This is a genomic window from Leifsonia sp. ZF2019 (assembly GCF_019924635.1).
GTDB lineage: Bacteria > Actinomycetota > Actinomycetes > Actinomycetales > Microbacteriaceae > Leifsonia.
Map to the genome: position 1 here is coordinate 281,696 of NZ_CP065037.1, position 57,671 is coordinate 339,366.

Annotated in this window: 40 protein-coding genes, 2 tRNA genes and 3 pseudogenes (2 of these 45 running past the window's edge); 33 read left to right on the plus strand and 12 right to left on the minus strand. The window is 68.3% G+C overall.

The features are described 5' to 3' along the window. Together IT072_RS01390 and IT072_RS01395 are read left to right on the plus strand one after the other, a co-directional pair. Nucleotides 1–45, plus strand: partial view of an amidase domain-containing protein gene (locus IT072_RS01390; protein ID WP_223359015.1) — the final stretch only. The gene continues 864 nt to the left of window position 1, outside the view; the window shows 45 of its 909 coding nt (coding positions 865–909); its start codon lies beyond the left edge, outside the window; it ends in the stop codon at nucleotides 43–45. 79 nt (nucleotides 46–124) lie between these two features. Then, nucleotides 125–964: a M15 family metallopeptidase gene (locus tag IT072_RS01395; RefSeq protein ID WP_223360883.1), complete on the plus strand. Its 840-nt coding sequence runs from the start codon at nucleotides 125–127 to the stop codon at nucleotides 962–964. 46 nt (nucleotides 965–1,010) lie between these two features. Here IT072_RS01395 and ppk2 read toward each other — a convergent pair. Both ppk2 and pgm read right to left on the minus strand, forming a co-directional pair. Next, nucleotides 1,011–1,927: pseudogene (ppk2, locus tag IT072_RS01400) on the minus strand (polyphosphate kinase 2). A gap of 85 nt (nucleotides 1,928–2,012) precedes the next feature. Continuing rightward, complete coding sequence (gene pgm / locus IT072_RS01405; protein ID WP_223359016.1) at nucleotides 2,013–3,629, minus strand: phosphoglucomutase (alpha-D-glucose-1,6-bisphosphate-dependent); 1,617 nt, start codon at nucleotides 3,627–3,629, stop codon at nucleotides 2,013–2,015. Nucleotides 3,630–4,006: 377 nt separating this feature from the next. Between pgm and IT072_RS01410 the strand changes: the two genes are divergently transcribed. From IT072_RS01410 to IT072_RS01435, 6 genes are all read left to right on the plus strand, one after another. Then, on the plus strand, nucleotides 4,007–5,284 hold the full coding sequence (locus tag IT072_RS01410; RefSeq protein WP_223359017.1) for a hypothetical protein: 1,278 nt from the start codon (nucleotides 4,007–4,009) through the stop codon (nucleotides 5,282–5,284). Beyond that, nucleotides 5,281–6,237, plus strand: coding sequence for an ABC transporter ATP-binding protein (locus IT072_RS01415; protein WP_223359018.1), 957 nt, complete (start codon nucleotides 5,281–5,283; stop codon nucleotides 6,235–6,237). The genes IT072_RS01410 and IT072_RS01415 overlap by 4 nt, the downstream gene beginning before the upstream one ends. Then, nucleotides 6,234–6,989, plus strand: coding sequence for a hypothetical protein (locus tag IT072_RS01420; RefSeq protein ID WP_223359019.1), 756 nt, complete (start codon nucleotides 6,234–6,236; stop codon nucleotides 6,987–6,989). The genes IT072_RS01415 and IT072_RS01420 overlap by 4 nt, the downstream gene beginning before the upstream one ends. After that, entirely contained in the window at nucleotides 6,986–7,774 is a 789-nt protein-coding gene (locus IT072_RS01425; RefSeq protein ID WP_223359020.1) for an ABC transporter permease, read from the plus strand. The genes IT072_RS01420 and IT072_RS01425 overlap by 4 nt, the downstream gene beginning before the upstream one ends. Nucleotides 7,775–7,875: 101 nt before the next feature. After that, the gene (gene pheA, locus IT072_RS01430; protein ID WP_223359021.1) at nucleotides 7,876–8,877 is read left to right on the plus strand and encodes a prephenate dehydratase; all 1,002 of its coding nucleotides are present in this window, start codon (nucleotides 7,876–7,878) and stop codon (nucleotides 8,875–8,877) included. A gap of 25 nt (nucleotides 8,878–8,902) precedes the next feature. Continuing rightward, on the plus strand, nucleotides 8,903–9,544 hold the full coding sequence (locus tag IT072_RS01435) for a hypothetical protein (protein ID WP_223359022.1): 642 nt from the start codon (nucleotides 8,903–8,905) through the stop codon (nucleotides 9,542–9,544). 116 nt (nucleotides 9,545–9,660) lie between these two features. On the opposite strand, the gene IT072_RS01440 is transcribed toward IT072_RS01435, so the two are convergent. Then, complete coding sequence (locus IT072_RS01440; protein WP_223359023.1) at nucleotides 9,661–10,650, minus strand: diacylglycerol/lipid kinase family protein; 990 nt, start codon at nucleotides 10,648–10,650, stop codon at nucleotides 9,661–9,663. A gap of 69 nt (nucleotides 10,651–10,719) precedes the next feature. Here IT072_RS01440 and serS point away from each other — a divergent pair, with 69 nt between their 5' ends. The 5 genes from serS (at nucleotide 10,720) to IT072_RS01465 (ending at nucleotide 17,832) form a co-directional block, all read left to right on the plus strand. Further along, the gene (gene serS / locus IT072_RS01445) at nucleotides 10,720–11,985 is read left to right on the plus strand and encodes a serine--tRNA ligase (protein ID WP_223359024.1); all 1,266 of its coding nucleotides are present in this window, start codon (nucleotides 10,720–10,722) and stop codon (nucleotides 11,983–11,985) included. Next, the gene (locus IT072_RS01450; protein WP_223359025.1) at nucleotides 11,982–12,803 is read left to right on the plus strand and encodes an HAD family hydrolase; all 822 of its coding nucleotides are present in this window, start codon (nucleotides 11,982–11,984) and stop codon (nucleotides 12,801–12,803) included. The genes serS and IT072_RS01450 overlap by 4 nt, the downstream gene beginning before the upstream one ends. 140 nt (nucleotides 12,804–12,943) lie before the next feature. Continuing rightward, nucleotides 12,944–14,239: an LCP family protein gene (locus IT072_RS01455; RefSeq protein WP_223359026.1), complete on the plus strand. Its 1,296-nt coding sequence runs from the start codon at nucleotides 12,944–12,946 to the stop codon at nucleotides 14,237–14,239. 99 nt (nucleotides 14,240–14,338) lie between these two features. Next, a tRNA-Ser gene (locus IT072_RS01460) sits at nucleotides 14,339–14,426 on the plus strand. A gap of 109 nt (nucleotides 14,427–14,535) precedes the next feature. Continuing rightward, on the plus strand, nucleotides 14,536–17,832 hold the full coding sequence (locus IT072_RS01465) for a DUF5107 domain-containing protein (protein ID WP_223359027.1): 3,297 nt from the start codon (nucleotides 14,536–14,538) through the stop codon (nucleotides 17,830–17,832). A 13-nt stretch (nucleotides 17,833–17,845) separates the two neighbouring features. Here the strand turns inward: IT072_RS01465 and IT072_RS01470 are convergent, their stop codons facing one another. Continuing rightward, on the minus strand, nucleotides 17,846–18,709 hold the full coding sequence (locus IT072_RS01470) for an AraC family transcriptional regulator (RefSeq protein WP_223359028.1): 864 nt from the start codon (nucleotides 18,707–18,709) through the stop codon (nucleotides 17,846–17,848). A gap of 165 nt (nucleotides 18,710–18,874) precedes the next feature. On the opposite strand from IT072_RS01470, the gene IT072_RS01475 reads away from it, so the two are divergent. From IT072_RS01475 to IT072_RS01520, 10 genes are all read left to right on the plus strand, one after another. Next, nucleotides 18,875–20,200, plus strand: coding sequence for an ABC transporter substrate-binding protein (locus tag IT072_RS01475; protein WP_223359029.1), 1,326 nt, complete (start codon nucleotides 18,875–18,877; stop codon nucleotides 20,198–20,200). A gap of 62 nt (nucleotides 20,201–20,262) precedes the next feature. Then, nucleotides 20,263–21,180, plus strand: coding sequence for a carbohydrate ABC transporter permease (locus tag IT072_RS01480; protein WP_223359030.1), 918 nt, complete (start codon nucleotides 20,263–20,265; stop codon nucleotides 21,178–21,180). After that, the gene (locus tag IT072_RS01485; protein WP_223359031.1) at nucleotides 21,174–22,082 is read left to right on the plus strand and encodes a carbohydrate ABC transporter permease; all 909 of its coding nucleotides are present in this window, start codon (nucleotides 21,174–21,176) and stop codon (nucleotides 22,080–22,082) included. The genes IT072_RS01480 and IT072_RS01485 overlap by 7 nt, the downstream gene beginning before the upstream one ends. 5 nt (nucleotides 22,083–22,087) lie before the next feature. Then, nucleotides 22,088–23,326, plus strand: coding sequence for a cellulase-like family protein (locus tag IT072_RS01490; RefSeq protein ID WP_223359032.1), 1,239 nt, complete (start codon nucleotides 22,088–22,090; stop codon nucleotides 23,324–23,326). Nucleotides 23,327–23,426: 100 nt separating this feature from the next. Beyond that, on the plus strand, nucleotides 23,427–24,419 hold the full coding sequence (locus tag IT072_RS01495) for a LacI family DNA-binding transcriptional regulator (protein ID WP_223359033.1): 993 nt from the start codon (nucleotides 23,427–23,429) through the stop codon (nucleotides 24,417–24,419). Nucleotides 24,420–24,561: 142 nt separating this feature from the next. Then, nucleotides 24,562–26,655 (plus strand): beta-galactosidase, encoded by a 2,094-nt coding sequence (locus tag IT072_RS01500; RefSeq protein ID WP_223359034.1) that lies wholly within the window; start codon nucleotides 24,562–24,564, stop codon nucleotides 26,653–26,655. 25 nt (nucleotides 26,656–26,680) lie between these two features. Further along, nucleotides 26,681–28,033: an ABC transporter substrate-binding protein gene (locus tag IT072_RS01505; RefSeq protein ID WP_223359035.1), complete on the plus strand. Its 1,353-nt coding sequence runs from the start codon at nucleotides 26,681–26,683 to the stop codon at nucleotides 28,031–28,033. 56 nt (nucleotides 28,034–28,089) lie between these two features. Further along, nucleotides 28,090–29,031, plus strand: coding sequence for a carbohydrate ABC transporter permease (locus tag IT072_RS01510; RefSeq protein WP_223359036.1), 942 nt, complete (start codon nucleotides 28,090–28,092; stop codon nucleotides 29,029–29,031). After that, nucleotides 29,028–29,972 (plus strand): carbohydrate ABC transporter permease, encoded by a 945-nt coding sequence (locus IT072_RS01515; protein ID WP_223359037.1) that lies wholly within the window; start codon nucleotides 29,028–29,030, stop codon nucleotides 29,970–29,972. Before IT072_RS01510 ends, IT072_RS01515 begins: the two co-directional genes overlap by 4 nt. Nucleotides 29,973–30,024: 52 nt before the next feature. Then, on the plus strand, nucleotides 30,025–30,483 hold the full coding sequence (locus tag IT072_RS01520; RefSeq protein ID WP_223359038.1) for an MSMEG_6728 family protein: 459 nt from the start codon (nucleotides 30,025–30,027) through the stop codon (nucleotides 30,481–30,483). Between the two features lie 96 nt (nucleotides 30,484–30,579). On the opposite strand, the gene IT072_RS01525 is transcribed toward IT072_RS01520, so the two are convergent. From IT072_RS01525 to IT072_RS01540, 4 genes are all read right to left on the minus strand, one after another. Beyond that, nucleotides 30,580–32,151 carry a transporter gene (locus tag IT072_RS01525; RefSeq protein WP_223359039.1) on the minus strand — a complete coding sequence of 524 codons (1,572 nt, stop codon included), beginning with the start codon at nucleotides 32,149–32,151 and terminating at the stop codon, nucleotides 30,580–30,582. Then, entirely contained in the window at nucleotides 32,133–32,876 is a 744-nt protein-coding gene (locus tag IT072_RS01530; protein ID WP_223360884.1) for an ABC transporter ATP-binding protein, read from the minus strand. Before IT072_RS01530 ends, IT072_RS01525 begins: the two co-directional genes overlap by 19 nt. A gap of 146 nt (nucleotides 32,877–33,022) precedes the next feature. After that, the gene (locus tag IT072_RS01535) at nucleotides 33,023–38,020 is read right to left on the minus strand and encodes an endo-alpha-N-acetylgalactosaminidase family protein (RefSeq protein WP_223359040.1); all 4,998 of its coding nucleotides are present in this window, start codon (nucleotides 38,018–38,020) and stop codon (nucleotides 33,023–33,025) included. Nucleotides 38,021–38,161: 141 nt separating this feature from the next. Next, nucleotides 38,162–39,199 (minus strand): LacI family DNA-binding transcriptional regulator, encoded by a 1,038-nt coding sequence (locus IT072_RS01540; RefSeq protein ID WP_223359041.1) that lies wholly within the window; start codon nucleotides 39,197–39,199, stop codon nucleotides 38,162–38,164. Nucleotides 39,200–39,349: 150 nt separating this feature from the next. Here IT072_RS01540 and IT072_RS01545 point away from each other — a divergent pair, with 150 nt between their 5' ends. The 8 genes from IT072_RS01545 (at nucleotide 39,350) to IT072_RS01580 (ending at nucleotide 46,964) form a co-directional block, all read left to right on the plus strand. Continuing rightward, nucleotides 39,350–40,651 carry an extracellular solute-binding protein gene (locus IT072_RS01545; RefSeq protein ID WP_223359042.1) on the plus strand — a complete coding sequence of 434 codons (1,302 nt, stop codon included), beginning with the start codon at nucleotides 39,350–39,352 and terminating at the stop codon, nucleotides 40,649–40,651. A 107-nt stretch (nucleotides 40,652–40,758) separates the two neighbouring features. Then, nucleotides 40,759–41,733 (plus strand): carbohydrate ABC transporter permease, encoded by a 975-nt coding sequence (locus IT072_RS01550; protein WP_223359043.1) that lies wholly within the window; start codon nucleotides 40,759–40,761, stop codon nucleotides 41,731–41,733. Then, nucleotides 41,730–42,644, plus strand: coding sequence for a carbohydrate ABC transporter permease (locus IT072_RS01555; protein ID WP_223359044.1), 915 nt, complete (start codon nucleotides 41,730–41,732; stop codon nucleotides 42,642–42,644). Before IT072_RS01550 ends, IT072_RS01555 begins: the two co-directional genes overlap by 4 nt. Beyond that, nucleotides 42,641–44,443: a glycoside hydrolase family 35 protein gene (locus tag IT072_RS01560; protein WP_223359045.1), complete on the plus strand. Its 1,803-nt coding sequence runs from the start codon at nucleotides 42,641–42,643 to the stop codon at nucleotides 44,441–44,443. Before IT072_RS01555 ends, IT072_RS01560 begins: the two co-directional genes overlap by 4 nt. Nucleotides 44,444–44,564: 121 nt before the next feature. Further along, on the plus strand, nucleotides 44,565–44,888 hold the full coding sequence (locus IT072_RS01565; RefSeq protein ID WP_223359046.1) for a hypothetical protein: 324 nt from the start codon (nucleotides 44,565–44,567) through the stop codon (nucleotides 44,886–44,888). Continuing rightward, the gene (locus IT072_RS01570) at nucleotides 44,888–45,997 is read left to right on the plus strand and encodes an AI-2E family transporter (protein ID WP_223359047.1); all 1,110 of its coding nucleotides are present in this window, start codon (nucleotides 44,888–44,890) and stop codon (nucleotides 45,995–45,997) included. Before IT072_RS01565 ends, IT072_RS01570 begins: the two co-directional genes overlap by 1 nt. Nucleotides 45,998–46,130: 133 nt before the next feature. Next, nucleotides 46,131–46,802 carry a DUF2510 domain-containing protein gene (locus IT072_RS01575; protein ID WP_223359048.1) on the plus strand — a complete coding sequence of 224 codons (672 nt, stop codon included), beginning with the start codon at nucleotides 46,131–46,133 and terminating at the stop codon, nucleotides 46,800–46,802. A 70-nt stretch (nucleotides 46,803–46,872) separates the two neighbouring features. Beyond that, a tRNA-Ser gene (locus tag IT072_RS01580) sits at nucleotides 46,873–46,964 on the plus strand. 176 nt (nucleotides 46,965–47,140) lie between these two features. Here IT072_RS01580 and IT072_RS01585 read toward each other — a convergent pair. From IT072_RS01585 to IT072_RS01595, 3 genes and pseudogenes are all read right to left on the minus strand, one after another. Continuing rightward, nucleotides 47,141–48,340, minus strand: coding sequence for a type II toxin-antitoxin system death-on-curing family toxin (locus tag IT072_RS01585; protein ID WP_223359049.1), 1,200 nt, complete (start codon nucleotides 48,338–48,340; stop codon nucleotides 47,141–47,143). Nucleotides 48,341–48,628: 288 nt separating this feature from the next. After that, nucleotides 48,629–48,895: pseudogene (locus tag IT072_RS01590) on the minus strand (transposase); the annotation flags it as partial. Between the two features lie 198 nt (nucleotides 48,896–49,093). Continuing rightward, nucleotides 49,094–50,018 (minus strand): annotated as a pseudogene (locus IT072_RS01595) (IS5 family transposase). Between the two features lie 133 nt (nucleotides 50,019–50,151). Between IT072_RS01595 and IT072_RS01600 the strand changes: the two are divergent. Beyond that, entirely contained in the window at nucleotides 50,152–52,458 is a 2,307-nt protein-coding gene (locus IT072_RS01600; protein ID WP_223359050.1) for a hypothetical protein, read from the plus strand. A gap of 352 nt (nucleotides 52,459–52,810) precedes the next feature. Here IT072_RS01600 and IT072_RS01605 read toward each other — a convergent pair whose 3' ends face one another. Continuing rightward, nucleotides 52,811–54,265, minus strand: a complete 1,455-nt coding sequence (locus IT072_RS01605) for a hypothetical protein (protein ID WP_223359051.1) — start codon at nucleotides 54,263–54,265, stop codon at nucleotides 52,811–52,813. A gap of 213 nt (nucleotides 54,266–54,478) precedes the next feature. On the opposite strand from IT072_RS01605, the gene IT072_RS01610 reads away from it, so the two are divergent. Next, nucleotides 54,479–57,671, plus strand: partial view of a hypothetical protein gene (locus IT072_RS01610; RefSeq protein ID WP_223359052.1) — the 5' portion only. 998 nt of this gene lie beyond the right edge of the window; 3,193 of the gene's 4,191 nt are visible here — the first part of the coding sequence; its start codon is at nucleotides 54,479–54,481; its stop codon lies beyond the right edge, outside the window.

Genomic DNA, 57,671 nt, shown 5'->3' on the forward strand with positions numbered 1-57,671 from the left:
GACCACCCGGGCGCGATCGGCCACTTCTGGAGCCTCTCGAAGTAGTCCGTTCGCGGGGCGGCGCGGTTCGCAGCCGGCCGTACACCGTCCGGTCGGCGGGACGGGCTATGCTCAGCCCGTGACCATGGGGGGAGCCCGGCTGCGGGCGACGACGATGGGCGTCGGCCTGGTCGGCGGCGCCCTCGCGGTGCTGCTCGCCCTCGGCGGCTGCGCGGCCGAGCCGAGCGTCGACGCGGGCGCCCGCGGTGGGGGCCACAGTCCGACGGAGCATCCGCACACCCCGCCGCCCACGCCCGATGCCATCCCGAAGCACCGCCCCGTGCCGTCGGCGGCGCCACCGCCGCAGAGCGTGGGCTTCGACGCGACCGCCCAGTCCGTCGACGACCCCGTGAGCACCTGGGTCGTGGTGAACAAGCCGCGTGCCCTCCAGCCGATCGGCTTCGTCCCGCCGGACCTGGTCTACCCCGACGTCACATACGTCAACCGCCAGCCCATGCGCCAGCCGGTCGCCGACGCACTGGTCGCGATGTTCCAGGCGGGCAAGCAGGAGGCCGGCCTCGACTTCTCGGTGCAGAGCGCCTACCGCTCCTTCGACTCCCAGACGCGGGTCTACGACGACGACGTCGCCCGCAACGGTCAGGATTTCGCCGACACGGACACCGCCCGTCCGGGCCACAGCGAGCACCAGACCGGTCTCGCCGTCGACATCAGCGCCGTTCCGGCGAAGTGCTCCCTCGCGGCCTGCTTCGGCGAGACGCCGCAGGGTGTCTGGCTGGCGGCGAACGCCTGGCGGTTCGGCTTCCTCCTGCGGTATCCGGCCGACAAGGTGGAGGTGACCGGATTCACCTACGAGCCGTGGCACTTCCGGTTCGTCGGCGTGCCGCTCGCGACGCAGCTGCACGCGACCGGCGTCACGACGCTCGAGGAGTTCTTCCACTGCGACGGCGGCACGCGGTACCACTGACACGCACGTGGCGGGCATCCTCGTGCGCCGCGGCCGGGCGGCGGCCTCAGCTCGCCATCGCCTCCGAGACCCGCTTCGACTTCTTCTTGCCCTTCGCGTGCTTCGCCGGTGCGGGCAGGTAGGGGTGCACATCGGTCGCCGCCACGTGCTCGGCGACGAGCTCGCCGGCGACGTCGGTCGCGACGACACGGCCGAGCCGCGACGATTCGCGGATACCGTCCTCGGGCCGCGGCGGGATCTCGATCTGCTCGGTGACGATCGGCTCCCAGGGGATCGTGTTCAGGATGTACGCGATCGAATTGAGGCGTGAGCGCCGCTTGTCCTCGGAGTCGACGATCACCCACCGCGCCCACGGCACATCGGTGTCGGCCAGCATCCGCTCCTTCGCCGCCGTGTAGGCGTCCCATCGAGTGATCGACTCGAGGTCCATCGGCGACAGCTTCCACTGCCGCAGCGGGTCCACGGCACGGGACCGGAACCGCTTGTGCTGGACGGATTCCGAGACCGAGAACCAGAACTTGATCAGGTGGACGCCGTCCTCGACGAGCATCTTCTCGAAGGTCGGCGCCTGCCGCAGGAAGCGCTCGTACTCGTCGTCCGTGCAGAATCCCATGACCCGCTCGACCCCGGCCCGGTTGTACCAGGAGCGGTCGAAGAGCACGATCTCGCCTTCGGCCGGCAGATGCTGCACGTAACGCTGGAAGTACCACTGGCCGCGTTCACGCTCCGTGGGAGCGGGGAGGGCGACGGTGCGTGCGATGCGGGGGAGAGGTATTGCGTGATGCGCTTGATCGCAGAGCCCTTGCCCGCCGCGTCGCGCCCCTCGAAGAGGATGACCACTCGCGCCCCGGTCGCCTTCGTCCACATCTGGAGCTGAACCAGGTCGGCCTGGAGCTTCTCGAGCTCGGCCTCGTACAGGTCCAGCGGTATGCGCGGCGTCGACGCCTTCCGGTCACGTGCCATGGGAACTCCTCCGACTTCTACGAATCGTAGAATTCTACGAGACGTAGAAGTCGGTGGGAATGCCCGGGGAGGATCGCGCCCGGACTCAGGCGATCGCGTCGCCCACGATCCGTTTGGCCTCCTCCTGCACTTCGCGCAGGTTGTCCTCGCCCGCGAAGCTCTCCGCGTAGATCTTGTAGACGTCCTCCGTGCCGCTCGGGCGCGCGGCGAACCAGGCGTCCTTCGTCTGCACCTTGACGCCGCCGAGGGGTGCGTCGTTGCCGGGCGCGCGGCTCAGCTTCGCCGTGATCGGCTCGCCCGCCAGCTCGGTCGCCGCGATCGCGTCGCCGTCGAGCTTGCCGAGCGCGGCCTTCTGCGCCGGCGTCGCCTGGGCGTCGACGCGCTGGTAGACCGGGTCGCCGAAGCGGTCGGTCAGCTCGCGGTACAGCTCCGAGGGGGACTTGCCCGTCACGGCTCGGATCTCGCTGGCGAGCAGAGCGAGCAGGATGCCGTCCTTGTCCGTCGTCCACACCGAGCCGTCGAACCGCAGGAAGCTCGCGCCCGCGCTTTCCTCGCCGCCGAAGCCCACCGAGCCGTCGATCAGGCCGGGGACGAACCACTTGAACCCGACCGGGACCTCCCACAGCCGCCGGCCGAGCGAATCCGCCACCCGGTCGATGATCGAGGACGACACCAGCGTCTTGCCGACCGCGGCGTCCTCCCGCCATCCCGAGCGGGTGCGGAACAGGTAGTCGATCGCGACGGCGAGGTAATGATTCGGGTTCATCAGGCCGCCGTCCGGCGTGACGATCCCGTGCCGGTCGGCGTCCGCGTCGTTGCCGGTCAGGATGTCGAAGTCGGCGCGCCGCTCCACGACCGACGCCATCGCCGAGGGGCTCGACGGATCCATGCGGATCTTGCCGTCCCAGTCCAGCGTCATGAACCCCCACGCCGGGTCGACCAGCGGGTTCACGACCGTGAGGTCGAGTTCGTACCGCTCCGCGATCGCCTGCCAGTAGTGCACGCTCGCGCCGCCCAGCGGGTCCGCTCCGATCCGGATCCCGCTCTCGCGGATCGCCTTCACGTCGATGATGTTCTCGAGGTCGTCCACGTACTTCCCGCGGAAGTCGTACGTCTCGACCCCGCTCGGCTCCGCCTGGCGCACGTCCTTCAGCCCGTCCGCGATGATCTCGTTCGCGCGCTTCGCGATCCAGCTCGTCGCGTCCGTGTCGGCCGGTCCGCCGTGCGGCGGGTTGTACTTGAACCCGCCGTCGGTCGGCGGGTTGTGGCTCGGCGTCACCACGATGCCGTCGGCCTCGTCGTCGTGCCCCGCCTTGTTGTAGGCGATGATCGCGTGCGACACCGCCGGCGTCGGCACCCAGTCGTCGAACTCGTCCACCAGCACCCGCACCTCGTTGCCGACCAGCACGGCCAGGGCCGAGGTCATCGCGAACTCGCTCAGCAGATGCGTGTCCGCCCCGATGAACAGCGGGCCGGTGATCCCCTGCGACGCCCGGTACTCGACGATCGCCTGCGTGGTCGCGAGGATGTGGTCTTCGTTGAACGCGGTGTTGAGCGAGCTGCCGCGATGCCCGGACGTCCCGAACACCACCCGCTGCTCCGGGACGCTCACATCCGGCTTGAGCTCGTAATACGCGGCGCGGAGGGCATCCACGTCGATGAGGTCGGAGGGCTGCGCGGGGGTGCCTGCTCGGGGATCCATGCCCCTATGCTTCCACGGTCGCGCGGCGGAGGGGAGGGGCGGGTGCGCTGCGCAGGCATTACGCAGGAACAGCACTCGACAGGCTCGTAGAAGTTCCTGTCTACGGAGATCTTCGGCGGCTGCTACTCAAACAGTCCGATCGCTGTGGTTCGACCGGCCAGGCGATGGAAATCTTCTGTCGACGCGCCAGTATCCGACGGGCGACATGATGAGGGGAGAACGCGATGGAGCATTCGTACGAGGACATCGTGGCCGAGATGCAGGACCCGCAGGGTTTCGTGGCCAGCCTGTTCGCAGGCTGGAACCACGGGGCGGCGATGTTCTGAGTCCGACGGGCCGGTCGCTCTGCGCGGCCGGCCTCCCGGGCCTCGACTCTCATGCTCGCACCGACACAACGCCTGGCTTCGGCGGTGCTGGCCTCGATCGAGGTCGCGCCGCCGGGGACCGTCGCCCCACGCTTCCATGATGCGATGCGCCACACCCTCCTCCCGGCACGGGAGTACCTGATCGCATCGCGCGAGGACCACGCACCCTTGACAGACCTTCGGATCCACCGGGATGAGAGCTCGCGCGCGATGCTGGACCTCAACATCGCCGCGCTCGTCGAGGCGATCGGCTCCGACTGGCTGGGTCGCGCCATCGAAGGCGGCCCCGCAGACGAGACGATCAGAGGCATTGTCGAGGCGTTCGCGTTGAACGTGCAGACGTCCGCGTACGCGCGACCACGCGACGGAGGCGGCGCTGAGGACGTCTACGTCGCCCTTCTCACGTACGTCAACGGCTTCGGCGGCTGGGACGACGCCCTCGCCATCGCCTCGGGTTTCGCTGCTCGGTGCGAGCGTCACGAAGAGGCTCGACCGCGGTGGCTCGCCTCGATGCTCGCAGGCGTCGTCCTCGGACTCCACCGACGTGAACACGAGGGCGCTGCCCTCGTGGATCAGGCCATGACCGGCCTCGCGGGAACGGCGGAGGCGTTCTTCGCCGGGCTTCGCTGGGCATCCCTCGAGGTGAAGCGTCGCGGGCGGCTCGACGTCGCCGAACGCTACCTGGATCGCGCAGCAGACATCGCCGTTGCGGACACGGGAGCTGACAGGCTGTTGTTCTTGGGGTTGCGCGACAACGTGAGGGGCCTCATCGCTCTCAAGCGAGGAAGCAAGGAGGAAGCGCTCAGTCTCGTCGACAGCGCGATCGCCTGCCTGCGAGCCAGCGCCGAGTCCGATGACGAGAGCGGAGCCGGTCTCGCGCTGGCGGAGCGGGCGCGTTATTACTGGATGGCTCGACTCAATCGCATCCAGCTCGATATCTTCGCCGGCGCGCTCGACAGCGCTGCGCGATCCCTCCGCGAGCTCGTCGTGTGGGCGGAGGCGCACGATGCGCGGGCAGTCCACTCCACGCTGTCGGTGCTCGGCTTCGTCCTCGTCCGGCAAGGGCGCCCGGCCGAGGCCGTCTCCGTGCTCAGTGCGAGTCTCGATCGGCTTCGGACCGAGTACGACCCGTCCGTCGTCCGGCAAGTCCGAAAGATGCTGATCCGTTGCTTCGGCGAGCTGGGGGAGGAGTCGCTCGAAAAGCGGGTCAGGGACCTCACACCGTACTTCTGGCAAAAGTCAGCGGCTTTCGGCCGATCCACCGTCGCGGCGGAAAGCTCCACGCCATGATCGAGCTCACCGACCTCACCCGCACCTTCACCACCCGCCGTGGGGCGCCGCCCGCCCGCGCACTGGCCGGGATCTCTTTCGGCATCGATCGCGGCGAGATCTTCGGACTCCTCGGACCGAACGGGGCGGGGAAGACGACGACGGTGCGCATCCTCTCGACTCTGCTGACGCCGACGACGGGCACGGCCACCGTTGCCGGGTTAGACGTCGTGACGGAGGCGATGGCGGTGCGGCGTCGCATCGGGGTCGCGTTCGGTGGGGAGCGCGGACTGTACGACCGGCTGTCGGCGCGGGACAACCTGCGCTTCGCCGCCCAGCTCTATGACCTCCCCCGTCGAGACACGAAGCGGCGGATCGCTGAGGTGCTCGACGTGGTCGGGCTGGCAGATGCCGCGGACCAGCGAGTGGAGGCATTCTCGCGCGGGATGAAGCAGCGGCTCCACCTCGCGCGCGCCCTCATCCATGACCCCGAGATCGTCTTCCTCGACGAGCCGTCGTCCGGGTTGGATCCCGTCGCCGCGCGCGCCCTCCGCGAGCTTGTGCTCGAGCTGCGGCTCCGGGGCAAGACCGTGTTGTTGACCACTCACTACATGTTCGAGGCGGACGAGCTCTGTGATCGTCTCGCCGTGATCTCGGAAGGACGGGTGATCGCGCTCGACTCGCCGGAGAGGGTGAAAGCATCCGTCCGTGTCGCGAGCGTGTTGGAGGTCGACGTACTCGACGATCACACCGGCGCCGTGCGAGCCGTCTCCGCGCTGCCGGGAGTCGTAAGTGTGCAGGTCGAGCAGACGGCCGCGGCGAGCCGGCTGATCGTCCGGATCGCGAGCGAGGGGGCGACGGACCTCCCGATCGTGCTCGGCGTCCTGGCCGACGTGCGCACCGGTGCCGCATTCGAGCGCCGTCCGACGCTTGAGGACGCCTATGTCGCCCTGCTCGAGGAAAGGGCCTCGTGAGGCTGGCCGTCGCGGCGTGGCTGCTACAGCTGCGCCTGCTCTCACGGTCGCCGTTCTTCGTGTGGATGGCGCTGCTCACGCCACTCGTCTACTGCTCGCTGGCGGCCATGATGTCCGGAGGGCACGCCTCGACGCGCACGATCATCGGCGCCGGACTGATGGGCGCCTGGTCGACGACCCTCTTCGGTGCGGCGGAGGCACTCTTCATGCAGCGCTTCTCCGGGACGCTCGAGCTCCTCGTGGGTGGGCCGCGCTCGCTCGTCGCTCCGGTGCTCGGGTTCTCGCTCGCAACGGTCACGCTCGGCGTCTACTCGGTCGGCGCGGCATGGCTGTGGGCGCTGCTGGTGTTCCGCACGGGCGGTGCCTCCGGGGGTGCCGGAGACGCCGGAGCGATGGTGATCGCGGCGGTCGTCGCGATGGCCGGGCTGGTCGCTGTCGGGGTCTTCCTCGCGGCACTGTACGTCGTCACCCGCAAGGCGATGGAGCTGACCAACATCCTCGAGTATCCGATCTGGCTGATCTGCGGGGTGCTCGTTCCGTCTGCAACGCTGTGGCCGCCGCTCGCGATCGTGGGCCGCGTCCTCCCACTCGGCTGGGCGACGCCTGCCCTGGACCTGCCTTTCGGCACCGACTGGGCAGCCACACTCGGAGTCTCGCTGCTGCTTACGGCCGGCTACTTCGCAGCGGGCGTCGTGCTGCTGCGGCGAGTGGATGCGCTCGCTCGTGTGCGGGGAACGCTGAGGCTGCGATGACCTCCTGGCTCCGCACGGCCCTGCTCTCGGGTGTCCTCGGCTATCGCGCGCTCTTCGCCTGGAGCACGCCCGGCCTGTTCGTCGCGTCGCTGGTGCTCGCTCCGGTGCTTCAGCTCGTCTTCTTCCTCTCGCTCGGCTCATCGCTCCGCTACGGCGACCCGGAGTTCTTCGTCGTAGGCAACGCGATCCAGGTCTCGGCTGCGGCGGGCGTGTCCGGACTCGTGTCCGTGATCGCCGACGAGCGTCGCTTCGGCACGCTCTCCGTCATCCTCGGCTCGCCGGGATCCGCCGTCGCGGTGTTCGTCGGACGGCTGATCCCCGGAGTCGTGCTCGGCACTTCCGTCTCGGTCATGACCGGCCTCGTCGGTCTGGCGTTCACAGGCTCCGGCACAACGCTCGCAGGGTCGCTCTTCTTCGTGCTGACTGCCGTCGTCGCCGCTTCGTCCTGCTCGGCGCTCGGCCTGGCTTTGAGCGCTCTCGGGCTCGTCTACCGGGACATCTACCAGGTCGCGACCGCAGCGTACCTCGCCCTGCTCGTCTTCAGCGGCTCCAACGTCGACCGCGCCGACATCCCGCCCGTCGTCCGCTGGATCGGCGACCTGCTTCCCACGACGCACGCGATCGAGGCGGCACGTGGTGTACTGGCGGGCGGGTCTGCGGGGGCCGCGGCACCCCTGCTTCTCGCCGAGCTCGGAGTCGGGGTCGCCTGGGGAGCAGCTGCGCTGATCGGAATGCGGATCCTTGCCCATCGGGCGCGCGTGCTGGCGCGGGTGGAGCTGTTCTGAGCGACTCCGCCCCGCCGGGACGACGGCGCCCCGGCGCCGGAGCGCATTCGTCCCGAAACGCCGCAGTCGGCTCCCCGCCACCCCTCGCTAAGCTGAACGCCATGTCCACACCCCCCGCCGAGCCCACCGCCGAGCCCACCGCCGAGCTGCCTGCGTCCGTCGACGAGGTGTACAGCTTCCTGGGGCCGTCGGGCACGTTCACGGAGGCCGCGCTGGCGCAGGTGCCGGAGGCGCGGGGCAAGCGGTGGCGGGCCGTCAACAACGTGGGGGAGGCGCTCGCCGACGTGGTCGCGGGGCGCAGCGTCGCCGCGATGATCGCGATCGAGAACTCGATCGAGGGCGGGGTCTCGGTCGCGCAGGACGCGCTCGCGACCATCCCGGGCTTGCGGATCGTCGGCGAGTACCTGGTGTCGGTGAACTTCGTGCTCGTGGCCCGGCCGGGGACGGCGCTCTCCGACGTGAAGACGGTGAACGCCCATCCCGTCGCCTACGCGCAGTGCCACCAGTGGCTGGATGAGCACCTGCCGGAGCACGGCCACCTTCCGGCGTCGAGCAACGTCGCCGCAGCGCGGTCGCTGTTCGAAGGCAGCACGGCGGATGCGGCGGTCGCTCCTCCCGGAATCGTCGACCACCTCGACGTGGAGGTGCTCGCCGAGAACATCGGCGACAACCCGAACGCCGTCACGCGGTTCGTGCTCGTCAGCACCGCCCGCACGGTGCCCCCGGCGACCGGCGCAGACAAGACCAGCCTCATCGCCGAGCTGCCGGACGACCGGCCGGGGTCGCTGCTCGACCTGCTGGAGCAGTTCTCCACGCGGGGCATCAATCTGAGCCTCATCGAGTCGCGCCCCATCGGCGACGCTCTCGGCCGCTACCGGTTCGTGATGGACGCGGACGGGCACATCCACGACGAGCGCGTGGCGGACGCCCTGCTCGGCCTGCGCCGGTTCAGCCCCTCCGTCATGTTCCTCGGCTCGTACCCGCGCGCCGACCGGGTGCCGGTGGACTTCGATCAGCGCTACCGTGACGAGGTCTTCACCGAGGCACGGGAGTGGCTGGCGTCGCTCACAGAGGGGCCGGACGGGGACACCCCGCGGGGGTAGGCTGCGCAGCAGGAGGATGCCGACGATGATCGCGGACGACGAGCACGACACCGCCCGCTCCGGCGGGTTCGACCCTCGCTACGACCCGGCCTTCCAGCGCGGATACCGGCCGCAGCCGGGGGAGCGCCCGCGCACCACGGTGCGCTCGGCATCGGGAACACCGGCGAGCGGCCGGGTCGCGAGCGGTACACGGACGGCGTCCCCCACCTCCTCCGCCCGCGACGTCTCGCCGTTGGACGACATCGCCGCTGCCGGGACGGCGGACACCTCGTGGGAGCAGTCGGCCGAACCGGTGGCCGGTCCGGCCGTCGCGCCGTATGCGGCCGCTCCGGTCGTGCCCGCGCCGAGCCCCCTCGCGAGCGTCGAGCTGTCGCCGCGACGCAACCCGTACATGCTCGCGCTGTGGATCGTCGGCGCCGCCCTCGTGGTGCTCGGGGTCGTCGTCTACGCGGTCGCGGCCAACACCTCGTACACCAACAACTACAGCGGCACCGGCTCCGACGTGGCCACCCAGGTCTTCATCCAGATCGGCTGGGTGCTCGCCGGCCCGATGATCACCATCGGCTTCGCGACCCTCGTCGCGCTGCTCTTCCTCACGGCGCTGACCGGCCGCCGCCGCAGTTCGGACGTGCCACCCACCGACCCCGACGGCGAAACGGGCCTCTAGCCGACGGCCCCGGGCCTCCGGTTCGCCAGCCAGTAATTCCGGAGCTCTCTGCCGAGCCGGCACGAAACCCCGGAACAACGGCGAAGCGCCCGGCGTGGCGACGGCGAACTCCGGAGTTACGGTGCCGGCACCCGCACGCGCAGGCCGCCTTTGTCCACCGCCAGGTCGAGCGCGACGATGTCGCCGAAGGCGTCCCCGTCCAGCTCGAACGGCTCGGGCTGCTCGACCCGCAGCCGCACGTCCGCGCCGCGCAGATAGCTCAGCCGGGTGCGCACCGCGCGATCGGTGAAGCGGATGATCCGCCGGCCGAGGGCGCTCCTGCGGAGCACGCGGTTCTCCCACGTCACCTTGCGCCAGATCGCGAGCCAGCCGAACACCGACGCGGGCTGCAGGATGGCGACGTCGAGCAGTCCGTCGTCGACCGACCCGTCCGGGATCAGCTCCATGTTGCCCGGGAGGGTGCCGCAGTTCGCGATCAGGATGGTGCTGACGTGCGCCGAGCGCTCCTGTCCGGCGTCGAGGCGGTACCGGATGCGCACCTTGCGCGCCTTCGGCAGGGCGCGGAAGCCGGCGTCCACGTAGGCGAGCCAGCCGAAGCGCCGCTTCAGCTCGGGCCGGGCGTTGGCGATCATGGTGGCGTCGATCCCGACCCCGGCCATGACGAGGAAGGCGTGCTCGCTGCGCTCGCCATCCGCCCGGGTCGCGGTCGCGACGCCCAGGTCGATGGGTCGCGTCTCGCCGCCGAACGCGACCGCGCAGGCCTCCTCGACGTTCGCGTAGGGGACGCCGATGTTGCGCGCGAGGAGGTTGCCCGTACCGGAGGGGAGCAGGCCGAGCGTCGCGTCGCGGTCGCGCAGGGCCTCGGCGACGGCGCGAACCGTGCCGTCGCCCCCGGCTGCGAGCACCAGGGTCGCGCCGCGTTCGAGGGCTTCCAGCGCCTGCGCCCCGCCACCGTCCTCCGGTGTCGTCTCGAGCCAGATCAGCCGGACATCGCCGGCCCGGGCGGCGGCGGATTCGACCGCCGCCCGCACTCGCCGCACGTCGACGTGGACCGGGTTGTAGACGACCGCGACCGTCGTGTCACGTGACGCACCCCGATCATCCACGGGGTTCACGCTACCCGTTCCCTGTGGAGAACCAGGAGACGCGGGTGCACGGTCGATAAGCTGGAGCACGTGATCGATCCAGTCCTGCTCCGCGAGAATCCCGATGTCGTCCGTCGTTCGCAGGAGGCGCGCGGCGATTCCGTCGAGGTCGTCGACGAGGCCCTGCAGGCCGACGTCGAGCGCCGCGCTGCCATCACGGCCTTCGAGGAGCTCCGCGCCGAGCAGAACACGTTCGGCAAGCAGGTCGCGCAGGCGCCCAAGGAGCAGAAGAAGGAGCTCGTCGCCCAGGCGCAGGAGCTGGCCGGCCGCGTCAAGGAGGCCCAGCGCGCCGCGGGGGAGGCCGAGACGCGCTTCTCCGACGTGCTGCGCCGCATCGGCAACCCGATCGTCGAGGGTGTGCCCGCGGGCGGCGAGGACGACTTCGTGGTGCTCAAGACGGTCGGCGAGATCCCCGCATTCGACTTCGAGGCCCGCGACCACTTGGAGCTCGGCGAGCTGCTCGGCGCGATCGACATGGCGCGCGGCGCGAAGGTCGCCGGCGCGCGGTTCTCGTACCTGCGGGGCATCGGCGCCCGCCTTGAGATCGCCCTGATGAACATGGCGCTCGACAAAGCGGTGGGCAACGGCTTCATCCCGATGATCACCCCGACGCTGGTGAAGCCCGAGATCATGCAGGGCACCGGATTCCTCGGCGCCCATGCCGACGAGGTCTACCACCTGCCCGCCGACGATCTCTACCTCACCGGAACGAGCGAGGTCGCTCTCGCGGGCTATCACGCCGACGAGATCATCGACGTGACGGAGCCGCTGCGCTACGCCGGCTGGTCCACCTGCTACCGGCGCGAGGCGGGCTCGGCGGGCAAGGACACCCGTGGCATCATCCGCGTGCACCAGTTCAACAAGCTCGAGATGTTCGTCTACACCCTTCCCGAGAACGCCGAGGCGGAGCACGCGCGACTCCTCGGCTGGCAGGAGGAGATGATGCAGGCGCTCGGGCTCAGCTACCGGGTGATCGACACCGCCGCCGGCGACCTCGGATCGAGCGCGGCGCGCAAGTACGACGTGGAGGCGTGGATCCCGACCCAGGGCCGCTACCGCGAGCTCACCTCGACCTCCAACTGCACGACGTTCCAGGCCCGCCGTCTCGAGGTCCGCCACCGCGGCGAGAACGGCAAGACCGCGCCGGTCGCGACGCTCAACGGAACGCTGGCGACCACCCGCTGGATCGTCGCCATCCTCGAGACGCACCAGCAGGAGGACGGCTCGGTGCGCGTGCCCGAGGCACTGCGCCCGTACCTGGGCGGCCTCGAGGTCCTGGAGCCGATCGCCCGGTGAACGCCTCCGCTCCCGACGACGGCGGCCGCCGTCTGCTCATCGCGCTCGACGTCGACGGCACGCTGATCCACGAGGACGAGACCATCGGCGACGCGGTGCGCGCAGCCGTCACGCGCGTGCGTGAGGCGGGTCACCAGGTGATGCTCGCCACGGGGCGCAGCTGGGAGACCGCGCGGCCCATCCACGAGGCGTTCGGGCTCGACAGCGACTTCGTGGTCTGCGCGAACGGCGCCCTCACCATGCGCCGCGATGACACTGTCGAAGGGGGTTACCGGCGCGAGTTCGTCGAGACCTTCGACCCGACGGAGGTGCTGCGCACCATCCGGCCGCACCTCCCCAGCGGCAGTTTCATGGTCGAGGACCCGATGGGCTACCGCCGCTACACCGAGGGCATGACCGACTGGGAGCTCGTGAACGCCGAGCAGGTGACCTTCGAGGAGCTCTCGGAGCATCCCGCCACCCGCGTGGTCGTCGTCTCGCCGCAGCACGACGAGGACGAGTTCCTCTCCATCGTCGAGCGGATGGGTCTGCACAAGGTGAGCTATGCGATCGGCTGGACCGCGTGGCTCGACATCGCGCCGGACGGCGTCAACAAGGCCACCGCGCTCGAGCGTGTGCGAGCGGCGCTCGACATCCCGCACACGGACGTCGTCGCGGTGGGCGACGGTCGCAACGACATCGACATGCTGAACTGGGCCTCCGCCCAGGGCATCGGCGCGGCGATGGGCCAGGCGCCCGACGAAGTCAAGGCCGTTTCCTCCCGCGTGGTCGGGACGGTCGTCGAAGATGGGCTCGCCGAGCTGCTCGACAGCCTCTGAGCCGCCGCAGCGTCTGAGCCGCCGCTTTACGGTCCGGATCAGGACTTTCGCTCCCGTCGTCCAGACCTTTGCCAGGGTGACGTGCGAGTCTGGGAGATGGTGTGCCCGTCGGCGCGCCGTTCGATCGTGAAGGGGAGTGAATGAACGAGGTGCCCACCCGCGCCCAGGCGCGTGCCCAGGAGAAGTCCGCAGGACCATCCGTCGCCCGCCACGGCCGGCTCCAGCAGCACCACCCGCTCCGCACCCTCCTCATGGTCTTCGTCTCGGTGATCGCCGTGCTCGGCGTCTCGACGGCGGGCGTCGCCGCCTACGCCGTCCTCGACGTCACCGGAACGGTGGCCTCCAAGAAGGCCGTCACTCTCGTCGACGCCAAGGGCAAGGCCGTCGTCCCCAAGGTCGGCGCCATGGACGGCGCGTTCAATGTGCTCCTCGCGGGTTCCGACAGCGGCGGCGGCAACGCGGCCTACGGCGAACGCGGTGAGGTCCTCAACGACGTGACGATGGTGCTCCACGTCTCGGCGGACCACAAGAACGCCACGGTCATCAGCTTCCCGCGCGACATGTTCGTCGCCATCCCCTCGTGCCCCGACCCCAACGGCGGCAGCTTCGACGCGATGAGCCGTCAGAAGATCAACAGCTCGCTCTCCTACGGCGGACTCGCCTGCACCGTCCTCACCGTCGAGAAGCTCACCGGCCTCGACATCCCCTACGCCGGCGTCATCGAGTTCGACGGCGTCATCGAGATGTCGAACGCCATCGGGGGCGTGCCCGTCTGTGTCGCCGGCGACATCACCGACCCCTACACCGGACTCGACGTCAAGGCCGGCGACAACACCCTCGAGGGCTCGCAGGCGCTCGCCTTCCTCCGCACCCGTCACGGAGTCGGCGACGGCTCCGACCTCGGCCGCATCAGCAACCAGCAGGTGTTCCTGTCTTCGCTCGTCCGCACGATCAAGAGCGCCGACACCCTGACCAACCCGCTGAAGGTCTACGGCCTCGCGAAGGCCGCGGTCAACAACATCCAGCTCTCCGAGAGCCTCCAGAACGTGACCACCATCGCCTCCATGGCCGTCGCGCTGAAGGACATCGACGTCAGCAAGGTCGTCTTCGTCCAGTACCCGAACCACTACGTCGACGGGGGCGTCGCGCCCACCGTCGACGCCGCGGACACCCTCATGACGGCGCTCAAGAACGATCAGGCCATCAACCTCACCGGCGACACGGGGATCGGCTCGCAGGCGGACCCGAACGCTCCGGCCGACCAGGCCCCGGCGACGCAGGCCCCGGCGGACACGGCGACCCAGCCTCCGGCCGACGGCTCGACCGACGCCTCCGGTGGCAGCGGCGGCTCCGCGGACAGCTCCGTCAGCCTCCCGTCTGACGTGCACGGCCAGACCGCCGCCCAGTACACCTGCTCCAAGCCGTTCCAGGACTGAGTCGAGGTTCACGTCGTTGCGCTCATTCCGCCGGAATGCCCGCAACGACGTGAACCTCGCCGCCCGGTAGACTCAGGCGGGCCGGACAGCGTCCGGCGAGGAGGGCTGTCCGAGCGGCCGATGGAGCCAGTCTTGAAAACTGGTGGGCAGAAATGTCTCGTGGGTTCGAATCCCACGCCCTCCGCCAGAGCCGCCTGGCGAGCGGTACCGACCGCGGTCGCCGTAGAAACATCCATGTGATGGCCGCATTCTGCTATGAATCGCCGGTCGGCAGCGCGGATACGGTGCTGTTGATCATGAACACGCCATCCTCCCGCCTCATCCTCCCCGAAGCCCCCGCCGAGCAGCGCCGCATCCTCGACGACGGGGGTGTGGCGTGCTGGGAGCAGCATGTCGAGATCCTGACGTACGAGCCGGGAGAGCCGGATCGGTTCCCGATGTTCTTCGACAGGCGCGTGTACCAGGGCTCGGACGGGCGGGTGTATCCGCTTCCCTTCGTCGACCGGATCTCGCACACCCCCGTCGTGCGGTCCTGGCGGGCGATCCACCTCGAGAACCGGTGGGTGCGGTTGATGCTGCTCCCGGAGATCGGCGGACGCATCCACATCGGCTACGACAAGACGCGGGACTACGACTTCTTCTACCGCAACAACGTCATCAAACCCGCACTCGTCGGGCTGGGCGGCCCGTGGATCTCGGGTGGGGTGGAGTTCAACTGGCCTCAGCACCACCGGCCGGCGACCTACCTGCCCGTCGAGGCGATGATCGAGCGGTCGGATGACGGGAGCGCGACCGTCTGGCACTCCGACATCGACCCCCTGCAGCGCATGCGCGGGACGCACGGCGTCCGCCTCCGGCCGGACGCGTCGACGATCGAGGTGACGGCGCGCCTTTTCAACCGGACGGACGAACCGCAGACCTTCCTCTGGTGGGCGAACGTCGCCGCCGCGGTGCACGAGGACTACCAGTCCTTCTTCCCGACGGACGTGCGCTTCGTCGCGGACCACGCCCGGCGGGCCGTGACGGCGTTCCCCGAAGCGGATCGTCCCTACTACGGTGTCGACTATCCCGCGCTCGCGGCCGAACGGCCGGGCGCCGACCGGATCGACCTCTCCGTCGACATCCCGGTGCCGACCTCCTACATGGTCACCGACACGGAGGACGAGTTCTTCGGCGGGTACGACCACCGCGCGGGAGCAGGCTTCATCCACTGGGCCGACCGGGACATCGCTCCCGGCAAGAAGCAGTGGACGTGGGGCAACGGGCCGATCGGGCACGCCTGGGACCGGCAGCTCACCGACGAGGACGGCCCCTACGTCGAACTCATGGCGGGCGTGTTCACCGACAACCAGCCCGACTTCAGCTATCTCGCGCCCGGTGAGACGCGCGAGTTCAGCCAGTTCTGGTACCCGATCCAGGACATCGGCGTCGCGCACCAGGCGTCCAGGGACGCCGCACTCAGCATCGACGTCGACGCCGGGCTCGCACGGATCGGAGTCGCCGCGTCGCGGCCGCTGAGCGCGGAGGTGACCGTCGGGTTCGCGGGAACGACCGTCTCCCGGCAGCGCATCGACGTCGAACCGGGGCATCCGGCGCTGCTCGAGGTCGCCGTGACGGCGAACGCCACCCGGGACGACCTCGTCATCGCGGTCACGGAGGGGGACCGGGCCGTCGTCGGCTGGAGCCGGCACGGCGAGGCGGATGCCACGGAACCCTGGCTCGCGACGGCGCCTCCGGAGGCCGCGGCGATCGAGAGCGTCGATGAGCTCCTGCTGACGGCGGAGCACCTGACGCAGTACCGGCACCCGACCCGGGCGGCGGAGCCGTACCTCCTGCGGGCGCTCGAATTGGATCCGCAGGATTCCCGGGTGCACCTCGCCCTCGCAGCGCTGACGTTCGCACGCGCCGAATACGCCACGGCCCTCCGCCATGTGGAGGCCGCCTCGGCGCGCATCACCCGCCGCAATCTGAACCCCCGCAGCGGGGAGCTCGCGTATCGGCGCGGCCTGGTCCTCGAACGGCTCGACGACCTCGACGGGGCGGCCCGCGCTTTCGCGAAGGCCGCCTGGGACAGTGCGTACGCGGTCTCCGGCCGCCTCGGACTCGCGCGTGTCCTCCTCCGGAGCGGAGCCACTGCCGACGCCCTGGAGGCGGCACGGGACGCCCACCGCGAGGGGCCGCGGAACACCACCGCCACGGCCTATCAGGTCGTCGCGCTGCGGCGGCTGGGCGCGATGGAGGCGGCGGACGAGCGGCTCGCCGGCGCCCGAGCCGCCGACCCTCTCGATCCGTTCCTGCTGGCGCTGGCCGGCGAGCTGGACGCCGCCGACCCCCGCACGCACCTCCTGGTCGCCCAGGAGTTCTCCCGGATCGGCGAGTCCTCCGGCGCACTCGAATGGGCGGAGCGCGCCGCCGCCGCCGGCCCGACGGTGTTCGGCAACGTGGGGCCCCAGGCTCACTATCTGAGCGCCCTGGTCCTCGACCGGGAGGGTCGCGACGAGGAGGCGGCCGCGCGACGGCGGGCCGCCCGCGAGCAGGATCCGGCTCTCGCCTTCCCGGCGGGGCTGGACGACTTCGACGCGCTGTCGGCAGCGATCGCCGCCGGCGACACCGTCGGCCGGCCCGACTCCGTCGCCCTCGGCCTGCTCGGCAGCTGGCTCCTCGGCGCACGTCGTACCGACGATGCGCGGCAGGTGCTGGAACGCGCGATGGCCGAGGGGTCCATCGACCCGGTGGCCGCGCGCAACACGGCGGTCGCGATCGTCAACACGACCGCAGACCTCGACCGCGCCGACGACTTCCTGCAGAGAGCGATCGCCCTCGCCGGTCCGCTCGCGCGTCTCGTGTACGAGCGCGACCAGCTCTCCCGGCTCCGCGGCGTCGACGCCGAGGCGCGGATCGCCGCCATCGAATCGTCCGGGTCGGCTGTCTTCGAGCGCGACGACCTGACGATCTCGTACGTGAATCTGCTGCTCGACGTCGGGCGGACGGGGGAGGCGCAGCGCATCCTCGACGAGCGTCGCTTCCAGCCGTTCGAAGGCGGAGAAGGGCGCGTGATCGCCGCCTACGACCGCGCGACCCTCGCGACGGCGGCGACGCTCCGAGACGTCGACCCGCGCGCGGCGGGGGTACTGCTCGACCGGACGGTTCAGACGCCCGAGAACCTGGGCGAGGGCCGTCACCCCGCCGATCCGATGGCGCAGCTCCTGGTGGCGGCGGGCGATGCGCACTTCGCTGCCGGCGATCCCGACACCGCCCGGGCGCGCTGGGAGCGCGCCCGGACTGCGGGCGGGGCGCTCGCCGTGGCGCCGCGGGCGGCACGCCTCGACGACTACTGGATCGGCGTCGCGCACTGCCGGCTGGGCGAGCCGCAGAAGGCGGAGGCCGTCTGGGCTGCGCTCGACGCCGCGGCCGACGACCGCGCGGTCGCCCCGCTCGCCCCCGACTACTTCGCGACCTCCCTTCCGGAGACCCTGCTGTTCTCCGTCGACGATGTGGTCGGGCGCCGGCGCGAGGTCGACGAGCTCCGCGCGGCGGCGGAGCGCGGACGACAGCTCTCGTCGCGGACCGGGATGAGCGAGCGGATCGGCTGACCCCTCGAGCGGTTCAGCCCTTGTGCTGTTCGCGGTACTGCGACGGGCTCAGTCCGTGCACCTTGCGGAACTGCCGCGAGAAGTAGAGGGGGTCGTGGAACCCGAGCGAGGTCGCGATCGTCGACACCGGGAGCGCGGTGGCGTCCAGGAGGGTGCGGGCGCGCGCCATCCTGAGTCCTGTGTGGTACGCGAGCACGCCCCCGCCCGTGGCCGAGCGGAACAGCGCGCTCAAGTGCGAGGCCGAGATCCCGAGCATCGCGGCGAGGTCCGGCACCTTGATCGCGCCATCGAGCCGTTCTTGGATGTACGTCATGGCGCGCTCGAGCGGATCGCCTCGTTCGGGAAGCGTGCGATCGACCGCGATCTGGGTGAGCAGCTTCCACGCGTTTCCGGCCGCGCCGAGGAGACGGATGGGGGAGATGTCGCGCTCCATCGCCGTGATGATCTCGTCGATGAGGGCGACGGGCTTCTCGGACTCCTTCAGCGCGATGGTCGGCCGATCGGCCGTCGCCCCGGTCTCCGCCACGAGCTCGGGGACGTCCGTGCCCGCCACGTGACACCACCAGATGGTCCAGGGCGAGCGCTCAGAGGAGGCGTACCGGTGCGGGGTGCCGCCCGGGATGATGACAGCGGTGCCGGCGCCGACACCCGCGCGGGAGGCGGCCGTCTCCACCCAGCCGGAGCCCGCGGTGCAGATCAGGACGATGGTCTCGGGGGTGCCCTCCGGACGCACGCGTTCGTGGTTCCTGGCCTCGGGGAACATCCCCGCGTCCGTCACGAGCAGCCGTCGCGTGACCGGGCGGCCGAGCGCCTCCCGAACCTGGGGCCGCGGGACGACGTGCATGCGCTGGTTGGCGAAACCCTCGATGCGCTTCATCCGGATATGATCGCACGAACCGGCCAGTGCTGTATTCCCGTCGCTGAGTCGAATCGTCCATGTGAACGCTCGAGCGCTGCATGTCGCCACCGCCCTGTGGCGGGTTAGCTTCTATCAGACCCGGCGTGAGCTGGGAAGACCCGATCCAATGCAAAGGAGCATCACATGTCCTGGTCCACAGCCCGGTCGCGATGGGGGCGAGCGCTCGCCGTGGTCGCGGTCGCCGCCGCCGCGGTGCCGTTGGCGGCCTGCTCGTCGAGCACCTCCGGTTCGTCCGACGGACCGGTCACCATCACCTTCCAGTCGTGGGTGCCCAACATCAGCACCGCCGTCGACGCGTTCAACTCCGCCCACAAGGACATCAAGGTCAAGCTGGAGACGATCACCGCCGGCCCCGACGGCGGCTACGCGAAGATGCTGTCGGCCGTGAAGGCGGGCAATCCGGCCGACGTCGCCCAGGTCGGCTACGACGAGCTGGCGACGTTCCGGCTGAACGACGCGCTCGAGGACATCACGCAATACGTCGGAAGCAGCAAGGACAAGTTCACCGAGTGGCAGTGGGACACCGGCGTGTTCGACGGCAAGGTCTACGCCGTGCCCCAGGCGTCCGGTCCGATGGGACAGTTCTACCGCAAGGACCTGTTCGACGCCGCCGGGCTGAAGGCTCCGGCGACCTGGGACGAGTACTACCAGGCCGCGAAGGCCATCCACGCCGCCGACCCGAACCACTACATCGCGGCGTTCGCCTCCAACCAGGCGCCGTGGCTGATCGGCCTCGCGCAGCAGGGCGGAGCGCAGTGGTTCTCGACCTCCGGCGACAGCTGGAAGGTGAACATCGACGACGAGGCGACGCAGAAGGTCGCCGCCTTCTGGCAGAAGCTCATCGACGAGGGGCTGGTCAAGATCGCGCCGGACCTCTCGAACGAGTGGTACGCGGATCTCCAGCAGGGCAACATCTACAGCTGGATGAGCGGCTCGTGGGCCGGCGCGATCATCGAGGGAAACGCTCCCGACACGTCCGGTAAGTGGGCCGTGGCCGAGATGCCGCAGTGGACGGCGGGCGACCACGTCTCCGCCAGCTGGGGCGGCGGATCGGCCAACGCGGTGCTGAAGGGCTCGAAGCATCCCAAGGAGGCGGCCGAGTTCGCGCTCTGGCTGAACAGCGACCCGTCGAGCGTCAGCACGCTCAACAGCATCGGCGCCGGATGGCCCGCGCTCGCGGACAAGTCCGCCGTCGCTTCTCTCCAGGACGACCCGAAGACCTTCGCCTTCTTCGGCGGACAGAACATCTGGGAGACCTTCGCCACCGCGGACAAGGGCGTCGACACCTCGTGGAAGTGGCCGCCGCTGGTCGACACGCTCTACACCAAGCTGACCGACAACATGAAGGCAGCCGTCCAGAACAAGACGCCCATCGCCGATGCGTACGCCCAGACGCAGAAGGACATGGTCGCCGCCATGAAGGACAAGGGGATCTCGGTCTCCCCGTGACCGGGCGAGGGGAGCGGCGGGCCGTCGTCCACCGCTCCCCTCTCGATGGGAAAGTACGCACTATGTCAGTCAGCACGCCCCGCGCGAAGCGCCGCAGCCGGAACACCCCGGTCCTGCTGGTCCTGGTCGGCCCGTTCGTCGCGTTCTTCGTGCTCTTCTTCGTGGCGCCGATCGTCTTCGCGGTGATCCAGAGCATGTTCGTCACGAAGACGAGCGGTCTCGGCTACGGACCGCCTCAGGAGGTCTTCGTCTTCCTCCAGAACTACGTCCAGGCGCTCTCGACGCCGAGTTTCGTGTCGAGCATCGGCCGCGTGCTCCTCTTCGCCGCGATCGAGGTGCCGCTGATGCTCGTGTGCTCGCTCGCGCTCGCGCTTCTGCTGGACTCCGGCCGCGCGCTCTTCCCCCGCGCCTTCCGCGTCTTCTACTTCATGCCCTACGGCGTGCCCGGGGTGATCGCCTCGCTGCTCTGGGGGTTCCTCTACATCCCGGCGACGAGCCCGATCCTCCAGGGCCTCGGGAGTCTCGGGATCGAGGTGGCGCCGCTGTCGAGCGGGAACATCCTGTTCGCGATCGCCAACATCGCTCTGTGGAACTTCGCCGGCTACAACATGCTGATCGTGATCGCCTCCCTGCAGTCGGTCTCCGGCGACCTCTACGAGGCGGCCCGCCTCGACGGCGCGGGCGAGTGGGCGATCATCCGGCACATCAAGCTCCCGCTCCTGCGCCCCACCATCATCCTGATCACGGTCTTCACGATCATCGGCACACTCCAGCTGTTCGTCGAACCACTGGTGCTGAAACCGCTCACGGCGGCCATCAACTCCGACTTCACGCCGAACCTCGCGGCGTACAACCAGTCCTTCTCGCAGGCCAACCCGAACCTCGCCGCAGCGATGGCCGTCATCGTGGCACTCATCGCCTTCGTCTTCTCGTTCGGCTTCCTGCGAGCGGTCAACCGGAAAGGCAACCGCGCATGGTGACCCTCACCGCCCCGAGTCGGCACGAGACCGGGAGGGCGGGCTCGCTCGAACCGCGACGGACGCCGTTCGCCTGGTCGAAGATCCCCGTCACGGCCGTTCTCGTGATCGCGGCGATCTACTTCCTGATCCCTGTCGTCTGGGTCCTGATCTCCTCGACCAAGAGCGCCGGCGACCTGTTCGGGACGCCCGGGCTGTGGTTCTCGTCGCACCCGCAGCTGCTCGAGAACATCCAGCGGCTGTTCACCCAGGACGCGGGCTCGTACGGCATCTGGCTGCTCAACAGCATCCTGTATGCGGGTGTCGGCGCCTTCGTCGCGATGGTCATGTCGGCGGGTGCGGGGTACGCCATCGCGAAGTACAGCTTCCGTGGCAAGGAGTTCCTGTTCGCGCTCGTGCTCGGCGGCGTGCTCGTGCCGGCGACGGTCATCGCGCTGCCGCTGTACTTCCTCCTCAACTCGGTGGGCTTGACCGGGACCTACTGGAGCGTGCTGCTGCCCGGCATGGTGAGCCCGTTCGGCGTGTATCTGGCGCGCATCTACGCCACCGCGTCCGTACCGGATGAGATCATCGAGGCCGCCCGGTTGGACGGGGCCGGAGATCTGCGCATCTTCGCGACCATCGCGACCAGGATGATGGGGCCGGCGCTCGTCACGATCTTCCTGTTCCAGTTCGTCGGCATCTGGAACAACTACCTCCTGCCTCTGGTGATGCTGAGCGACACGAACACCTTCCCGGTCACTCTGGGGCTCACGCTGTGGAATTCGCAGACACAGCGGGATCCCGCCTTCTACCAGCTCGTGGTCACCGGGTCGGCGTTCTCCGCGGTGATCCTGGTCGCGGTCATGGTCTCCCTGCAGCGGTTCTGGCGGGCCGGTCTCACGGCGGGCGCGACGAAAGGATGACGACGATGGGGAAGCTCCCCGCCCACCTGCCCGCCCGGCTCGCGATCACGCTCTGGGACTTCTCCTGGTACACCAGGGCCGGCAGCGGCGAACCCTATGCCGATCTCGACACCGCCTTCGCGGAGGCGGTCGAGCGCGGCTACAACGCGGTCCGGATCTGTGCGGCGCCCCTCTACCTGTTCGGGCCGGTCGATCTTCCCGCAGACCTCGGCATCTCCGGTCTCGGCGCGACGCCCGCCGGGGGGATCTATGGCGAGGGGACCCGCTGGTACGACGTGCCGGGCGGGTACGCCGTCCCGCTGCTGGATCGACTGGTCGAGCTGTTCGAGGCGGCGGCGAGGCACGGCTGCGTGGTCATCCTCTCGACCTGGGAGTACCAGCAGTCGCCGTCATTCGCCGCGACGGACGCGTGGTGGCGGGCGATCGACGCGATCCCGGTGCAGCGCAGGCTGGACGCGCTCGCGCGCGCGTCCGCCGCGCTGGTGCGATTCCTCGAGGAACGCGGCCACGGTGAGCGCATCGCCTTCGTCGAGCTCCACAACGAAGTCGACTTCTCGCGCGTCCCGGCGGACAGTGCGGCGATCGACGACGCCATCGCCGTCTTCCGGACCGCGGCACCCGGCCACCTGGTGACGGTGAGCTACGGCATGCCCCCGCACCTGGACATGGCGGCCGTGCCGGAGAGCCTGCAGGTCGGACAGTTCCATGTCTACGCGTACGGTGTGCTCGACGCTCTCCAGCGCGAGATCGACCTCCGGGAGACAGGCTCGGAAGGATTCCCCAACCCCGCCCTGCGGCGGCTCCTCCGAGCGGATGCTCCGCGGTGGGAGGACTACGGCCGGCCGGAGGCGTGGCGGCTGGAGGCCACGGTGATCACCGACCAGATGCTCTACGGCTACGACAACATCGACGCCACCCGATGGGATCTCTGGCTCTACGACAACTACGGTGCGCACCGCGAGGAGATGCGACGCGAGATCCGGTCCCGCGTCACCGCCGTCGCGGCGTGGTGCCGTCGGCGCGACGTCCCGCTCGTCATCGGGGAAGGCTGGGTCGGCTACACCCCGCTCCGAGCCGGATTCGAGGAGGGCCCCGTCGGCAAGGATCTCGCCGAAGTCGGACTCCGCGCCGCCGTGGAGGCCGGCGCATGGGGCGCGGTGCTCTGCTCCAACGCGGCTCCGCACCACCCGTTCTGGGCGGATGTCGAGTGGCAGCGGCAGGCGAACCGGGAGCTGAGGGGCTGAGAGGGCCTGCCGTGGTCGGGCGGCGCGGGCGTGTCGATCGAGCTCGCCCGAAGCGTGCGAGCGCGGCCCGAGCCGGGTCCGGATGTGAGAGGCTTTCGGCGTGAAGCGGGCGACGATCTACGACGTGGCGAAGGCGGCAGGCGTCTCGCACCAGACGGTCACGCGCTATCTCAACGGATTCGAGGGGATCCGGCCGGCCACGCGCGAACGGGTGCGGAAGGCATTGGCCGAGCTGGACTACCGGCCCAACAGTGCCGCCCGGTTCCTCCGTTCCCAGCAGACGAATCGGATCGGCCTCCTCGCGCACCGGATGGATCTGTCCGGGCCCGGACGCCTCATCGCCGGCGCCACGTCGGCGGCCCGCGAGCGCGGCTATGTGCTCGACATCGCCTCGATGGACGGCGGGGACGCGGCCTCGGTCGACGAAGCGCTCGATCTCGTGCTCGAGCATCAGATCGCCGGCGTGTTCGGCACCGCTCAGACGCACGTGGTGCGGGAGGCCATCGAGGCCCGGGCCCTGAGCGTCCCCATCGCGCTGGATGGGCAGGAGTCGGGCCCGGGCAGCGTGAACATCGGCCTTCCCGGCCATCTCGCCGCCGCGCATCTCGCCGAGCTCGGGCACCGGCGGGTCGGGTTCCTGTCCGGCCCGGCGGTGTGGATCGCGAGTGCCGCGCGCCGTGACGGATTCCTGGCGGAGGCGGCGGCCGCCGGTCTCGATGTCCGGTGGATGGGCGAGGGGGATTGGTCGGCCGAGTCCGGCTGGGCCGCTGCGCAGGAGTGCCCGGTCGGTGAACAGGGGATCACCGCGATCGCCGTCTCGAACGACAGCATGGCGGTGGGACTCATCGCGGGCCTCCATGAGCGGGGCATCGATGTGCCGGGCCACGTGAGCGTTGTCGGGATGGACGACTCCCCGGAGTCTCGGTTCCTCGTGCCCGCTCTGACGACGGTGCGCCTCGACTTCGAGGGCGAAGGCGCGCACCGCATGGCCCGTCTCATCGCGCGCATCGAGGATCGGACCGGCTCCGACGTGCCGGAGTATGACGCTCCTCGCCTGATCGTCCGGCAGTCCACGCGCGCCATCGCCGACTGAGATCCCCCGCGCGGCGTCGCTCTCGCCGGCGATGTCTTGCGCGCGAGCCTGGTGCCAGGTACTCTCATCCACAGCCCAATGTTGTCGACAACATGTTGTCGACAACATCCGCAACGACGCAGGACTCGAGCGAAGGTCGACGATGACGCAGAACCCCACATTCCCCGGAGTGCTCTTCGGGGCCGCCTACTACGCCGAGTACCAGCAGCCGGGCAGCCTCGAGCGCGATCTCGACCTGATGGTCGATGCCGGCTTCACGGTGATCCGCGTCGGCGAGTCGGTCTGGTCGACGTGGGAGCCCCGCAACGGCGAGTTCGACCTCGACTGGCTGCAGCCGGTGCTCGACGGTGCGCACGCGCGCGGGATCGCGGTCGTCCTCGGCACGCCGACCTACGCCATCCCGCCGTGGCTGCAGACGCTGCACCCCGAGATCGCCGCGATCAACGCGGACGGGCGCGCCATTGGCTGGGGCGCGCGGCAGGAGATGGACCAGTCGCAGCCGGTGTACCGCTGGTACGCCGAGCGGATCGTCCGCGCGGTCGTGCAGCGCTACGCCGACCACCCGGCCGTGATCGGCTATCAGGTCGACAACGAACCGGGCAACAACCTCCCGCACAACCGCACGACCTTCGCGGCGTTCGTCGAGTGGCTCCGGACCCGCTACGGAACCGTCGAGCGGCTCAACGAGGAGTGGGGTCTGGTCTACTGGTCCCACCGCATCGCCGAATGGTCGGAGCTCTGGACACCCGAAGGCAATCTGATGCCGCAGTACCAGGTGGAGTGGCGGCGGTTCCAAGGCGAGCAGGCCACCGAGCTGATCCGCTGGCAGGCCGAGATCGTGCGCGAGTACGCCCGCGACGACCAGTTCGTCACGACCTGCATCTCGTACTCACGCCCCCAGATCTCCGACGATCAGCTCGTCGAATCGCTCGACATCACCGCGGGCAACCCCTACTACCTGATGCAGGACGGACTCTCCGCCGACGTCGACCTTCCACGGCAAGCGGAGTGGTGGCACACCGGGCCGTGGGCGCTGTACCAGTGGGGGGACCGCGCATTCTCCTCCGCGCAGGAGCGATTCCTCGTCACCGAGACGAACGCGCAGTCGATCGGCGGACCGTGGCAGAACCAGCCTCCGTTCCCGGGCCAGATCAAGCAGGCGGCACTCGCCCTCGTCGCCCGCGGCGCCCGGATGGTGGAGTACTGGCACTGGCACACCCTCCACTTCGGCGTCGAGACCTACTGGGGCGGGGTGGTGCCGCACAGCCAGCGACCCGGCCGCATCTACCGCGAGGTCGCCGAGCTCGGCTCGACTCTGGGCGCACTGGGCCCCGCACTCGACGACTACCGTCCCGACGCCGATGTGCTGATGCTCTACTCGACCGACACCAAATGGTCGTGGGAGTTCTACCCGCCGCTCGCGAACGCCGACGGCACGCCCGACACCAACAGCTATCTGCGGATCGTCGACGCTTTCTACCGCGGGCTGAACGAGGCCGGCGCACAGGTGCGCGTGCAGCACACCCGTCAGTTCCTGGCAGAGGATCCGGCGACGCTCGCACAGCGGTTCCCCGTGCTCGTCGCCGCAGCGGAGTACGTCACGCCCGACGCGACACTCGACGCCCTGCGTGCCTACGCAGAAGCGGGCGGGCACCTGGTTCTGGGCATCCGCACGGGCTATGGGGACGACCTGGCACGGGCGCGGCGCGGCGTCGCTCCGGAGCGCCTGGCCGAGGCGGCGGGCGTCTGGTACGACGAATACTCCAACCTGGCGTCTCCTCTCGCGGTGGAGGGGACGATCCCGCTCGAAGCCGGTGCCGCCGGCACGGCCTGGACCGACATCCTGCAACTCGACGGAGCGGAGCCGATCGTGACCTACCGGGACAACGAGCTGGGCGCCCGGGTGGCGGTCAGCACCGCCGCCGCCGGAGCCGGCCGTATCACCTACGTCGCGACGGTCCCCAACCGCGAGCTCTCCCGCTCCCTCTCCCGCTGGCTCGTCCCGCGCACCACGGCGAACGACTGGAAGGCGTCCCTCCCCGTCACCGTCGCCAGCGGCCGGAGCGCCGACCGACGGGTCGTGTTCGCACACAACTGGTCCGCGGCTTCGCACGAGATCGTCCCCCCGCGCGACGCGCTCGTGATCGAGACCGGCGAGCGCCTCGCCGCCGGCACCCCCTATCTCCTCGCGCCACGATCCGTCGTGGTCTTCGAGGTCAGCGGCTCCGACGCGTGAGCCACCACCGAGAGAAAGAACACTGATGAGAATCGCAAGACGCACAGCACTCGCGCTGGGCTCGATCGCAGTGATCAGCGCCATCGCACTCACCGGGTGCAGCTCCTCCTCCTCCTCGACGGAGTCGTCGCAGGAGAAGGTCAGCCAGTCCGAGATCGACAAGGCCCTCGACACCCCGACCACCATCACCATGTGGTCGTGGCTGCCCAACCTGCAGGACGAGATCGACCTCTTCGAGAAGAAGTACCCGAAGATCACCGTCAAACTCGTCAACACCACGGGCGGAACGCAGCAGTACCCGAAGCTGCGCAGCGCACTGAAGGCCGGCAAGGGGGCGCCGGACGTCGCCCAGATCGAGTACCAGTACATCTCCTCCTTCCGGCAGACGAAGTCCCTGGCGGACCTCACCCCTTACGGCGGCAAGGATCTGCAGAAGCAGTTCGTGCCCTGGGTCTGGAAGCAGGTCGACGACGGGCAGGGCGTCTGGGCGGTGCCGCAGGACTCCGGCCCGCTCGGCAACCTCTACCGGGACGACATCTACCGTGCCGCCGGTGTGACGGAGTCGCCGAAGACCTGGGCCGAGTTCGCCGACGCCGCCGCCAAGATCAAGTCGGCAACCGGCTCCTACATCGCCGATCTGCCGGGCAACGACCCCGGCCAGATGGTCGGCCTGTTCTGGCAGGCGGGCGCCAAGCCGTTCGGCTACGACGGCAAGAAGACGGTCAGCATCGACATCGACAGCGCTCAGACCCAGAAGGTCGTGTCGTTCTGGCAGGACCTCGTGCAGAAGGACCTCGTCGCGACCGACCCCGACTTCGCCGACAACTGGTACCAGGGACTCGCCCAGGGCAAGTACGCCTCGTGGCAGACCGCGGCCTGGGGGCCGGTGTTCCTGCAGGGGACGGCCAAGGACACCTCCGGCAAGTGGCGCGCGGCGGACATCCCGCAGTGGTCGGCCGGCGAGAACGTCTCGGGCAACTGGGGCGGCTCCACCAGCGCGGTGCTCGCCACCTCCACCAAGAAGATCGCCGCCTACGAGCTGGCCAAGTTCATCAACACCGACCAGGAGTCGACGCTGATGTTCGCCAACAAGCAGTTCCTGTTCCCGGTGACGACCTCGACGCTCGCCTCGTCGGACTTCGTCGACACGAAGTCGGACTTCTACGGCGGTCAGCAGGTCAACAAGCTCTTCGCCGGCGTCTCCGACACCGTCGCGACCGACTTCGAATGGCTGCCGTTCATGGACTACGTGTACTCCAGTTACACGAGCACCGTGGGCGACGCGATCACCAACCACGGTGACATGGTGTCCGCGCTCAAGAAGTGGGACGACGATGTGACCGCCTACGCGAAGCAGCAGGGCTTCACCGTCAAGTGAACTCGAGCCGGGGGCCGGCCGCGCGGCCGGCCCCCGGCGGAATACGGAGAACCACCATGAGTGTCGCCCTCAACCGACCCAGGCGCCCCGAGGCGGAGGCCCGCCGGCGAGATCCTCGCGCGCTGACGCGCTCGCAGACCGTCGCCGCGTGGACGCTGACCACGCCCTTCCTCCTCATCTTCGCAGCGATGTTCATCGTTCCCCTGCTGTACTCGCTCTACGAGAGCAGCTTCCAGTCGTCCCTGGTCGACGGGCAGTCCTTCGCGGGGCTGGCGAACTATGGTCGCGTCTTCACAGACCCGAGCTTCTGGGCCGGGCTGGGGCGCGTCGCCCTCTTCCTCGTGATCCAGGTGCCGATCATGCTCGGTCTCGCGCTGGCCTTCGCGCTCGCCCTCGACAGCGGCCGCCTGCGCGGCTCGAAGTTCGCCCGGCTCGCGATCTTCGTGCCGTACGCGGTGCCCGGAGTCGTCGCCACTCTCATGTGGGGGTACCTGTACGGGCCGGACTTCGGGTTGATCACCCAGATCGCCAAGGCGCTGCTGCTCCCGCCGCCGAACCTCCTGTCGTCCACGAACATCCTCGGCGCCACGATGAACATCGTCTGCTGGGAGTTCATCGGCTACAACATGATCGTCATGTACGCCGCGCTCCGGTCGGTGCCGACCGAGCTGTACGACGCGGCGGAGGTCGACGGCGCCAGCCAGAGGCGCATCGCCTGGAGCATCAAGATCCCCGCGATCCGCAACGCGATCCTCCTGACGGTCATCTTCTCGATCATCGGGTCCTTCCAGCTCTTCAACGAGCCGAACCTCCTCTACAGCATCGCCCCGAACTCCATCGGGACGGACTTCACCCCCAACCTGTACGCGTACAACGTGGCGTTCAAGAACCAGGACGTCAACTACGCAGCAGCCATCGCCTTCGTGCTCGGTCTCATCGTCATGGTCGTGTCGTATGTGGTCCAGCTCGTCGCCAACCGCAAGGAGAAGCTGTCATGAGCGCGACGACTGAACGGGTCGCCCCGGCGCCGGGCCGCCGCTCCCACCGCCCGATCGTCGCGGCGTCGGCGCGCAAGCGGCGCGTCGTCGAGCGCGACAAGCGGCGCAGCACCGTCCTCACGGTCATCGTGTGGGTGTCGCTCGCCTACTTCCTGATCCCGCTCGTCTGGCTCTTCATCGCGTCGACGAAGTCGAACAGCGATCTGTTCTCGACGTTCGGCCTCGCCTTCGGGAGCAGCTTCGATCTCTTCTCGAACATCGGGCAGGTGTTCACACAGCAGGGCGGGGCGTTCTCGCAGTGGTTGATCAACACGGTGCTGTACTCGGTGGGGTCCGCGGTGGGCGCTGCGGCGCTTGCGACCGCGTGCGGCTATGCTCTCGCAAAGTACCGCTTCCGCGGCGCCACGGCCGTCTTCAGCGTGATCCTCGGCGCCGTGATGGTGCCGTTGACCGCCTTGGCGATCCCCACCTTCCTGCTCTTCAGCGCGTGGAACCTGACGGACACGCCCTGGGCGATCGTGCTGCCCTCGCTCGTCAGCCCGTTCGGCGTCTACCTGATGCGCGTCTACGCGGCGGATGCCGTCGACGACAGTCTGCTGGAGGCCGCGCGCATCGACGGTGCCGGGGAGTTCCGCATCTTCTTCTCGATCGCGTCCCGTCTCCTCGCGCCGGGCATCGTCACGGTTCTGCTCTTCACCCTCGTCTCGACGTGGAACAACTACTTCCTGCCGTTGATCATGCTGAACAGTCCCGAGCTCTTCCCCGTCACGGTGGGCCTCGCCTCCTGGCAGGCGTCGGCCACTGCGGGCGGCGGAGGTCAGGTGCTGTTCACGACGGTGATCACCGGCTCGCTCCTGTCGATCACCCCGCTGATCGTCGCGTTCCTCTTCTTGCAGCGGTTCTGGCAGACCGGCCTGAGCTCGGGGAGCGTCAAAGGCTGAGTCCGGCGTCGACGGTGCCGCGACGTGGTCGCCCGCGCGTACTCTGACTGCCGTGCAGACATTCCTCCCGTACCCGTCCTTCGCCGACAGCGTCCGCCTCCTGGACCGCGCCAGGATGGGGAAGCAGCGCGTGGAGGCGCTGCAGGTGCTGCGGGCGATCACCGTGCCCGGGTACGGATGGCGCAACCATCCGGTGGCGATGATGTGGCGCGGGTACCTGCCCGCGTTGACGAAGTACGCGCTGGAGTCGGCAGACGCGTGGATCGAGCAGGGTCACGCGGACACCGTGCGGCCGCAGGTGCTCGCGTTCGCGCCGGAGGTCGCGGAGCTCCCGCAGGATGCCCTCGAGCTGCCGCCGTGGATCGGCGACGACGCGTTCCACCGCAGCCATCGGTCGAACCTGGTGCGGAAGGATCCGGAGTTCTACCGGCCGCTGTTCCCGGACGTGCCGGATGACCTGCCGTACCTGTGGCCCGGTGCGACACGGGAGGCGGACGGCTCGCCGCTGTGACAGCGGGGTCGCGTATCGCCGCTCTGAGGCGCTCGAAGCGGCGTTTCGCGACCCCTGTGTCGGCCTAGGGCCGGGTCGGCCAGGGCCGGGTCGGCCCTACGCGTCCTTCCGCAGCTGCAGCAGCAGCTCCGGGCCGCGCGCGTCCAGCACGCGTCCGCCGACGCGCGCGCCGACGGTGAGCAGCACGCCGCCCAGTGCGACGCCGACGACGAGGCCTGCCCAGGCCCACAGCGCATCGCGGGTGACGACGGCGACGATCAGCAGGGCGATCTCCGGCAGGCAGAGCACCGCGAGCACGCCCCAGGACGCGAAAGTGGGACCCATGAGGGCGAAGCCGGCGCCGGGCCGAGACTTGAACGGGTTGTCGCCCGGGTTGGGGACCGGGAACACCAGGCGAGCCGACGTCACCGAGCAGACGCCGGCTCCGGTCAGGAGGATGCCGAGCGAGAGGCCGAGCAGGGCCGGGGCGATCGCCAGCTCGCCCTCCGCGGCGGCCGTGCCGATCGTGACGATCGCGACCGCAGGGACGCCGAAGGCGAGCATCGCCCCGGCCCGTCCCCAGCGGTCGGCGCGCCCCGGCACCGCCTTGGAGAGGTGCAGGGCGAAGGCGGTGGAGTCGTACGACACGTCCGCGAGCATGCCCACGCCGAGCGCGAAGGCGATGATCGGGCCGGACGCGATCAGGAAGCTGTTCGAGTGGTTGAGGCTGGCGTAGAACCACATCAACGCCGGGATCAGCGGGATCACGATCAGCTGGCGCAGATAGCGCGGATCCCGGAACCAGTAGGTCAGGCATCGTGCCGCGATCGCGCCGGCGGGTGTCGCGGGCAGGATGCCGAACAGGCCCGGCTTGCCCGGCGCGCGAACCCGGGAGGAGGCGCGGGTCGGGGTCACCAGCGAGCGGCCGAGACCCCAGCGCCAGACCAGCCAGAGCACGGCGAACGTCGCGAGCGCGATCAGGAGGCGCGCGAGCGCACCGAGCGCGTCGCCCGCTGCGAGCGCGCCCGGCACGGCCCACACGGCGCCGAGCGGCGACCACGACAGGCCGTCCGCGACGGCGGGCAGCGCATCCGCCGACGATCGAAGCCCGCGTGTCACGCCGATGATGATCGGTCCGGCCAGGATGAGCGGGATGAGCACCAGCAGGCCGCTCGCCTCGCGGAAGCGGCGCCCGGAGGCGAGACCGCTGGCGACGGAGGTCGTTGCGCGGGAGACGACGATGCAGGTGGCGGCCCCGAGCACGCCGGTCACGAGGGCGGCGAGCGCGACGCCCGGCGCACGCCACCAGGGGAGCGCCGTGCCGAGGGCGGCGAGAGTCGTCGCCGCACCGGCGACGCCCACGGCGCCGCTCAGCAGCATCCCGATCATCATCGTCCGCAACGGGATGGGGTAGACCGCGAGGCGCGCCGGGTCGAGCGTCTGCTCGACCCCCGACATGAGCAGCGGGAGGACGGCCCAGCCGAGCACGGCGGCCGAGCCGGCGAGCACGAGAGCGGTGGTCGCGACCTCCCGCGGCGCGAAGGAGAGCCCGATGAGGGCGCCGAGCACCACCACGAGCGCGAAGACGCCGTAGACGGCGCCGAGGATGACGGCGACGAGCTGCCCGGTGCTGCGGCGGAAGGAGTTCCTCAGATAGAGGAGGCGGAGCCTTACGAGTGCTGCAACCACTCCGGCCCCTCCCCGACGCGGCGGCCGCCGACCAGCTCGACGAAACGGTCCTCGAGCGTCGAGCCCGCGCGGACCTCCTCCACCGTCCCGGCGGCGACGACGCGGCCGGCGGTGATGACCGCGACGTGGTCGCACATCCGCTCGACCAGATCCATCACGTGCGACGACACGATCACCGTGCCGCCCCCGCGCACGTACCCGCCGAGGATGTCGCGGATGTTCGCGGCCGACACCGGGTCGACCGATTCGAACGGCTCGTCGAGCACGAGCACTTTGGGCGCGTGCACCATCGCGGCGGCGAGCGCGATCTTCTTGGTCATGCCGGCCGAGTAGTCCACGACCAGGGTGCCGCCCGCGGACTCCAGGTCGAGCAGGCGGAGCAGGTCGGCCGTGCGCTGGGCGGCCGTAGGGCGGTCCATCCCGCCGAGCAGCCCGGCGTACTCGACGAGCTGCTCGCCGGTCAGGCGGTCGAAGAGTCGCACGCCGTCCGAGAGCACGCCGACGAGCGCCTTCGCCGCGAGCGGGTCGGCCCACATGTCGACGCCGTGGATGAGCACCTGGCCGGCGTCGGGGCGCAGCAGGCCGGTCGCCATGCTGAGCGTGGTGGTCTTGCCCGCGCCGTTCGGGCCGACCAGGCCGTAGAAGCTGCCGGTGGGCACGTCGAGGTCGATGCCGTCGACGGCGACTTTCTGGCCGAAGTGCTTGCGCAGCCCGCGCAGCGACATCGCGATTCCGTTGTCCTCGGGCACGAACCCTCCCCGTGTCGTTGGTCTGGCCCAGCCTACCCGCGCAATCGAGACGCCGCCGATTTGGACCGAATGTCGCGAAAGCCGGTGCGCTTTCACGACATTCGGTCCAAATGTTCCGGGGCTCAGGCGCGGCGGCGACGGGCGCGAAGGCGCAGGGCGGCTCCCGTGGCGATGCCTCCTGCGGCGAGCAGGGCGAGCAGGGCGGCCCCGAGCGCGCCGGAGCCCGTCGAGGCGAGCGGGCCGTCGAGCCCGGGCGGGACGACCGCGCCGCCCCCGCTCCCGCCGCCGGCTCCGGGGATCTCCGCCGCAGTCACCACGATCGCGCGTTCCGCGACCACCGCGCCGTCGACGACGACCTGGATGGTGTGCGGCCCGGTCGCGAAGTCCGCGGGCACGGTCGCGGTGACGCTCGCCGCGCCGTCCGCATCGGTCGTCACCTGGCCGAGCGTCAGCGGGTCGGAGTGCAGCACGACCGTCGCCCGGACCGCGGCGGAGAACCCGCTCAGACCCACGGTCAGATCGTGCCCGGCCGTGACCGCCGCGGGGGCGGCGATCGCGGGGGTGCCGGAGGCGCACGGCTCGTCGTCCGGGCGCGCGCCGGACGCATACCCGGTCGGCGCGTCCGCTGCGGCGCCGTAGACCCGCATCTCCGCCGCAGCGGCGAAGGGCTGCCCGTTCAGCGCGCTCAGCGCCGTGAACCGCACGAACGACGCCGTGGTCGGGGCGAACGGGATCACCTGCATCGACGGGGAGTCGACCAGCGCGCCCGAAGCGACGGTCGTCCACGTCGAGCCGTCGTCCGACACCGCGACCTCGTAGCCCTTCACACGTCCGTTCTGGCCGCCGGACGACCGGCCGAGGTAACCGAAGCCGTCCACCGTCGACGGGCCCGCGAGCGTGAGCGTGACCCAGTGCGGGTAGGGCGCCGCACTGTTCGTGTAGTCGGTGTGCCAGATCGTGTCCGGGTCGCCGTCGAGCACGTTCCCGACCGGGCCCTCTCCCGCTCCGGACGACAGGTTCTCGGAGTCGGCGGTCGCCGTCATCGAGCTGGGCGACAGCATGGGCCGCTCGGAGACCACGGCCTTCGCCTGCGCGGCGACCGATTTGGTCACGCAGTCGTTTGCGTAGGTCGCCTCGATCCCGAGCATCGCCGTCGTGCCTCCCGCCGATGCCGGCGGAGTGACGAGCCAGGTCGTCGTGACGCTCGCCCCCGGGGCGACGCGGTCGAACAGGTTGCCCTTCTTCTTCGCCACCTCGGCCGTCCATCCGTCCGGGAGATCGGTGAGCTGGACTCCGACGTTGGTCGCCGCGGTGAGCTCGTTGTTGGTGAACGTCGTCACGAACGTGCCGGCCACGCCGGGGCTGAGGTCGGTGCTCGCGGGTGCCGTCACCGAGCCGCAGGACGCGCCTCCGGCCTCTTCGCCGAGATCCTCGACCCGGAAGTCGTCCAGCACGAAGTCCGCACCGTTCGCTCCGGAGAGCTTGCGGAGGCCGACCCAGGTGTCGCCGCAGCCCGCGACGATCTCCTTCGCGTAGTGCGTCGTGTCGAGCGCGGGAGCGAGGGCGTCCCGGTTCACGTCGGCGGACGAGACGGATCCCTTCGCGAGTGTGTCGGCTCCGGTGACCCAGGCCCACTGGCCCTCGAGGTTCGTCTGGTAGTCGAACGACACCCGGTACGTGTGGCCGGCGACGAACGGGACGGTGGCGGGCACGGTGCGGTACACGAGACCCGTGTTCTCCTCGTGCGCCTTGAGGGAGTGCTCACCGGTGAGCACGTCGTCGACGGACAGGCCGTTCAGCGCCCCCGAGTTGTACGGCGAGTGCGTGTTCTTCCACTCCTTCTGGCTGTACGGCGCGTGCCGCTCGCTGATCGATGTGCGCGGGTCGGTCGTCCCGCCCGCGTCGCCCTTGACGAACGGCCCCCAGCCGGGCTGGTTGCCCTCGAAGTCGTCCGCCGCGATCACGCCTCCGGATGCCGGCGACGGTGTGGAGGTGTCGCGCATGAGGCGGGCGTCGTCGAGCGTGACGACGGCGTCGCCCGCCACGGCGCCCAGCGCCACCGTCACCGTGCCGCTCGCGGGTGCGGTGAACGAGACGGAGGCGCGCTGCGAGTACGTGCCCTGCTTCGCGTCGGAGGCCATCGAGTTGGCGGCCGGGGTGGAGTCGAACGTGTTGGCCGAGACGGTTCCGGCGTCCACCGAGACGGTCGTCGCCCGCCGCTCGCCCTCCGCGATCTCGACGTTCGCGCTGAACGTGTAGCGCTCGCCCGCCTGGAGGCCGGTGACCGTCTGCGAGAGCGACGACCGGTCGGAGCCGAGCGTCGCGACGTTGTCGCCGTTCGCGGAGGTCGCGAGCGCTGCCCCACCCGTCGGGTGCCACGCGCTCAGGTCGCCCGCGTTGAAGCCGGGGTCGACCAGTCCGCTGCCCGCGCCGTAGTCCGCCGCGGCGTGGGGAGCGGCGCCGCCGGCCGGAGCGAGCACGTAGGGCGTGCCCTTCGCTCCGGTCAGCGTGACCGTGCCGCCGTCCGCCCGCACATCGGAGACCTTCACCCGACCCTGATCGGTCAGCGCGTAGAGCGTGAAGTCGGTCGTCCCGGCGAACTGCGGGGTGAGCGTGAACGTCGCCGCGCCTCCGTTCGGGTTGAAGTAGTACATCTTGTCGGCGTGGGCGGGCGAGGAGACGCCGTCGGCATCCGGCTCCCCCCACGGCAGCAGGTAGGTGCCTCCCGTCGCGACGGTGGCGCCGCCCATCGCGATCTGCCGCTCGCCGTCCACCATCGAGACGGTGACGCCGTCGGCGAGCGTGGCGCTCCGGCCGAAGTCCCACGCCTGCACCGGGAAGTGCTGCAGGAACTTGGTCGGCAGGTTGGCGCTCCAGATGTTGCGGTAGAACGTGTTCCAGTCGTTCTGCCCGGTCCAGCCCTCGAACTCCTTCACGTCCGCGCCGCCGAGCAGCGGGTCGACGTTCCACACGTCGCGGTCCGTGTTGGCGATGAAGCGGACGATGTTGGAGTTGATGCCCTTGTTCGTGGCGCCGCCGTAGTTCTTGTCGTTGGCCCAGTGCGACCAGATCGAGGTGCCCTCGAACTTGTAGGCCCACTCGGTGGCGACCTGCAGGTCGAGGTCGCGCAACTGCGCCGCGAGGCCGTCGGCCAGCCATCCGCTCGAGTAGTACGCGTCGATGTACACGCCGGCGAGGTTCGGCACCTCGTGCTTGAGCTGGGCGAAGCGGTCGACGATCGCCCCGGAGCCGAGGTCGTAGCGCTGGTCGATGTGGTAGCTCTGGTTGAGCCAGTCCCAGCCGTTCACCTGACCCTGCACCATCCGGTCCGTGAAGGTCTTCGCCTGCGGGTACGCCTCGGTCGCGTTGACGTGCACGGCGACGTCGGCGTTGTACGCCTTGCCCTCGTCCACCAGCGTGTTGAAGTCGTCCAGGCCGCCCGCGCGCGTGTTGTAGTCGCCGCCGTAGTCGGGATGCCCGGAGTCGTGGCCTTCGTTGGCGTACCCCTTGTCGAGCACCCACTGACCGAGATCGTCGGTGGTCATGGAGATGCGCTTGACGTTGTCGAGCGTCTTCAGGAACGGGTTGGTGGCCTGGCTCGCGAAGTTGAACGGGATGTGCTGCACGACGCGCTCGGGCACGCGGTCGGCGCCCAGCGGCCGGGTCTCGGCGTCTCGGTAGGCGATCGCGGCATCCTGCCAGTCGACGCGACCGTCGCCGTTCGCGTCGGCGGCCAGCACGACCGTCGCGCGGGGCAGCGCGTAGACGGCCACGCGGGGATCGGTCGCGCCCGCAGGCGCGTACGTCCAGTTGCCGACCGAGAGCTGCGCTCGCCGTGCCCCGTTGCCCGCGTCGACGATCTGCGACTGCAGGCGGGTGTTCCAGTTCGTATCGGAGTCTTGCGCGGCGTCCTCCGTCGCGTTGGTCAGGATGCCGCCCGCGAGCTGCGAGCCGCTGACGAAGCCGTAGGGAGTTCCGACGCTCCGCGCGTCGACCGGGGTGGCGCCCGTGACGGCGAGGAAGCGGTCGGCGGTGGTGGTGGAGTCCGTGGAGATCAGTGTGCGGGCGAGAGCCGCCGCCGGGTCGGACGAGTCGACCGACACCAGGGAGAGCTCGGGGATGGCGAGCTGGTCGACGGACATCGCGGCCGCGCCCTCCAGCTTCGTCACCGCGAACTCCACGGTCCCCTTCGCCGTCGCCGTGATCGTCGTCGTGATGGTGAGCTCCGGGAGGTCCGCGAAGGTCGAGACGTACGTCGCCGTGTCGGAGGTCGCGCTCATGGTGGTCGTGGCGGTGTGCACGGTGCCGTTCACGCTGAAACCGTCGAGCTTCTGCGCCTGACCGCCGAGGGTCCGTCCGTCGAGGTCGTAGGAGATCACCTGCGGGAACTCCTCGGCGACCTGAACGGTCAGCCCGGCGCCGTTGCCGATCGCGACCGGGGTCGCGGCGTCGGCCGGTGGATCGGGCGTGACCGGTGGCGGTGTGGTGTCGCCGGTGGCGAAGACGCGCAGCTCCCCGACCGACACGTTGGGGCTGCCGTTGATGGTGCTCGTGGCGACGAACTTGAGGTAGCGTCCGGTGACCGCCTGCGAGAACACGAGGTTCTGCACATCCGTCGCCGAGGTCGGCTGGCGGAACCGTCCGGTGGCGGCGGGCGTGCCCCAGTCCGCCTCCGGGTCCTTCGCCACGGCCGCACTGTCGGTCACGTAGACGGACACGTCGGCCACCGGGCCGTTGGACTGGTTCTTGACCTGGTACTGGATGCCCGTCAGCGGGAAGGATCCGCCGACGTCGAGGGTGATCCAGTGCGGGAGCGGATCGGGCGACCCGCCGTTGTAGGCGCTCGCCCATTGCGTGTTCGGGTCGCCGTCGAAAGCCGCCAGCGCCGTTCCGTCGAGTGCGGGAGGCGCAGGGTAGGGCGCAGACTCGGAGTCCGCGCCGACGAGCGCGTACTGGGTCTGCGCGATGGCCGTGCCGGCCGGCTGCGGAGCGTCCGCTGCTGCTGCCGGAGCCGTGGCGATCGGCGCCAGGGCGCCGGCGGCGGCCAGCGCGATGGCCGCGAGGGTCGCGGGGAGAACGGCGGGAAGGGCGCGGAGGCCGCGCGGGGGATGAGGGCTCACAAGGTCCACCTAGCTGCATCGTTGGGAAGGTCCGCCTGTATGGCATCGATAACACTAGGGGATTAAAGCGATTCGGGGAACCCCTGATATCGCTAGCAGTCAGTGGGTGTCAGCGTGCGCCGGCCGCCGCGGGGCTCCGGGTCAGGCGGTCGCGGGCGCCGCCGCCGTCGACGCGCGCACCACGAGCGTCGGCTCCACCGACGCTGGGGCGAGGGTCGTGTGCGGGTCGGCGATGTAGCGCAGAAGGTGCTCGACCGCGAGGCGACCCATCTCGCCGAAGGGCTGCGCGACCGTGGTGAGCGAGGGGGAGCAGTACTCGGCGAGGGTGATGTCGTCCACGCCGACGACGGAGATGTCCTCCGGGATGCGCCGGCCGAGCTCGTGGAAGGCGCGGATCACGCCGAACGCCATCTCGTCGCTCGAGACGAACACGGCCGTGACCTCTGGGATGCGCGCAAGGATCAGCCCGTTCTGGTAGCCGGAGGCCGGGGACCAGTCGCCCTTGAGCTCGGGTGGGGGAGTGATCCCGGCCGCCTCCAACGTGCTGCGCCATCCCTCGCTGCGGCTCATGGCGTCCAGCCACTCGGTGGGGCCGGAGACGTGCCAGACGGTCTTGTGGCCCAGATCGAGCAGGTGCTGCGTCGCCAGCCGTGCGGCTTGGGACTGGTCGACGGCGACGATCTCGGTGGAGGAGGTGCGCGATCCGTCGATGGTGATGGTGGGGATCGCGCGGGTCAGCTCCTCGATGCCGCGGGTGACGTGGATGAGCGGCAGCGCCAGGATGATGCCCTCCACGCCCTGGTCGGCCAGGCGTGACATCGCCTCCTCGATGGCCGTCGGCTCGAGGGACGGGCTGGTCGCCGAGCTGACGGAGTAGCCGGCGTCACGCGCGGCTTCCTCGACCCCGACGGTGACGGCGGTGCGCGAGAAGAAGCTGGTCTGCAGCAGCACGATCCCGATCGTCCGGCTGTGTCCGGAGGACAGCATGCGCGCCGCGTTGTTCATGCGGTAACCGAGCTGCTCGACGGCGGCGAGGACCTTCGCGCGGGTCTTCTCCTGCACGTTCGGATGCCCGCTGAGCGCTCGCGAGACCGTCTGGGCGGAGACCCCGGCGACGCGCGCGACATCCGTCATCCCGGGCGGCTTCGGCGCCGACTCCCGTGCTTCCGTACTGGCCATGCTGGCAATGATAGCGGGCGCATCGTTGCGATCACGCAGATCCATTGACCGATTACGGCAATCCTGACGGAACTGTTGTTATCGGTATCATTCTGTGCGACACTCGCTTCTCGAACCCGCTGAAGGGTATCTGTGTTCAAAGGAGAGGCAGTGAAGAAGTCAGCAGCAATCCGATTGGCGGGCGCGGCGGGGGCGGTCGCGCTCGGCATCATGAGCCTGGCCGGCTGTTCCGGGGGATCCGGCTCCGGCGACGACGCGAAGCCGGCCACCGTGACGTTCTGGGGCTGGGCCCCCGGCTACGCCGACGCGGTCAAGGCGTTCAACGCCGCTCACAAGGACGTGACGGTGACGTACCAGGAGGTGCAGCCCGGCTCCAAGGGCGGCTACCAGAAGATGCTCAACGCGGTCACCGCGAAAAACGCGCCGTGCCTCGCGCAGGTGGGCTACGAGACTCTCCCGAGCTTCGCCGCACAGGGCGCGCTCGAAGACGTCTCGTCGGTCGCGAAGGCCGACGAGAAGGACTTCCAGCCGGCGGCCTGGAAGTCGGTCAGCATCGGGGACGCCGTCTACGGCGCGCCGGTCGACACCGGCCCGATGGGCCTCTTCTACAACAAGGAGGTCTTCGACTCGCTCGGGCTGAGCGCGCCGACGACGTGGGACGAGTACAAGGCCGACGCCGAGAAGATCCACGCCGCCGACCCGACGAAGTTCATCTCGTCGCCCTACCTCGACTACGACTACGCGGGCCTCGCCTGGCAGACCGGCGCGAAGTGGTTCGACGTCGACGGCGACGCCTGGAAGGTCACGATGGCCTCCGACGCCAACGCGAAGGTCGCCGACTACTGGCAGGGACTCGTCTCGGAAGGTCTGATCAGCAGCGCGCCGATGTACGACCAGGCCTGGTACACCGGCCTCGGCGACGGCAGCATCGCCACCGTGGTCGGAGCCGTCTGGCAGGCGGGCGTCATCAAGGGCGGCGCCGCCGACGGCTCGGGCAAATGGGCGGTCGCCCCGATGCCGCAGTGGTCGGCGGGTGACGACGAGGTCGGCAACGCCGGCGGCTCGGCGACCGCCGTGCTGAAGGGCTGCTCGGACACCAAGGCCGCGTGGGAGTTCGCCCACTGGCTGAGCACCGACAAGGACACGTACAACACGCTCGTGCAGAAGGCCGGCCTCTACCCGGCTGCGACCGACCTGGCCGATCTGCCCGCGCTCACCGAGGGCGACGCCTACTTCGGCGGCCAGAAGATCTTCGACGTCTTCGCGAAGGCCGCACCGCAGGTCAACCCCGACTGGACGTGGGGTCCGGTGATGACGAAGACCGCGGCCGACCTCGACGACGGGCTGGGCAAGGCCTGGGCCGGTCAGGGCACGATCGCCGACGCGCTGAAGAGCGCGCAGGACAAGACGGTCGCCGAGCTCACGAAGCAGGGCCTGACGGTCTCCGAGTAGGGCGAGAGCGGGAACGGGGGAGCGGGATGCGACGGGCCGATTCGGGACGGCCCGTCGCATCCCGTCGTGACAGCGCACGGGCATCCCGTGGGCGGAGAGAAGGAAACGTGACCGAACTGGCCGTCGCCGAGCATCCGGCGACCCCACCGGCGGCGAGCGACGCCGGGACGCGCGCGCTGCGACGCGCGCGCCGGCCTCGCCGCTCGTTCAGCTGGCGCGCGCCGCTGCTGTTCCTCGGGCCGTTCGTCGTGCTGTTCGCCGCGATGAACATCGCGCCGATCGTCTATGCCTTCGTCAGCAGCCTCTTCACGGTCAAGCGCTCCGGCCTCGGCCTGACCGCGCCGACCCAGGAGTTCGACCCCTTCGCGAACTACCTCCACGCGTTCGGCGACCCCGACTTCGTCGCGTCGCTCGGCCGGGTGGCGCTGTTCGGCATCGTGCAGGTGCCGGTCATGCTCGGCCTCGCGCTGGCGCTCGCCCTGCTCATCGACTCGAAGTCGGCCCGCGGCAAGGGCTTCTTCCGGCTCTCCAGCTTCCTGCCCTACGCCATCCCGGGCGTGAGCGCCGCGCTCGTCTGGTCGTTCATGTACTCGACCACGTCGAGCCCGATCAACCACCTGCTCGCGCCGCTGGGCATCCAGCTGCCGTTCTTCGACGAGGGGACGGTGCTGTGGTCGGTCGCGAACATCGTGACCTGGAGCTGGACCGGCTACAACATGATCATCATCTACGCCGCGCTGCAGTCGATCCCGGCCGAGGTGCTGGAGGCGGCCAAACTCGACGGCGCTTCCGCCTTCCGGACGGCGTGGAGCATCAAGATCCCGATGGTGCGCAGCGCGATCATCCTGACGGCCGTCTTCTCGATCATCGGCTCCGCCCAGCTCTACAACGAGCCGACCGTGCTCCAGCCGATCTCGGGAGGCTCGGTGTCGTCCACCTTCACCCCGATCATGTCGGCCCAGGCCGCGGTCGGCGCCGGCAATTACCCGTACGCGGCCGCGCAGTCGGTCATCCTCGCGGTGCTCGTCGGCGTGATCTCGTTCGTCTTCTTCCGACTCACCAGCAAGGGGGACACGGCGTGACCGCCCTCACCACACGGCGTCCGACCACACGGCGTCCGACTACACGGCGTCCGAACGCACGAGGCCTGAGCCCGCGTCGCGACACCACTCCGCTGGGCCGCACCGTCGTGCTGGTGCTGCTCTCGGTGTCGACCGTCTACTTCCTCTTCCCGCTCTGGTGGCTGCTCGTCTCGGCGACCAAGCCGTTCGGCGAGCAGTTCTCGGGCAACGGGCTCTGGTTCGACGGCTTCGGCCTGTTCGACAACCTCGTCCGGCTCACGGCGCAGGGCGACGGCATCTTCTGGCAGTGGATGCTCAACAGCCTGCTCTACTGCGGAGTGGGCGCCGCGATCGGCACCCTCCTCTCCGCGATGGGCGGCTACGCGCTGGCGAAGTACGACTTCCCGGGCCGGGGGGCGCTGTTCGGCGTCATCCTCGCCGCTGTGCTCGTGCCGAAGATCCTGTTCACGCTGCCGCTCTATCTGATGTTCTCGGGCGTGCACCTCATCAACAACCCGCTCGCCGTGCTGCTGCCGAGCATCGTCAGCCCGTTCGGCGTCTACCTGGCGCGCGTGTTCGCCGCTCAATCGGTGCCCGACGAGGTGATCGAGGCGGGGCGGATCGACGGCGCGAGCGAGTTCCGGATCTTCCGCTCGATCTCGACCAGGATGATGCTGCCCGCGCTGGTGACGATCTTCCTGTTCCAGTTCGTCGAGATCTGGAACAACTACCTCCTGCCGGCCATGGTGCTCGGGGACGACCGCATGCAGCCGGTGACCGTCGGCCTCGTCGGCTGGAACGCCAGCCACGTCGCCGTCCCGCCGCCGCTCGTGGTGATCGGATCCCTCGTGTCGGTCATCCCGCTGATCGTCGCGTTCCTCGCGCTGCAGCGGTTCTGGCGCGCCGGAATGACCGCGGGGGCCGTGAAGTGACGCTGACGGGAACCTCCTCGCTGCTGACGTACGAGGAGGGGGTGCTGCTGCGCGACGGCGCGCCCCACCAGGTACTCTCGGGGTCCCTGCACTACTTCCGCGTGCATCCCGCCCAGTGGCGCGACCGGTTGGAGCGCCTGGCGGCGCTCGGGCTCAACACCGTCGACACGTACGTCGCGTGGAACTTCCACCAGCGCCGGGCGGACCGGCCCGCCTCCTTCGAGGGCTGGTGCGACCTCGAGGCGTTCGTCCGCCTGGCGGGCGAGGTCGGCCTGGACGTCATCGTGCGCCCGGGCCCGTACATCTGCGCCGAGTGGGACAACGGCGGCCTGCCCGCCTGGCTGACCGCGCGCGTCGGCACCCGCGCCCGCAGTTCCGAACCCGCGTTCCTCTCCGCCGTCGCCGAGTGGTTCGACGACCTCGTCCCGCGGCTCGCCGCCCTGCAGGCGTCGAACGGCGGACCGATCGTCGCCCTCCAAGTCGAGAACGAGTACGGCAGCTACGGCGACGACGCGTCGTATCTGACCTGGCTGCGGGATGCGCTCGTCGACCGGGGCGCGACCGAGCTGCTCTACACCGCGGACGGTCCGACCGACCTCATGCTCGACGGCGGCAGCCTGCCCGGCGTGCTCGCGACGGCGACCTTCGGCTCGCGCGCCGAGCAGGCGTTCGGCCTGCTGCGGTCCCGGCGCGAGGGCGAGCCCCTGCTGTGCGCCGAGTTCTGGAACGGCTGGTTCGACCACTGGGGCGAGCGCCACCACGTGCGCACGGTGCAGAGCGCCGACGCGACCCTCGGTGAGATCCTCGACGCGGGCGGCTCCGTCAGCCTGTACATGGCGCACGGCGGCACCAACTTCGGCCTGTGGGCGGGGGCGAACCACGACGGCCGGCTGCAGCCGACGATCACCAGCTACGATTCGGATGCCCCGATCACCGAGCACGGTGCCGTGACGCCGAAGTTCCACGCGTTCCGGTCGCGGTTCGCCGCAGCGGGAGGCCGGCTGCGCGAGGTGCCCGCCGATCCGCCGATCCTGGCGCCCCGCACCGTTCCGGTGGTGCCCGGCGCCGGTCTCCTCCCCGCGCTCGACCGCCTCCCGGTCGCGGGCAGACCCTTCCCCACCCCGCCGAGCTTCGAGGAGCTGGGCATCGCCTCCGGGCTCGTGCTCTACCGCGCGACGCCTCGGCTCCCGCGCGGAGAGTGCACGCTGACGATCGCCGGTCTGCACGACCGCGCTCAGGTCTTCGTCGACGGCACTCGCGTCGGGACCCTCGACGCCGACGGCTCGCTCGCCGTCACGGGCGCGGGCGACGCTGTCGAGCTGCGCATCCTGGTCGAGAACCAGGGCCGCATCAACTACGGCCCGTTGCTCGGCCAGGGCAAGGGCATCCTGGGCGGCGTGCGCGTCGGCCGCCGCCTGGTGCACGGCTGGACCGCGCGCCCCGTGCCACTGGACGAGTGGGGGGAGGGGGAGGTCGCGCGGCTGGCGGGCGGTCGGGCGGCTCGCGGAGCCGCGGGCGCCGGGTTCTCGACGGCGCGGTTCGTGCTCGGCGCCGACGAGCCGGCGGACGCCTTCCTGGCCCTCCCCGGATTCGGCAAGGGCTTCGCCTGGGTCAACGGCTTCCTGCTCGGGCGGTACTGGGAGATCGGCCCGCAGGTCACGCTGTACGTCCCGGCGCCCGTGCTGCGTCCCGGCGGGAACACGGTGACGCTGCTCGAGCTCGAGCACTCCGGCGAGCGGATCGAGTTCCGCGCCGCTCCCGAGCTGGGGCCGCCGGAGGAGTACGTGGAGACGTTCTAGCGGGGTTCACTCGTCGGCGCTGTGGACCGAAGGTCGTATTTGCGGCGCGCTTTCGCCTCATTCGGTCAAAATCGCGGCGGGGAGGCGTTGGATGGAGTCGAACCCGACGAGAGGACATCCCGTGACCGACAGCCCCACCACCGCATTCGATCTGCTCACCACCCGGCTGCTGCAGGATCCCGACCTCGATGTCTCCGCGACGGCGACCGGGCTGCACGTGCACGATCGGCTCTTCGCCTATCTCGACCGCGATGAGCTCGTCGTCGACCTGCCGCGCGAACGCGCCGCCGATCTGGTGGGTCGTGGGATCGCGACCACGGTTCCCGCCGCGCGAGCCGAGGCCGCCGGGGCCTGGGTGCGTATCGCGGATGCCGAGGACTGGCCGGAGCTCGCCGACGAGGCGCACCGGTTCGTGGGCGAGCCGGCCGTCGGCATGGACTCCTGATGGAGCTGCCCTGGAGCCGTCCACGGCCGGACGGCGCATCCGCTGACGCATCGACCGTCCCGCCCGGCGTCCGCACGGCCTCCGAGTGGTCGTGGCGCCTGCTCGTGATCCTCGGGCTCGCGGCGGTCGTCGTCTACCTCGTGATCGTCTTCCACGAGATCGTCATCCCGCTGCTCGTCGCCCTGCTCGTGTCGGCCCTGCTGCAGCCCGCGGTGTCGTCGCTCGTGCGGCACCGCTGGCCGAAGTGGCTGGCGATCCTGGTCACACTCGTCGCGTTCGCCGCCGTCGTCGCCGGACTGGTCATGCTCGTCGTGTGGCAGGTGCGCGCGGGACTGCCGCAGCTGGAGCGGGAGTCGGTCGCCGCGTACGACCGCCTGCGCAACACCCTCCGCGAGCCGCCGTGGAGCGTGACCGACACGCAGCTCTCCGGCTACGTCGCCAGTGCGGGGGACTTGCTCCGCAAAGACAGCGGACAGCTGATCGGCGGGGTGGTGCGCGTCGGCTCGACGACCGGCCACCTGCTGGCGGGCGCGCTGATCGCCGTCTTCGCGACCATCTTCATGCTCATCGACGGCCACGGCATCTGGCGCTGGATCACCCGCCTCTTCCCGCGCACCGGCCGCCCGGCCATCGCGGCGGCGGGCGACGCCGGCTGGAGCACCCTCACGAGCTTCGTGCGCGTCCAGATCCTCGTCGCCGTGGTCAACGGCGTCGGGATCGGCCTGGTCGCCTTCTTCCTGGGCCTGCCGCTCGCCGTCCCGATCGGCGTCGTCGTGCTGCTCGCCTCCTTCATCCCCGTCATCGGCGCCATCGTCTCCGGCGTCATCGCCGTCGTGATCGCCCTGGTGTTCGCCGGCCCCGTGCAGGCGATCATCATGCTCGCCGGTGTGCTGCTCGTGCATCTGCTCGAAGCGCACGTGATGCAGCCGCTGCTGGTCGGCGGCGCGGTCAAGGTGCATCCCCTCGCCGTGGTCGTCGGCGTCGCCGCCGGAACCGGGATCGCCGGTGTCGCGGGCGCCCTCTTCGCGGTGCCGCTCATCGCCGTGGCCAACGCGATGGTCACCGCCATGCTGCGCACCGTCCACAGCACTCCGCCCGCGGTGGAGTAGACCGGCGAGGTTCACGTCGTTGCGCTCAAAACGCCGCTGTGAGCGCAACGACGTGAACCTCGCGGCCCGCGACGGGACGGCGCGATAGGGTCGCGAAGGTGGTCGTATCGGCGGCTGCGGGATGGAGGCGCACATGACCGACGTAAACGGGACTCCCGAGGGAGTCCCCGCGGGATGGTACCCCGACCCCTCCGGTGCACCCCAGCAGCGGTGGTGGGACGGAGTGCAGTGGACGGCGCACATCGCACCGTCGGCGCAGCCGGTCGCGCCCGCGCAGCCGGTCGCGCCCCAGTACTACGCCCCCGTCCAGCCCGCGCGCCCCGAGCTGAACCCGGCGACGCCGGTCGGCACGGTCTGGATCTGGCTCGTCGTGCTCCTCCCGGTGCTGAGCATCCTGCTGCTGCCGACCATCCAGATCCGAATCCCCACCATCGACCTCAACGACCCCAGGCCGATGGTCGACCCGCTCGCCGTCATCGGCGGCCCCTGGTACTTCGTGCTCATCGGCGTCAGCTGGCTGACCTACGCGGCCACGGTCGTCTTCAGCTGGCTCGACCACCGCGAGCTCACCCGCCGCGGCGTCGTCCGCCCGTTCCACTGGGCCTGGTCGTTCCTGAGCAGCCTCGTCTACGTCATCGGCCGCACCGTGATCGTCCGCTCCGTCGCCCAGAAGCGCGGGATGGCGCCGCTGTGGGCGATGATCGGGGTGACCGCCCTCTCCTTCATCGTCACGACGATCTGGATGATCATGCTCTTCACCACCATGTTCGACCAGATCTCCCGCCTCGCCACCTACGGAGCCTGAGAACCCCGTGTCCGAACGGGCCGCCCGCGTCCGTTATGATGGCTCACGTGCGCCTGCTCGCGGGCGCTCAGGAGACGTCGCATAGTCAGGCCTAGTGCACCACCCTGCTAAGGTGGAGTCCCCGTAAGGGGACCGAGGGTTCAAATCCCTCCGTCTCCGCCATTGAAGGTGTTGGTCAGGGGATATTTCTTGTGGCTTAATTTGGCCCAGACCCCACAAAAACCCCACGGCTCATGCTTGAGGAGGCGCGGCAGCTCGGATCTGGCGAACTTCGTTCCGCCGGCCAGCCAATGTAGGTGGCCGGTAGTTCCCATGCACGGCGTTGGCTTAACGAGCGATTAGACCTTCGCAAGAGCTCTAAGCAACGACCTGTACTGCAGGATGAAATCGTCGGCGCTCCGCTCCTCGCCATAAAAGATGACCGAATCAACCTCATGAGCTTCGTCGAGGTGTAATTCGTGTCTCAGCTTCTTGACCGTTCCCGGACCGATCTCGCGGCCATCTCCGCCAGGGACGAACTGGAAAGTGCGATAGCGCACCTTCTTTCTCCCCAGGAAGCCTCTTTCTTCGATTGGACGGCGAACCACCACGCCAGATGTCCTCGGCTCGATCTCGCATTCGAAATCGTGCGTAAGGATGGACCGAAGCTGGCGCCACGTGATCGGTCGTTCGGCTCTCGAAATCGATCGCGAGTTCTTCCTGATCCAATCCGAAATCTCAAGGACTTCACGATCGGCAATCTGGTCGTAGATGTAGCCCTTCTTCAGAATGCGATGGTTGGTCACTTCGAGCATCCACTTGAAGAGTGCATCTTTGTCGACGGTGTCCCTGAGCCAGACGCTGTGGCGGTCGAGGAATACGAGTAGGGAAACGACCGCTGTGCGTTTGTTGCCGTTGTGAAACGGATGGTTGTGCACGAGCGAGTGCACCAACGCTGCTGCGGCCATTTCCACCGTGGGATACTTCGGCTCGACGCCATTACCAGTCTGAGGCCGAGTCAGCGCGCTTGCTAGCGAATCGTGATTCTTCACTCCTGGCGGCCAGATGGGGTCATTGGCTTCGTTTGCGTCGCTTTCGAGTGCGCCATGAATAGCTTCCACTTCGTCGACCGTCAGGTAGGACATTGGCTTCTTCTGGCCAATCTCCCGCCACACCAGTGGGCTCGCCAGCGGCAATTCGTCGGCCTCGGCAGATCTCAGGTCAACAGCCGTCGGAGATTCTGCGCCCATTGTTGAAGCGAGGCGCTCTAATCTTGATTGCGAACCTTTAGGGACCGTACGCGCGTAAGCCGAAGACGCGTATCCCAGACCCGCCAGCGCGCGCTCGAGCTCACCAGAATCCATCCCGAGTCGTTCAGCCCAGTACGTCTTTTTGCGGCGATCGCCTCTACCTGCTTGTCCGCACGCGCGGAGCGCCCTATTGAGGTCGCTGGCGCGGATGCGGGACGTTGGTTCGCTGACGTATTCGATGTCGGCGTACCAAAGGGTGACTAGCACTTCCTCGACGTCCATGTCGGATTGAATGGCGAGATCGCTCACACGATAGGAAGTTCCGATTTTGATGCTCCAATTGGTAGGTGTGACACACCATTCTGGTGTAGGCCACCGTCACCGATGCCGCTCCACACCAGAAGATGTTGCCGATGGCGCGTAATCGACGGAGAGAGGCGAGCCCTCGCTACTATCGCCGCAGGGCTTCCGGCAAAAAGGCTGGAGGCTCGCAGGGGCTCTCGTTCGGCCGCCACGGAGGCATCCTCCAGCCCGCGATTGCGTCGGCGTGGTCAGCGTGAAGGGGTGCCAATGAAAGTGGAACCCGAAGGTTCGCCGCTCCTCGTCGAGGAACTTCGCCGCTTGCCGGACGATCAGCAGCTCCGTCTCCAGCTCGCGGATACGGCGCTTCGCGGCCCGCAGCTCAGCCGACTCCGACGACGGGACACCGGGCCGGCGGCCATTGTCGATGTCATCCGGGCGGATCCAGTTCGAGAGCGTGATGGGGTGGATGCCGATTTCCACGGCGGTCTGCTTGGCCTGCTTACCGGCACGCACGAGTGCAACGGCGCGCGCACGGAACTCCTGCGGATAGGGACGGGGCACGAGGATGAGCCTTACGGATCAGGCCACCAGTTAGCCACCGAAACTGGAACCTAATCCGTGGGGCAGGTCAACCTGTCACCAGAACGTTCCTCACGCCCCTCACAACGGCCGGCAACCTCGGGCCTGGAAGAGTGCTCTAACTGATACCCATCGCTCGTCCGCAGTTCTCCTACAGATCGTGAGTCTGCGGTTTCGCGGTTAGGGCGTGTCTTCTAACCGTTTGAGCCAGAGTGTGATTGCGCGGAGGACGACTGCTCCCCGGTAGGTGACGGCGAGGTTGTCGTAGCGGGTGGCGAGGCCTCGCCATTGCTTGGTGTCGCAGAAGCCGCGTTCGATGACGTTCCGTCCTCGGTAGTTGATCGCGTCGAATCGGGGTGGTCTGCCGCCCGCGCTGCCGCGGTTGAGGCGGTGTCGCTTCTGATCGTCGGGTTCGGGGATGACTGCCGCGATACCGCGTCGGCGGAGGTGGGAGCGGATTGCGCGTGATGAATACGCTTTGTCGCCGCGGACGGCGTCGGGCCGGGTGCGAGCTCGACCCATTCGATCTACTCGGAGCTGTCCCATCAAGGCGTCAAACATCGGCGAATCACCGGACTGGCCCGGCGTGAGGAGCACGACAAGCGGGAGTCCGTTGCCATCGACGAGTTGGTGGATCTTCGTCGACAGGCCGCCACGCGAGCGGCCGATCGCGTGGTCAGCGGGTTCCTGACGAAGATTCTTGTGATTCGATCGTGCCCCCTGGGGTGTTGGTGGGGCGGCGGCCCGCGGGCTCCTCGACACGGGCGAAGGTGGTCGCATGCTGGTGGGCTCGGTTGATCGTGGAATCCACGCTCACCGTCCAATCCAGCACCCCGGCCGCGTCGGCCTCAGTCAACAGCGCAGCATGCACCCGGTCCCAGGTGCCGTCGTGACTGAATCGGTTGTGACGCTTCCAGACCGTCTGCCAGGGACCGAACTCCGCCGGCAGATCCCGCCACGGAATCCCGGTCCGATACCGCCAAATGATGGCCTCGACCACCAAACGATGATCACCGAACGGGCGACCGCCCTTCGGCGACGGGGCCGGCATCAACGACGCGATCCGCTCCCACTGAGAATCCGACAACACCCGAGACCGCGACACAACGCCCAGCCTGCACCACGACCACAACAACGGTTAGAAGACACGCCCTAGTCGCGCCGCGTGAGTCTTCCCGCCGTCGCGCACGTTTGCGACAGACTGCCTGTGACGCCACTGGCAGCAAGGGAAACAAGGAATGGCAGACTACGACTTTCGTTCGCTCTCTCCGATCGACTTCGAATCGTTCACTCGGGACCTCCTCAACGCCGCCTTGGGAATCGAACTGGTGTCATTCGGAGTGGGACCGGACGGGGGTGTCGATCTGCGAGACGCCAAACGTGGTCTAGTTGGGCAGTCCAAGCACTACCCGGATGCCGACAGGCGACGACTCATCGCCGCGGCGAAAAGCGAAGCAAAGCGCGGGCTCGGTTTGAAAGCGCGGGACTATTTGTTCATCACATCAGCCGCTGTGAGTCCCGAGACCGAGAACCTGCTACTAGAGGCGCTCACACCGCTGCCGGTGCAAGTCGACGGAATTTGGCATCGAGGGCGGCTTAATGCACATCTTGCAAAGCATCGCGATGTCGAGAACCGCCACTACAAACTCTGGCTTTCGAATTCCGCAGTGTTCCAGCAAGTCGCCGAGGGAGCACAGTGGCAGCGAAGCGAAGCGCTGCTTCGTCAAGTGCGCGACCGAGCGAAGCTCTTCGTACCGACTGAGGATATGGCCAAGGCTCTTGCGATGCTTGATGACCAAAACGTGGTGATCATCTCCGGTTCGCCCGGCGTAGGGAAGAGCACACTCGCCCAAATGATCCTCCTTGCGTATTGGCGAGAAGGCTGGACGATTCGAAACATCGCCTCGGATGTGGATGACGCGTGGAGACACCACCTCGTTGACGGCGAGAAAACCCTCTACTTCTACGATGACTTCCTCGGACAGACGAACGTCGCTGAATTGCAGAAGAACGAAGCCTCCAACATAGCCCTACTCATCGACGACATACGCAACGGGTCCGGTCAGCAGCGGCTTATCCTCACCACTCGCCAGCAGGTCCTCAACGCAGCACAAACTGGAGCAGACGACCGCGTTCGGCGGCTAGCCGAAGACCGGTCGCGCATACGAATTGAGCTGAAGGACCTCAGCCGTTCAGTGCGCGCGCAAATGCTGTTCAACCACCTGTACTTCGGCTTCCCGGACCGAGACGTCCGCCTCGGACTCGCCACGGACACGCGATACAGGAAGGTCATCGACCACCCAGGCTTCAACCCCAGGCTCCTCGAGTCCGTAGCTATCGCTCAACACCACGACTCCGTCGACGACTTCTACACAGCGATGTTTGAAGCGCTCAACCACCCAGAAACCGTCTGGTCCGGAAGCTACAGACAACTTTCAACGACCGCAGTCGCTGTCCTCAACCAGCTGGCGGTATGGCCGAGTCTCTACGCGCCACTCGATGTGATCCGGTCAGCGGTGAACGCACCGGATCCCCGAGACTTACAGGACGCGCTCAAGACACTGGAAGGATCCTGGATTCGACTTGAAGGAGAAAGCGGCAGGATCGACGAGATCGCTTTGTACGACCCGAGCCGTCGCGATTTCCTACTCGATCAACTACAGGATCCCGGCCAATTTGACGCCACCATCAACGCAGTCGTCACAGTCGGGCAACTAAATTACGTCTTGTCACTCGCCAACCTTCAACATCGACAGGACGGGCTGACCACCTCACCAAATCCCGTACTAGAAGCAAACGCGCGCCGTCGCATCGTTGATCTCGACGCCATCGCGGCCGCCACCGGGCGAGCCCAGCTGGAGCACGCAGCTAGAGTCGAAGCGGTCCGCCAAGTCGAGAGAGACGCGGTACACAAGAGGGAAGGCTATTTTCTTCTCGATAACCTCGCCGAGCGCGTAGATGCCACCGCGCAATTGGCATTGTTTTGCAGCAGTGCGCTATTCGACGTCAACAAAGCCACCGATCAACTCCGGGCCTCCGTCGACGAATTGCTCTCACGGGTGGACAATCTGCCCTACGTCTCCCCTTCGGCTGACCTCCTGTTCGACTTGGCCTCCCGTTTGGCCGACCGGGACTCGCCGGCCTGGTCGCACGACGCGGCCATGAAGGTTCTTCGCATCGCATTCGAGGCCGTGCCGACCATCGAGGACCTGCAACACTACTTGAAGGTGCCGAGATGGTTCCGCGACGAGCGATACCGCAACCATGAGAAACGCGAGCTGGCGAAGGCCCTAGAGAATGAGCTGGAGGCGATAAGCCAACAGTCCGACCCGGAGCTAATGAGTCAATGGCTGGGGGACGTCATCGCGTTCGCCGAAGCCACGGACATTGACATCCACACCGACACGTTGCGCGAGAGGATCGACGAGATGGACGCGCCACTCCGAGATCCCTCAGGGTCACCACAGAGCCTGGGTGCTTACCGGCGGGACGTCACGGCGAACGACGAGGACCTAGCTGCGATGTTCGCCAAGCTGAAATCCTGACCGCCGTGAAGGCGGGCCAGTCGCAACGTCGACAGGTGATTTGCAGACTGTTGAATGAGCGACCCAGCATCGAGCACCTGCGGGTGGATCATTCGTAGAGCGCCGTCGTCGGCCGGCCCGGCAAGAGCCTGAATGGGTACGGACGGCCTTGCGCCGGTAATTCCTGTCTGGAGTTCAGCGGCGCTACCCGCGGCAATCACCCGCCCCCGGCAAAAGTCATGCCGTCGCGGAACCTCGTGAGGTCTGTGATCGCTGGCCGAAGGTCTGCGCCCCGAATGATCCAGCCGGGGCCGCCCTCGACGTCACTCGTCATGGCAAGACCGGAGTGCGGTTTGCCTGATACCCCGACCGTTCACGACCCAGCATCGGGGCGAATCCCTGTAAGCCAAGTCTGTCCGGCGGTAACGAGCTGAAGCCATTCATTTGAGTGACCCGTGTCGTAAGGTCGTGGCTCCGCGTGAATTGCCGTTGCTTCCCTGTCGCCGCCAGGAACGCGGACAAGGATCCGGCTACTCCCCTCGATCAGATCGAGGAGGTCCTGCAGCGACTTCGGTATGGCTCGGTGGCCCTCCGAACCGCGCCGGGACTCGAACGCACGAGTTTCGTTGCTTAGCGGGTCGGTCGTAACGGTAATCGTGTCGGCGTTACGGCGGACATCAACCACGGCTGCTGCGCGCCCCAGGCCACTGGCTTCGCCCCAGTCAACGTGGAGAGCAGCGGTCCGGGGCTGGTCGGTTGAAGCTAAATCGGCGACGAGCTGGTTCCCTGCTTCAGCGACGAGTCGCTCAACATAGTCGGCGACCACGGCCTCGCCGCATCCCCGGTTTTCTATGGTGGTGTTTGGCCCGGCGAGATTCCTAACCCTGGCAGCAACGGATGTCGGGTCCGACTCCGCTCTCGGATAGGCATCAACAATGCGGACCTCTTTACCGCCGTTCTGAAGCGCCTCAGCAAGCATCCCCGTAGTCGATAGGTCCGTTACTGGCACGGAGTATCCCATCAAGGTAATGACGTCCGCCTCCTGGAGGGCCTCGTTCGAGCGCTGCCAGATCTCGCGGACGATCGGGTTCTGGTAGTAGGACGACTTGAGCGCCGCAGGTGGGACGATGAAGCGCTCCCGACCCGGCGCGATCCAGTGCATCTCATCTTCGGGGATCGGATTAGGCGACATGAAGTCGCCGGGCAGGCGAGCCCTGCGAACGGTCGCTCCGGCAGTGTCGCCAGGCGACCAGAACCAGTTCAATGAGCCGTGCAGCTTCCTTAGGCGGAAGCTCGGATGCGGAGCACCAGTACCGTCGCTCTCCGCATATGAAAGGCCGCCCTTCCCTTCCGGGGTGTAATTCAGGATTGACCCCCACTGGAACGAAGTCCTATGGCGCCAGTCCCAGAACCTCATCGTCTGGAACGCGCACTCGATTAGCGTGTCGTAGTTGAACGTGAGCACCGAGCTCGACCGGTGGTGCCAGAGGCTGATCAGCTCACCGAGCCATGCCGGCATTGGCGAGGCAAGCGCTTCACCCACGCGTTGATCGAGGACCTCCCCGATGAGCCGCGTCCCACGGGCGAAGATCGACTGCGACTCCAAGTTCTGCTCAGCCGTCAGATACGGCTGTGCCTCCGCCCGCCGCGACAACCACGTCTCGAACGACCCGCCCGCGAACCGCTGCTTGCCGACGCTGCGGCCAAGCCTTGTGGGATCACGCTGGATAACCTCATTCCCGAGCTCGTCGGTAACCGGAAGCCGTGACGAAACGGCACGCGAAAAGCCGGCGCCAAGGATGAAAACTTCACGCGGATACGACCTCATGAGCCGATTCTGGGCCATCGGCCACCGAAGCTCGGCATCCTTCGGTGCGTGATTCGTAACGTCCGGCCAGTCCCATCTAACGCTCATGAGGGCCCCTCCTGGGGCGCCTCAGAAAGCCCTCCGTCGGCGTTTGCGTCACCGCCATCTACCTCCACCGGCGAGTATGCGCCCAAATGGTGGCGCGCTGTCGGCGCCTCCTGAAACACTGTGAACGTGGATGAGGAGGACAACTTCGAACGCGAGCTGGAGATCGGCCGTCACAACGCGTTTGTCATTGAGCTCTCACACCGTCACTGTCAACTGATGCGTTTCGAACAGACCCTCGGCCGGGGCATGCTCGAGCAAATGTCGGGCCTGCCGATCAACATGCGAACCATCGAATGCCCCAAAGTCAACGGGGCGATGGGCGGAATGCAACTGCAGCCGATCGCGACTAGCTTCTACAGAGAGCACTGCATCGGCTGTAAGTTGCAGAGACCAACTGGCGAAGTCCCCACCCTTGGTGCACTTGTGGCAGAGGAAGACTCCGAGGCGGCCGAAGCTGCTGCGCGCGAGCAAGAGCGAAGCCGCATCGCACGCGAGCAGTGGGCGCATCGAGAGTCAGCACGCAGCGCGCTGAAAATACAGGGCGATCCCGCCGTCACCGCTATCGTCAATGATCTTGCGCTAATCGACCCGGACCCTTCCGGGGCTCACTCTGCTGAGGACCTCGCCGATGCGACAGCTCGGCTCGTGGCGACAGCTACCCGCGCGCCCGAACTTTTCACCGTCGAAGCGACCAACATCCTCAGTGCCCTCGTCCGGGACGAACGTTTGACCGTGCTGCTCGGCCCGCTCCGAATTGTGGCGATGAGCCGACGAGATCTGGTTAGCGAGGTCCTGGACCTAGCGTTCGCGGCGCTGGAACGGCAAGCCTCAACGGAAGCAATACAAGTCCTCGTCGAATTCGCGGAGGAAGCACCCATCGGGAAATTCACGGAGGGCGCGGTCAAAAGTATCCTGCGGGCATCTTGCGGTGTCGAGCACGGGTCCGTCGGGCAGTTGCGGCCGCGAACGACGACCGACGCCGCAGGGCTGCTGCTAACCGCGGACCTCGCCGAGGCCCAGCTACTTAACACGCTAGGGGAGATGCTGCCAGCACTGGAGCCGATGGTGCCAATTATCACCCCGGGCGGGTCCATTGGCCTCCGCTCGGACTGGGAGAAGGCCGTTCGGGAGCAGGACCGAGCGACGGCGGCAACTGCGCTTGCGGTTCTCGCCGCTCGACGTCCGAAGATCGCCGAACTAGCACTCCCCCTACTTCTTAGAAACGTCGTCCTTCCGGGCGACCGACACGAAGTTTTCCCGCAACATCGTGTTGCCAAAACGCTCGCGATCGCCAGCATCCTTCAGATCGGAGACGTCACCACGGAGCTTGAAACTCGTGGCTCCACGGCCGGTGATGAACAACGGAAGCGCTATTTCCAGGTGTGGGAAGAGACCGCCCATCTCCTCGACCAGGACAGGCGGTGGAAAGAAGAAGGCGACCCAGACCTGACCGGTATCGAACGCCGGGTGGTAAGAGATGCGCTCTTCGAGAAGCTGCTGTCGTTTGCCGGCGGCCGATGGGGCTCGGGTATAGCCGCCGACAGTGCGGAAGTGATTCACCGTCTCGCGCGAGACGAACCGACCTGGGCGGTCGAACACCTAAACGCGATGTTCCACGCCGCACTCGAGTCGATTACAGCGCAGAGCGCGAAACCCACAAACACCCCACTAGTTCTCGAAGGAGGCGACCCAGACCTACTCGCGCCGCTAGAGGCATACAGCAGTCAGATGGAGTACCAGGCTGCAACCGGGCGCTACTTCGAAGCCGTCGATTTGGCGGCAAATGCTGACGCGACAGCGGTAATCGAAACGATCGGCGCGTTCCTGGATACGCACCGCGCTGCTACTGGCGATACGACCTCGAAAACGATGTCGTGGCGGCTTGTCGGGTTGCTCGGCAAGGTTGGGGCTGCGGCAGGAAACGAGCTCGGGGTGCTCGGCCGGATCGTGCCCACTCTTTACCGCTACATGCTAGAGACGGACCCTGTACTTGCGTCCGCAGCGATCGAGGCATGGGTGGAAATTGGGGCACGGCACAGGCTGCCATCTACTTTCGAAGATCTGCTGCCCGCGTTGATGCAGTCACCGTACTACGGCGTTATCCAGGGGACGCTCTTAGCTGCGGCCCGGCTAGATTTCGCGGAAGAAGCCGCCACGAGGCTAATGATTTACGTTGTCAACGTTCTTCGAAACGCGCCCAAACCAACAGCCACACACAACGTCCTTCTCCGGGCCATCCCCGCAGCTGTAAAGCTCGGAAACAAGCTGCCCGAATATCGGGACGTCGTTCACAACGTCGCCCTCAACAGGTGCGCTGACCTCGACGACCATGACCTCGAAACCGTCATCCGTCTCCGATGGGCAGACTCCGTCAAAGCGTCCGGCGACCTGGCACACCTGCAACTACGCGTCGTCGCATACAGGTACCTGCAGGTGGGCGTCCAAGACCATAACGACAGCCTTCTCATCGACCTGCTCAACTGCGTAGGAATGGAGGCGCTCGACCTCGGCGAAATCGCATCGGTCGCCCTGGCATTCGAGCCAAGAGCCATTCTCCGGGGAGTCGAAATCGCCGAGGTCTTGTGGAGATTTGGACGTACAGCCGACTTCGAAAACCTCGTCAGCCAGCTTGCCGCCATCGTGCCGAGTACCCCAGCTTATGCGCCGCAACGGGGAATCCTCAGTGCAGCACGAGCGGCAGCGACCGCGGAGGTCGCGTGGCAGAAAACCAAACATGCGGCGACCGCAGCTGACCTTCCTAACAACTCTCGCGCCCTCGCGACAGAACTGGCAACGCAGGCGAGCGTAAATGAAAGAATCCGCCAACTCATTGCGGCAGGTACTGCGAACGACGGCGAAAAGCTCCGCAACGCCGCCACCGAACTGGCAGCACATGCCCAACGCGATACTCCCACCGCCGCCTATATCCGCGCGTACACGACTTTCGTCGCTGCACTCGCGCACCTACAAGACGTGGCCGAAGCGGAACGATCCGCCGACGCTTCGCAACGTGCCACGAGTATCCGCGCGGCACGCCGTCGTAATAGCGACGCCCTGCGGCAACTGAACGACACCTTCTCGGCTGAAGACCCGCTCACGGTGCGGCTACGGGCCGGCATCGAGAGAGTGCGATCGTGGACAGCGGGCGAACTACCGGAAGACTTCGATCAGGAGTTGTTCGAGTTCACTGCCATCCCTACGCCGCTGTTGATTATCGAAGGACCCCCTCTCGAGCGACGCCATTCGGCCGGCCGCAATCAGACGCAGAAGGCGGCGGTGCCGCCCGTAGCTGTTGCGCTTATTTCGGTGAACAACAAGC

What these genes read in the sequence shown, in the direction of transcription:
- IT072_RS01435 (WP_223359022.1), top strand. Translation starts at nt 8,903, where the DNA reads ATGATCGCGGACGACGAGCACGACACCGCCCGCTCCGGCGGGTTCGAC.
- IT072_RS01455 (WP_223359026.1), top strand. Translation starts at nt 12,944, where the DNA reads ATGAACGAGGTGCCCACCCGCGCCCAGGCGCGTGCCCAGGAGAAGTCC.
- IT072_RS01485 (WP_223359031.1), top strand. Translation starts at nt 21,174, where the DNA reads ATGGTGACCCTCACCGCCCCGAGTCGGCACGAGACCGGGAGGGCGGGC.
- IT072_RS01575 (WP_223359048.1), top strand. Translation starts at nt 46,131, where the DNA reads ATGACCGACGTAAACGGGACTCCCGAGGGAGTCCCCGCGGGATGGTAC.
- IT072_RS01570 (WP_223359047.1), top strand. Translation starts at nt 44,888, where the DNA reads ATGGAGCTGCCCTGGAGCCGTCCACGGCCGGACGGCGCATCCGCTGAC.
- IT072_RS01515 (WP_223359037.1), top strand. Translation starts at nt 29,028, where the DNA reads ATGAGCGCGACGACTGAACGGGTCGCCCCGGCGCCGGGCCGCCGCTCC.
- IT072_RS01540 (WP_223359041.1), bottom strand. Translation starts at nt 39,199, where the DNA reads ATGGCCAGTACGGAAGCACGGGAGTCGGCGCCGAAGCCGCCCGGGATG.
- IT072_RS01415 (WP_223359018.1), top strand. Translation starts at nt 5,281, where the DNA reads ATGATCGAGCTCACCGACCTCACCCGCACCTTCACCACCCGCCGTGGG.
- pgm (WP_223359016.1), bottom strand. Translation starts at nt 3,629, where the DNA reads ATGGATCCCCGAGCAGGCACCCCCGCGCAGCCCTCCGACCTCATCGAC.
- IT072_RS01600 (WP_223359050.1), top strand. Translation starts at nt 50,152, where the DNA reads ATGGCAGACTACGACTTTCGTTCGCTCTCTCCGATCGACTTCGAATCG.
- IT072_RS01465 (WP_223359027.1), top strand. Translation starts at nt 14,536, where the DNA reads ATGAACACGCCATCCTCCCGCCTCATCCTCCCCGAAGCCCCCGCCGAG.
- IT072_RS01425 (WP_223359020.1), top strand. Translation starts at nt 6,986, where the DNA reads ATGACCTCCTGGCTCCGCACGGCCCTGCTCTCGGGTGTCCTCGGCTAT.
- IT072_RS01490 (WP_223359032.1), top strand. Translation starts at nt 22,088, where the DNA reads ATGGGGAAGCTCCCCGCCCACCTGCCCGCCCGGCTCGCGATCACGCTC.
- IT072_RS01480 (WP_223359030.1), top strand. Translation starts at nt 20,263, where the DNA reads ATGTCAGTCAGCACGCCCCGCGCGAAGCGCCGCAGCCGGAACACCCCG.
- IT072_RS01410 (WP_223359017.1), top strand. Translation starts at nt 4,007, where the DNA reads ATGCTCGCACCGACACAACGCCTGGCTTCGGCGGTGCTGGCCTCGATC.
- IT072_RS01500 (WP_223359034.1), top strand. Translation starts at nt 24,562, where the DNA reads ATGACGCAGAACCCCACATTCCCCGGAGTGCTCTTCGGGGCCGCCTAC.
- IT072_RS01505 (WP_223359035.1), top strand. Translation starts at nt 26,681, where the DNA reads ATGAGAATCGCAAGACGCACAGCACTCGCGCTGGGCTCGATCGCAGTG.
- IT072_RS01530 (WP_223360884.1), bottom strand. Translation starts at nt 32,876, where the DNA reads ATGTCGCTGCGCGGGCTGCGCAAGCACTTCGGCCAGAAAGTCGCCGTC.
- IT072_RS01475 (WP_223359029.1), top strand. Translation starts at nt 18,875, where the DNA reads ATGTCCTGGTCCACAGCCCGGTCGCGATGGGGGCGAGCGCTCGCCGTG.
- IT072_RS01395 (WP_223360883.1), top strand. Translation starts at nt 125, where the DNA reads ATGGGGGGAGCCCGGCTGCGGGCGACGACGATGGGCGTCGGCCTGGTC.
- IT072_RS01510 (WP_223359036.1), top strand. Translation starts at nt 28,090, where the DNA reads ATGAGTGTCGCCCTCAACCGACCCAGGCGCCCCGAGGCGGAGGCCCGC.
- pheA (WP_223359021.1), top strand. Translation starts at nt 7,876, where the DNA reads ATGTCCACACCCCCCGCCGAGCCCACCGCCGAGCCCACCGCCGAGCTG.
- IT072_RS01605 (WP_223359051.1), bottom strand. Translation starts at nt 54,265, where the DNA reads ATGAGGTCGTATCCGCGTGAAGTTTTCATCCTTGGCGCCGGCTTTTCG.
- IT072_RS01470 (WP_223359028.1), bottom strand. Translation starts at nt 18,709, where the DNA reads ATGAAGCGCATCGAGGGTTTCGCCAACCAGCGCATGCACGTCGTCCCG.